51 protein-coding genes, 1 tRNA gene and 1 pseudogene (1 of these 53 cut by a window edge) are annotated in these 55614 nt (G+C 72.9%); 24 read left to right on the top strand and 29 right to left on the bottom strand.

Annotation, left to right across the window (positions count from 1 at the left end; all coding sequences use genetic code 11):
• The first annotated feature begins 237 nt into the window (after positions 1-237).
• From ACSP97_RS29480 to ACSP97_RS29455, 6 genes are all read left to right on the top strand, one after another.
• Complete coding sequence (locus tag ACSP97_RS29480; RefSeq protein WP_355152619.1) at positions 238-2055, top strand: peptide ABC transporter substrate-binding protein; 1818 nt, start codon at positions 238-240, stop codon at positions 2053-2055.
• A 50-nt stretch (positions 2056-2105) separates the two neighbouring features.
• Complete coding sequence (locus tag ACSP97_RS29475) at positions 2106-3065, top strand: ABC transporter permease (RefSeq protein ID WP_355152617.1); 960 nt, start codon at positions 2106-2108, stop codon at positions 3063-3065.
• The gene (locus tag ACSP97_RS29470; protein ID WP_355322752.1) at positions 3062-3961 is read left to right on the top strand and encodes an ABC transporter permease; all 900 of its coding nucleotides are present in this window, start codon (positions 3062-3064) and stop codon (positions 3959-3961) included. Before ACSP97_RS29475 ends, ACSP97_RS29470 begins: the two co-directional genes overlap by 4 nt.
• Entirely contained in the window at positions 3958-5685 is a 1728-nt protein-coding gene (locus tag ACSP97_RS29465) for an ABC transporter ATP-binding protein (protein WP_355152613.1), read from the top strand. The genes ACSP97_RS29470 and ACSP97_RS29465 overlap by 4 nt, the downstream gene beginning before the upstream one ends.
• A gap of 17 nt (positions 5686-5702) precedes the next feature.
• Complete coding sequence (locus tag ACSP97_RS29460) at positions 5703-6650, top strand: ROK family protein (protein ID WP_440558494.1); 948 nt, start codon at positions 5703-5705, stop codon at positions 6648-6650.
• 230 nt (positions 6651-6880) lie between these two features.
• On the top strand, positions 6881-7603 hold the full coding sequence (locus ACSP97_RS29455; protein ID WP_440555060.1) for a maleylpyruvate isomerase family mycothiol-dependent enzyme: 723 nt from the start codon (positions 6881-6883) through the stop codon (positions 7601-7603).
• 34 nt (positions 7604-7637) lie between these two features.
• Here ACSP97_RS29455 and ACSP97_RS29450 read toward each other — a convergent pair whose 3' ends face one another.
• A complete protein-coding gene (locus ACSP97_RS29450; protein WP_440555058.1) occupies positions 7638-8783 on the bottom strand; it encodes an MFS transporter in 1146 nt (381 codons plus the stop codon).
• Positions 8784-8883: 100 nt separating this feature from the next.
• On the opposite strand from ACSP97_RS29450, the gene ACSP97_RS29445 reads away from it, so the two are divergent.
• Both ACSP97_RS29445 and ACSP97_RS29440 read left to right on the top strand, forming a co-directional pair.
• Positions 8884-9816 (top strand): LysR family transcriptional regulator, encoded by a 933-nt coding sequence (locus ACSP97_RS29445; protein WP_382012737.1) that lies wholly within the window; start codon positions 8884-8886, stop codon positions 9814-9816.
• Between the two features lie 143 nt (positions 9817-9959).
• Entirely contained in the window at positions 9960-11186 is a 1227-nt protein-coding gene (locus tag ACSP97_RS29440) for a cytochrome P450 (protein WP_364729789.1), read from the top strand.
• Between the two features lie 182 nt (positions 11187-11368).
• Here the strand turns inward: ACSP97_RS29440 and ACSP97_RS29435 are convergent, their stop codons facing one another.
• The 8 genes from ACSP97_RS29435 to ACSP97_RS29400 all read right to left on the bottom strand — a co-directional run bounded on the left by ACSP97_RS29435 (position 11369) and on the right by ACSP97_RS29400 (position 18597).
• Entirely contained in the window at positions 11369-12625 is a 1257-nt protein-coding gene (locus ACSP97_RS29435; protein ID WP_355152603.1) for a cytochrome P450, read from the bottom strand.
• The gene (locus ACSP97_RS29430) at positions 12622-13239 is read right to left on the bottom strand and encodes a GTP-binding protein (RefSeq protein ID WP_355152602.1); all 618 of its coding nucleotides are present in this window, start codon (positions 13237-13239) and stop codon (positions 12622-12624) included. The genes ACSP97_RS29435 and ACSP97_RS29430 overlap by 4 nt, the downstream gene beginning before the upstream one ends.
• The gene (locus ACSP97_RS29425) at positions 13220-13576 is read right to left on the bottom strand and encodes a DUF742 domain-containing protein (protein WP_070022374.1); all 357 of its coding nucleotides are present in this window, start codon (positions 13574-13576) and stop codon (positions 13220-13222) included. Before ACSP97_RS29425 ends, ACSP97_RS29430 begins: the two co-directional genes overlap by 20 nt.
• Positions 13573-13992 (bottom strand): roadblock/LC7 domain-containing protein, encoded by a 420-nt coding sequence (locus tag ACSP97_RS29420; RefSeq protein ID WP_355152600.1) that lies wholly within the window; start codon positions 13990-13992, stop codon positions 13573-13575. The genes ACSP97_RS29425 and ACSP97_RS29420 overlap by 4 nt, the downstream gene beginning before the upstream one ends.
• Before the next feature lie 120 nt (positions 13993-14112).
• Positions 14113-15939: an ATP-binding protein gene (locus ACSP97_RS29415; protein ID WP_440555053.1), complete on the bottom strand. Its 1827-nt coding sequence runs from the start codon at positions 15937-15939 to the stop codon at positions 14113-14115.
• A gap of 652 nt (positions 15940-16591) precedes the next feature.
• Positions 16592-16679 (bottom strand) — tRNA-Leu (locus ACSP97_RS29410).
• Positions 16680-16826: 147 nt separating this feature from the next.
• Positions 16827-17501, bottom strand: a complete 675-nt coding sequence (locus ACSP97_RS29405; RefSeq protein ID WP_440555051.1) for a GntR family transcriptional regulator — start codon at positions 17499-17501, stop codon at positions 16827-16829.
• A gap of 148 nt (positions 17502-17649) precedes the next feature.
• Positions 17650-18597: a beta-ketoacyl-ACP synthase III gene (locus ACSP97_RS29400; protein ID WP_355152595.1), complete on the bottom strand. Its 948-nt coding sequence runs from the start codon at positions 18595-18597 to the stop codon at positions 17650-17652.
• Between the two features lie 305 nt (positions 18598-18902).
• Between ACSP97_RS29400 and fdhD the strand changes: the two genes are divergently transcribed.
• On the top strand, positions 18903-19751 hold the full coding sequence (gene fdhD / locus ACSP97_RS29395; protein WP_355322730.1) for a formate dehydrogenase accessory sulfurtransferase FdhD: 849 nt from the start codon (positions 18903-18905) through the stop codon (positions 19749-19751).
• A 199-nt stretch (positions 19752-19950) separates the two neighbouring features.
• Here fdhD and ACSP97_RS29390 read toward each other — a convergent pair whose 3' ends face one another.
• Positions 19951-20388, bottom strand: coding sequence for a MarR family winged helix-turn-helix transcriptional regulator (locus ACSP97_RS29390; protein WP_355152591.1), 438 nt, complete (start codon positions 20386-20388; stop codon positions 19951-19953).
• A gap of 135 nt (positions 20389-20523) precedes the next feature.
• Here ACSP97_RS29390 and ACSP97_RS29385 point away from each other — a divergent pair, with 135 nt between their 5' ends.
• Positions 20524-21441 carry a quinone oxidoreductase family protein gene (locus ACSP97_RS29385; RefSeq protein ID WP_440555048.1) on the top strand — a complete coding sequence of 306 codons (918 nt, stop codon included), beginning with the start codon at positions 20524-20526 and terminating at the stop codon, positions 21439-21441.
• A gap of 46 nt (positions 21442-21487) precedes the next feature.
• Here ACSP97_RS29385 and ACSP97_RS29380 read toward each other — a convergent pair whose 3' ends face one another.
• Complete coding sequence (locus ACSP97_RS29380; protein ID WP_358294786.1) at positions 21488-22531, bottom strand: bile acid:sodium symporter family protein; 1044 nt, start codon at positions 22529-22531, stop codon at positions 21488-21490.
• Between the two features lie 143 nt (positions 22532-22674).
• Here ACSP97_RS29380 and ACSP97_RS29375 point away from each other — a divergent pair, with 143 nt between their 5' ends.
• The 3 genes from ACSP97_RS29375 to ACSP97_RS29365 all read left to right on the top strand — a co-directional run bounded on the left by ACSP97_RS29375 (position 22675) and on the right by ACSP97_RS29365 (position 26682).
• A complete protein-coding gene (locus tag ACSP97_RS29375) occupies positions 22675-23544 on the top strand; it encodes a LysR substrate-binding domain-containing protein (RefSeq protein ID WP_355533005.1) in 870 nt (289 codons plus the stop codon).
• A gap of 386 nt (positions 23545-23930) precedes the next feature.
• On the top strand, positions 23931-25757 hold the full coding sequence (locus ACSP97_RS29370) for an AMP-dependent synthetase/ligase (protein WP_435642732.1): 1827 nt from the start codon (positions 23931-23933) through the stop codon (positions 25755-25757).
• A gap of 88 nt (positions 25758-25845) precedes the next feature.
• Positions 25846-26682: an aldo/keto reductase gene (locus ACSP97_RS29365; protein ID WP_355533003.1), complete on the top strand. Its 837-nt coding sequence runs from the start codon at positions 25846-25848 to the stop codon at positions 26680-26682.
• A gap of 74 nt (positions 26683-26756) precedes the next feature.
• Here ACSP97_RS29365 and ACSP97_RS29360 read toward each other — a convergent pair whose 3' ends face one another.
• A complete protein-coding gene (locus ACSP97_RS29360; RefSeq protein WP_358675024.1) occupies positions 26757-27368 on the bottom strand; it encodes a hypothetical protein in 612 nt (203 codons plus the stop codon).
• A gap of 210 nt (positions 27369-27578) precedes the next feature.
• Between ACSP97_RS29360 and ACSP97_RS29355 the strand changes: the two genes are divergently transcribed.
• Positions 27579-28274, top strand: coding sequence for a glycoside hydrolase family 75 protein (locus ACSP97_RS29355; protein ID WP_355152578.1), 696 nt, complete (start codon positions 27579-27581; stop codon positions 28272-28274).
• Positions 28275-28287: 13 nt separating this feature from the next.
• On the opposite strand, the pseudogene ACSP97_RS29350 reads toward ACSP97_RS29355, so the two are convergent.
• Together ACSP97_RS29350 and ACSP97_RS29345 are read right to left on the bottom strand one after the other, a co-directional pair.
• Positions 28288-28482, bottom strand: a pseudogene (locus ACSP97_RS29350) (short-chain dehydrogenase); the annotation flags it as partial.
• A 53-nt stretch (positions 28483-28535) separates the two neighbouring features.
• A complete protein-coding gene (locus ACSP97_RS29345; RefSeq protein ID WP_355322718.1) occupies positions 28536-29456 on the bottom strand; it encodes a class I SAM-dependent methyltransferase in 921 nt (306 codons plus the stop codon).
• Positions 29457-29606: 150 nt separating this feature from the next.
• On the opposite strand from ACSP97_RS29345, the gene ACSP97_RS29340 reads away from it, so the two are divergent.
• Positions 29607-30371: a phytanoyl-CoA dioxygenase family protein gene (locus ACSP97_RS29340; protein ID WP_440555044.1), complete on the top strand. Its 765-nt coding sequence runs from the start codon at positions 29607-29609 to the stop codon at positions 30369-30371.
• A gap of 25 nt (positions 30372-30396) precedes the next feature.
• Here ACSP97_RS29340 and ACSP97_RS29335 read toward each other — a convergent pair whose 3' ends face one another.
• The 6 genes from ACSP97_RS29335 to ACSP97_RS29310 form a co-directional block, all read right to left on the bottom strand.
• Positions 30397-31029, bottom strand: a complete 633-nt coding sequence (locus tag ACSP97_RS29335) for a potassium-transporting ATPase subunit C (RefSeq protein WP_440555042.1) — start codon at positions 31027-31029, stop codon at positions 30397-30399.
• Positions 31030-31034: 5 nt separating this feature from the next.
• Positions 31035-33128 (bottom strand): potassium-transporting ATPase subunit KdpB, encoded by a 2094-nt coding sequence (kdpB, locus tag ACSP97_RS29330; RefSeq protein ID WP_382014171.1) that lies wholly within the window; start codon positions 33126-33128, stop codon positions 31035-31037.
• Between the two features lie 32 nt (positions 33129-33160).
• Positions 33161-34822: a potassium-transporting ATPase subunit KdpA gene (kdpA, locus tag ACSP97_RS29325; RefSeq protein ID WP_355532998.1), complete on the bottom strand. Its 1662-nt coding sequence runs from the start codon at positions 34820-34822 to the stop codon at positions 33161-33163.
• Between the two features lie 8 nt (positions 34823-34830).
• Entirely contained in the window at positions 34831-34920 is a 90-nt protein-coding gene (gene kdpF, locus ACSP97_RS29320) for a K(+)-transporting ATPase subunit F (protein WP_018533641.1), read from the bottom strand.
• A gap of 200 nt (positions 34921-35120) precedes the next feature.
• Positions 35121-35912 carry a class I SAM-dependent methyltransferase gene (locus tag ACSP97_RS29315; protein WP_440555038.1) on the bottom strand — a complete coding sequence of 264 codons (792 nt, stop codon included), beginning with the start codon at positions 35910-35912 and terminating at the stop codon, positions 35121-35123.
• Positions 35913-35917: 5 nt separating this feature from the next.
• A complete protein-coding gene (locus tag ACSP97_RS29310) occupies positions 35918-36223 on the bottom strand; it encodes a 4a-hydroxytetrahydrobiopterin dehydratase (protein WP_440555036.1) in 306 nt (101 codons plus the stop codon).
• A 129-nt stretch (positions 36224-36352) separates the two neighbouring features.
• Here ACSP97_RS29310 and ACSP97_RS29305 point away from each other — a divergent pair, with 129 nt between their 5' ends.
• Positions 36353-37180 carry a helix-turn-helix domain-containing protein gene (locus tag ACSP97_RS29305; protein WP_355152563.1) on the top strand — a complete coding sequence of 276 codons (828 nt, stop codon included), beginning with the start codon at positions 36353-36355 and terminating at the stop codon, positions 37178-37180.
• 99 nt (positions 37181-37279) lie between these two features.
• Positions 37280-38143, top strand: a complete 864-nt coding sequence (locus ACSP97_RS29300) for a helix-turn-helix domain-containing protein (RefSeq protein ID WP_355152561.1) — start codon at positions 37280-37282, stop codon at positions 38141-38143.
• A 78-nt stretch (positions 38144-38221) separates the two neighbouring features.
• Here ACSP97_RS29300 and ACSP97_RS29295 read toward each other — a convergent pair whose 3' ends face one another.
• From ACSP97_RS29295 to ACSP97_RS29285, 3 genes are all read right to left on the bottom strand, one after another.
• Positions 38222-38647, bottom strand: a complete 426-nt coding sequence (locus tag ACSP97_RS29295; protein ID WP_070023483.1) for an OsmC family protein — start codon at positions 38645-38647, stop codon at positions 38222-38224.
• Positions 38648-38758: 111 nt separating this feature from the next.
• Positions 38759-41095, bottom strand: a complete 2337-nt coding sequence (locus tag ACSP97_RS29290) for an alkaline phosphatase family protein (RefSeq protein WP_440555032.1) — start codon at positions 41093-41095, stop codon at positions 38759-38761.
• Between the two features lie 132 nt (positions 41096-41227).
• Positions 41228-41659, bottom strand: a complete 432-nt coding sequence (locus ACSP97_RS29285; protein WP_070023485.1) for a hypothetical protein — start codon at positions 41657-41659, stop codon at positions 41228-41230.
• 84 nt (positions 41660-41743) lie between these two features.
• Between ACSP97_RS29285 and ACSP97_RS29280 the strand changes: the two genes are divergently transcribed.
• Both ACSP97_RS29280 and ACSP97_RS29275 read left to right on the top strand, forming a co-directional pair.
• Positions 41744-42517: an MBL fold metallo-hydrolase gene (locus ACSP97_RS29280; RefSeq protein ID WP_440555030.1), complete on the top strand. Its 774-nt coding sequence runs from the start codon at positions 41744-41746 to the stop codon at positions 42515-42517.
• The gene (locus tag ACSP97_RS29275) at positions 42514-43146 is read left to right on the top strand and encodes a DedA family protein (RefSeq protein ID WP_355152557.1); all 633 of its coding nucleotides are present in this window, start codon (positions 42514-42516) and stop codon (positions 43144-43146) included. Before ACSP97_RS29280 ends, ACSP97_RS29275 begins: the two co-directional genes overlap by 4 nt.
• Positions 43147-43201: 55 nt before the next feature.
• Here the strand turns inward: ACSP97_RS29275 and ACSP97_RS29270 are convergent, their stop codons facing one another.
• The 3 genes from ACSP97_RS29270 to ACSP97_RS29260 form a co-directional block, all read right to left on the bottom strand.
• Complete coding sequence (locus tag ACSP97_RS29270) at positions 43202-44299, bottom strand: MBL fold metallo-hydrolase (protein ID WP_355152555.1); 1098 nt, start codon at positions 44297-44299, stop codon at positions 43202-43204.
• The gene (locus tag ACSP97_RS29265) at positions 44296-45552 is read right to left on the bottom strand and encodes an aminotransferase class I/II-fold pyridoxal phosphate-dependent enzyme (RefSeq protein ID WP_355152553.1); all 1257 of its coding nucleotides are present in this window, start codon (positions 45550-45552) and stop codon (positions 44296-44298) included. The genes ACSP97_RS29270 and ACSP97_RS29265 overlap by 4 nt, the downstream gene beginning before the upstream one ends.
• 197 nt (positions 45553-45749) lie before the next feature.
• Positions 45750-46550, bottom strand: coding sequence for a hypothetical protein (locus ACSP97_RS29260; protein ID WP_440555027.1), 801 nt, complete (start codon positions 46548-46550; stop codon positions 45750-45752).
• Between the two features lie 308 nt (positions 46551-46858).
• Here ACSP97_RS29260 and ACSP97_RS29255 point away from each other — a divergent pair, with 308 nt between their 5' ends.
• From ACSP97_RS29255 to ACSP97_RS29245, 3 genes are all read left to right on the top strand, one after another.
• Complete coding sequence (locus tag ACSP97_RS29255; RefSeq protein ID WP_355533075.1) at positions 46859-48655, top strand: thiamine pyrophosphate-requiring protein; 1797 nt, start codon at positions 46859-46861, stop codon at positions 48653-48655.
• 89 nt (positions 48656-48744) lie between these two features.
• Positions 48745-49122: a DUF2795 domain-containing protein gene (locus ACSP97_RS29250; RefSeq protein WP_355152548.1), complete on the top strand. Its 378-nt coding sequence runs from the start codon at positions 48745-48747 to the stop codon at positions 49120-49122.
• A gap of 320 nt (positions 49123-49442) precedes the next feature.
• On the top strand, positions 49443-49985 hold the full coding sequence (locus ACSP97_RS29245) for a type 1 glutamine amidotransferase domain-containing protein (RefSeq protein ID WP_355152546.1): 543 nt from the start codon (positions 49443-49445) through the stop codon (positions 49983-49985).
• A gap of 98 nt (positions 49986-50083) precedes the next feature.
• Here ACSP97_RS29245 and ACSP97_RS29240 read toward each other — a convergent pair whose 3' ends face one another.
• Positions 50084-50371 (bottom strand): DUF6158 family protein, encoded by a 288-nt coding sequence (locus ACSP97_RS29240; RefSeq protein ID WP_070023494.1) that lies wholly within the window; start codon positions 50369-50371, stop codon positions 50084-50086.
• A 57-nt stretch (positions 50372-50428) separates the two neighbouring features.
• Here ACSP97_RS29240 and ACSP97_RS29235 point away from each other — a divergent pair, with 57 nt between their 5' ends.
• Positions 50429-51544, top strand: a complete 1116-nt coding sequence (locus ACSP97_RS29235) for a baeRF2 domain-containing protein (RefSeq protein ID WP_355152543.1) — start codon at positions 50429-50431, stop codon at positions 51542-51544.
• A gap of 123 nt (positions 51545-51667) precedes the next feature.
• On the opposite strand, the gene ACSP97_RS29230 is transcribed toward ACSP97_RS29235, so the two are convergent.
• Both ACSP97_RS29230 and ACSP97_RS29225 read right to left on the bottom strand, forming a co-directional pair.
• Positions 51668-53287 carry an ABC-F family ATP-binding cassette domain-containing protein gene (locus ACSP97_RS29230; RefSeq protein ID WP_364729742.1) on the bottom strand — a complete coding sequence of 540 codons (1620 nt, stop codon included), beginning with the start codon at positions 53285-53287 and terminating at the stop codon, positions 51668-51670.
• Between the two features lie 60 nt (positions 53288-53347).
• On the bottom strand, positions 53348-54004 hold the full coding sequence (locus ACSP97_RS29225) for a histidine phosphatase family protein (protein WP_364729739.1): 657 nt from the start codon (positions 54002-54004) through the stop codon (positions 53348-53350).
• 146 nt (positions 54005-54150) lie between these two features.
• Between ACSP97_RS29225 and ACSP97_RS29220 the strand changes: the two genes are divergently transcribed.
• On the top strand, positions 54151-55614 hold the 5' portion of the coding sequence (locus tag ACSP97_RS29220) for a bifunctional phosphatase PAP2/diacylglycerol kinase family protein (protein ID WP_382077003.1). Its footprint extends 15 nt past the window's final position; the window shows 1464 of its 1479 coding nt (coding positions 1-1464); the start codon lies at positions 54151-54153; its stop codon lies beyond the right edge, outside the window.

Below are 55614 nucleotides of genomic sequence, written 5' to 3'. Positions count from 1 at the left end.
TGGAGGTCATTGCCGCGAACAATCGCCCGGCAAATCCGGTCAAAAGCTGTGCTTTCCGATCTCGGAGGACCCCTCGGAGACTTATGTCGAGCCCACAGAAACTTAGTTGTTACTAAATCGTGTTTGTTTGTTCGGCGCGTGAGTCGTTGACTGTCCACCACGCGGCGCCGATCCCCCCGGCGCCCGCCCCGGCCTGCACCGGGACACATCACGGGTTTTTTCAATCCGAGGAGAGTCATGTTTCTTGCTCGTACGGCGACCGGCCGCCGCTGGGCCCTCGTCGCGGGTGCCGCCGTCATGTCCGGCGCCCTGCTCACCGGCTGTTCCGGGGGCGGAACCTCGTCGTCCGGCGGAAACTCGAGCGACACCATCAACTACGCGCTCCCGGCGAACTTCACGCCGAACTGGATCCTCCCGGTCGGTACCGCCGCGCACCTGAACACCAACAACTCCTCCATATCCCAGGTCCTCTGGGAGCCGCTGATCGCCTACGACGGCTCCACCGGCCAGGTCGGCTGGAACAAGGACAACTCCCTCGCCACCGCCGCGGACTTCGGCAAGGACGGCAAGAGCGTCACGATCACCCTCGGCAACCGGCACTGGAGCGACGGAAAGCCGATCACCTCGCGCGACGTCGAGTTCTGGTACAACCTGGTCAAGGCCAACAAGGCCGACTGGGCAAGCTACAGTCCGGGCAAGGCGCCGGACAACTGGACCTCGCTGAAGATCGTCGACGACACGCACCTCACGATCACGTTCGACAAGGCGTACAACCAACAGTGGATGCTCGCCAACGAGTTGAGCATGATCCGCGTGATGCCGCAGCATGTCTGGGACAAGACCAGCGCCTCCGGCGCCGTCTCCGACCAGGACCGCACCCCCGCCGGCGCCAAGCAGGTCTGGACGTACCTCAACAACGCCGCCAAGAACATCTCCGGTTATGCCACCGACCCGCTCTGGAAGACGGTCAGCGGTCCCTACACCCTCAAGTCCTTCTCCACCGCGGGCAAGGTCGAACTCACCGCCAACGCCAAGTACGACGGCGGCGGCAAGGCCAACATCAAGAACGTCAACCTGCTGCCGTTCACCACGACCGACGCCGAGGAGAACGCGCTGCGGGCCGGCACGGTCGACTACGGCTACATCAACGCCACCGACCTCGGCCAGGAGGCCGCCTTCAAGTCGCGGGGCTACACGGTCAAGCCGTGGGCGGGCTGGGCGATCACCTACATGCCCTACAACTTCAACAACCCGGCCATGGGCGCCGTCTTCAAGCAGCTGTACGCCCGCCAGGCGATCCAGATGTCGGTCGACCAGACCAGCCTGTCCAAGGTGGTCTTCAACGGCACCGCGGTCCCCACCTACGGCCCGATCCCGCAGGGACAGCCCTCCGACTTCGTCTCCCCGAGGCAGAAGAACAACCCGTACCCGTTCGACACCGCCAAGGCCAGGCAGCTGCTGACCTCGCACGGCTGGACCGAGCGGAACGGCACCATGGTGTGCGACCACCCGGGCAGCGGCGGCGACCAGTGCGGCCCGGGCGTCGCCAAGGGCACCGCGTTCGAGATGCAGGTGCTGTCCCAGTCCGGTTCGACCGTGACCGACAACATGATGAGCGCGCTGCAGTCCTCCTTCGCGAAGACCGGCATCAAGTTCACCATCAAGACCGCCCCGGTCAACTCCGTCCTCTCGCAGGCCGGTCAGTGCACCTCCGGCCAGTCGGGCTGCAAGTGGCAGCTGTCCTTCTTCGGCACCGCGGGCAGCTGGTACTTCCCGGCGTACCCGAGCGGTGACGCGCTCTTCCAGACCGGCGGCGGCTCCAACTTCGGCAGCTACTCCAACCCGGCGGTGGACAAGCTGATCACCGAGACCACCACCTCCGACTCCACCGCCGCCGTCCAGAAGTACAGCGCCGCGCTGGCCGAGGACCTGCCGGTGGTCTGGCTGCCGGAGCCCGACTACCAGGTCTCCGTGGTCAGGGACGGTCTGGGCGGGTTCGCCCAGGACTCGCTCGCCAACTTCCACCCCGCCATGTGGAAGTGGACGAACAAGTGAGCCCGTCCGGCGACCCCGCGCACACCTGAGCCGAAGCGACCGGAAAACACATGAGTACTCCCTCGTACCTGATCAGACGCGTCCTCCAGGCCGTCGCGGTGATCCTCATCGTGACGATCGTGGTCTTCGGTCTGCTGCACGCCCTGCCCGGGGGGCCCGCCCGCGGCATCCTCGGCCCGCAGGCCACGGCGCAGCAGATCGCCCGGTTCAACCATGAACAGGGCCTCGACAAGCCCCTGCCCGTGCAGTACCTCTACTACCTGAACCAGCTGCTGCACGGCGACCTCGGCACCAGCTACACCCTGAACGCGCCGGTCGCCCGGCTCATCGGGGAGCGGCTGCCCAAGACCCTGGTCCTCACCGTCCTGTCGGCCGTCATCGGCCTGCTCCTGGCGATCCCGCTGGGCATGTGGCAGGCCGTGCGGCGCAACAAGCCGGTGGACTACGTCATCACCACGCTGAGTTTCATCGCCTACTCCACGCCCGTGTACTTCCTCGGGCTGATCCTGGTGCTGCTGTTCAGCCAGGTGCTGCCGTGGTTCCCGTCCCAGGCGCCGCAGGGGGACACGCTCGCCCAGGTGTTCTCCGACCCGCAGGCCCTGGTGCTGCCGGTGGTCGCCGGCGCCGCCTCCATGGTCGCCGTGTTCAGCCGCTACATGCGCGCCGCCACCCTGGAGAACCTCTCCGAGGACTACGTCAGGACGGCGCGGGCCGGCGGTTCCCGCTCCCGCGCCATCCTGCGGCGGCACGTCTTCCGCAACTCCCTGACCCCGGTGGTCGCCATGCTCGGCTACTACGTGCCGGTGCTCTTCGGCGGTGCGCTGGTGGTGGAGCAGCTCTTCAACTACCCCGGCATGGGGCTGCTGTTCTGGACCGCAGCGCAGGCCTCGGACTACCCGGTGCTGCTGGGCTGCGTGCTGGTCATCGCCATCGCCACCGTGGTCGGCACGCTGCTCGCCGACATCGTCCAGCGGATCATCGACCCCCGAGTGAAGGCAGGCCGGTCATGAGCGCCGTCGTCCACCCGGCCGAGACGTCCGGCACGGCCGGCACTCCCCGCGAGACCTCAAGCGTCCGGCTCGCCGTCCGGCGTTTCCTGCGCAACCGGCTCGCCGTCGCCGGACTCTGCGTCGTGGCCTTCTTCGTCCTGTTCTGCTTCGTGGGCCCGCTGGTGTACTCCACGGACCAGACCCACACGGCGCTCCAGCAGGTCAACCTCTCCCCGAGCGGCGCGCACTGGCTCGGCACCGACGCCGTCGGCCACGACGAGCTGGGCCGGCTCATGTACGGCGGCAAGGTGTCGCTGATCGTCGGTCTCGCCGCGGGCGTCCTGGCCACCGTCATCGGCACCCTGTGGGGCGCCGCCGCGGGCTACGCCGGCGGCTGGATCGACGCGGTGATGATGCGGATCGTGGACGCGGGCATCGCCATCCCCGCCCTGTTCATCCTGCTGGTGGTCTCCGCCATCACCACGCCCGGCCTCGGCGGCCTGATCCTCATCCTCGGCCTGGTGTCGTGGCTGGTGCCGTCCCGGCTGATCCGCGCCGAGACCCTGACCCTGAAGAACCGCGACTACGTGCTGACCCTGCGGGCCATCGGCGGGACGCACGCCCGCGCGATCCTGCGGCACATCCTGCCCAACTCCGTGTCGACCATCATCGTCGCCACGACCTTCCAGATCGCCGACGCCATCCTCCTCGTCGCCTACGTCTCCTACCTGGGCCTCGGCGTGCAGCCGCCGGCCACCGACTGGGGCGGCATGCTCTCGGCGGGGCTCACCGCCGCCTACTCCGGCTACTGGTGGCTCATCGTGCCGCCCGGCCTGGCCATCATCCTGGTGGTGTGGGCGTTCAACGCGATCGGAGACGGGCTCCGTGACGCATTCGACGTGAGGGGACGCGGATGACCGCCACCCAGGCCCCGGCCGCCGCGACGGCCGAGCCGATTCTCGAACTCGACGACCTCGGCGTCGTCTTCACCACCGAGTCCGCCCAGGTGCCCGCCGTACGGGGCGTCTCCCTGCACGTCCGGCCGGGCGAGACCCTCGCTCTGGTCGGCGAGTCGGGCTCCGGCAAGTCCACCGTCGCGCTGGCCGCGATGGGGCTGCTGGCCGGCAACGCGCGGGTCACCGGCCGGGCCGTGATCGACGGCACCGACATCGTCGCCGCCGACGAGGCCCGTCTCGCCGCGCTGCGCGGCCGGACCGTCTCCATGGTGTTCCAGGAGCCGGCCACCGCGCTCGACCCGCTCACCCGGATCGGCAAGCAGATCGCCGAGGTGATCCGCAACCACCGCGACGTGTCCGCCCAGGACGCCGCCGCCGAGGCCGTCGGCCTGCTGCGCAGGGTCGGCATCCCCGAGCCGGAGAAGCGCGCGTCCGCCTATCCCTTCCAGCTTTCCGGGGGCCAGCGGCAGCGGGTGGTCATCGCCATGGCGATCGCCAACGACCCCGCGCTGCTGATCGCGGACGAGCCGACCACCGCGCTCGACGTCACCGTGCAGGCCGAGATCCTCGACCTGCTGCGCAGGCTCGCCGCCGAGACCGGCACCGGCGTCCTGCTCGTCACCCACAACATGGGCGTCGTCGCCGACTTCGCGGACCGGGTCGCCGTGATGTACCACGGCGAGATCGTGGAGACCGGCCCGGTCGAGGACGTCCTGCTGCGCCCGTCGCACGACTACACCCGGCGGCTGCTGGCCGCCGTGCCCCGGCTGTCGGTCGCCGAGGCCGGCCGGCCCGCACCGGCCCGCGAACCCGCCCCGGACGGCGGCCCCGACCGCGCGACCGGTGCGCCCGTCGTCGAACTGCGCGGCATCTCCGTCGTGTTCGGCCGCGGCAAGCGCGCGGTGCGCGCCCTCGACGACGTCTCGCTCACCGTCCGCCCCGGCGAGACCCTGGGCCTGGTGGGCGAGTCGGGCTCCGGCAAGTCCACCGCGGCACGCGTCGCGCTCGGCCTGATCCCGCCGACGTCCGGCACCGTCTCCCTGTTCGGCGCCGACCTCGCCCGTACCCGGTCCCGTGCCCGCCGGGCGCTGCGCGCCGGCATAGGCGTGGTCCTCCAGGACCCGGTCGCCTCGCTCGACGCCAGGATGACGGTCGGCGAGTGCGTCGCCGAGCCGCTGCGGGTGCACCGCCGCGAACTGTCCGCGCAGGACCGGCGCGGCCGTGTGGAGGCCGTGCTCGACCGGGTCCGGCTGCCCCGCGACATCATCCGCCGCGCCCCCGGCGAACTCTCCGGCGGCCAGCGCCAGCGGGTCAGCCTGGCCCGCGCCCTGGTGCTCGAACCCCGGCTGCTGGTCGCCGACGAGCCCACCAGCGCGCTCGACGTGAGCGTCCAGGAGTCCGTGCTGGAGGTCATCACCGAACTCCAGGACGAACTCGGCTTCGCCTGCCTGTTCGTCTCCCACGACCTCGCCGTCGTCCAGCACTTCGCCCGCCGGGTCGCCGTGATGCGGGCCGGGCGGATCGAGGAGCAGGGGCCCACCGGCGAGACACTGCTGCACCCGGAGACCGACTACACGCGTCGGCTGCTGGCCGCCGTCCCGGTGCCCGACCCGGTGGTGCAGCGCGGCCGCAGAGCCGAACGCCTGGCCACCCTGGCGGCCGGACGCACGGAGGGCGAGGCGTGAGCGAGCACGACCGGACGCTGTTCGCCGGCGTGGACATCGGCGGCACCACCACCCAGGTGGTGCTCTGCGACGACGACCTCACCGTGCTGGACCGGGCCGAGACGACCACTCCGGCGGCCCGCGGCGGACAGGCCATGATCGACGCCGCGCTCGGCGCGCTGGCGCCACTGCTGCGCCGCGTCCCCGGCCGGCTGGCCGGCGCCGGCGCCGGCGCGGCCGGGGTGGTGGACTCCGCCGCGGGCCGCATCCTGGTGGCCAGCGACTCCTTCCGCGGCTGGTCGGGCTTCCCGGTCACCGCGGCCGTCGCGGACGCCCTGGGCGTACCGGCGTACCTCGACAACGACGTCAACGCCTTCCTGCGCGGGGAGGTGTCGTCGGGCGCGGTGCGGGGCGAACGGGACGTGCTCGGCATCGCGCTGGGCACGGGCGTGGGCGGCGCGGTGTGGACGGACGGCCGGCTGTTCGCCGGGCCGCACGGCGCGGCCGGGGAGATCGGGCACATCCCCGGCTTCGGCGACCTGGGCTGCACCTGCGGAGGCCGCGGCCACCTGGAGACCCTGGCCTCCGGCCGCTCCATCGGCGCGCGGTACGCCGACCGCACCGGCCGCCGTCTCACCGCGCGGGAGGTCGCCGACGCGGCCGCACACGGCGACAAGGACGCCCTCGCGGTGTACGGCGCGGCGGGCGCCGGGATCGCCCGCGCGGTCGTCATGACGGCCGGTCTCGTCGACATCACCACGGTGGTGATCGGCGGCGGCGTCAGCCGCGCCTGGCACCTGCTGGAACCGGCCATCCTCGCCCGGCTCGCCGAGGAACCCCCGGTCAGCGGCCACCCCGTCCGCCTGGTCCGGGCTGCCCTCGGCACGGACGCCGTACCGGTGGGCGCCGCCGCCCTCGCCCGCCTGCGCACGACCTCCGACGAGGGCGCGCGGCCCGCCCTGTCGGCATCGGTGCGCGAGCGCTGACGCCGCGGGCACGGCGGGGTCCTGCTCCCCGGGCGCGCACTGTGTGGCGGCCACACGTCCGGGGCGCCGGGGCGCCTGCCGACCGCGTCAGCCGGCCGCCGTCCGCAGCGCGCCCGCCCCGGACGGCATGCGGGACGGCGGTGCCCGCTGGACTCGTCCGTCCGACGAGCGACATGCCGGGCGCAACGCCGGGAACAAGGAGGTGACGCGTCGTCACCGAGGGGAGAGCCGTGCCTGCCGACAGTCCCGCCTCGCTGCTGCCCCTGCTGCGCACATCCGTCGACCGGCTGTCGGCGACCGCGGCCGGGCTGTCGGACGAGGAGGTGCGGGCGCCGTCGCTGCTGCCCGGCTGGACGCGCGCCCACGTCCTCACCCATCTGGCCCGCAGCGCCGACTCCCGCGACCGGCTGCTCGCCTCCGCCCGCCGGGGCGTCGACCTGCCGCAGTACGCCGACGAAGCCCAGCGGGCGCGGGAGATCGAGGACGGCGCCGGTCGGCCCGCCGCCGTCCTCCTCGACGACATGGACACCGCGCTGCGCCGCTTCCTCGCCGCGGCCGGCGACCACCCGGAGGACGCCTGGGAGGTGCCGGTGCGCTGGCTCGGCGGTGGCCTCCGGCCGGTGCGCGGGGTCGTCGGGAGCATGCTGCGCGAGGTCGAGGTCCACCACACCGACCTGGCAACCGGTCACGGCCCGGACCACTGGCCCGCCCACATGGTCGCCCACGAGCTGGAGACGACCGTACAAGGTCTGCGCGACGACCCGGACGCCCCGCCCATGACGCTGGTCGCCGTCGAGGAGCGGGTCCCGCGGGTCGTCGGAGCCGGGCCGGGACCGCGGGTGGCGGGTCCGGCGGCACAGCTGCTGGGCTGGCTCACCGGGCGGACCGACGGCAGGGCGCTGACCGTCGAACCGCCCGGCCCCCTGCCGACTCCACCGGTCTGGCGCAGCTGACCCGGTCCGCCCCGGCGCCCCGTCCCGCCGGTGCTCAGCTCCGTGTTCGCAGCTGGTGCGCGGCGAGGGCGGCGTGGGCGAGGGCCAGCAGTGCGACGGCCGCGAGCAGCGCCGGGGTCGTCGTGAGGTGGCCGAGGAGGGTGAGGACGTACGGGGTGAACATGCCGAGGTAGGCCACCGTCCAGAACCGGGCCGTCCAGCGGGCGAGTCGGTGCGGCGGGGCGAGGGCCGCGGTCCGGGTGAGGCCGTAGGCGAGGGCCAGTCCGTAGCCCGCGCCGAGCACGACCGCCGCGAGGAGGGCGAGGGGCTCGCTCCCGGTCGCGGCGGCGACGGCGGCGGTCGCCGTGCCGGCCGCCACGACCAGGAGGCCCGCGGTGGGCGTGGACCGGGCGTGCCGTGCGGTGAGCAGACCGGTACCGGGGACGACGGCCGTCGCGAGGCCGGTGAGGACCAGGCCGGTGTGGAGGGTGCTCGGCAGGGTGACGAAGCCGATGGTGGGCGCCGTGAAGACCCAGGGCGCCGACGGCAGCACGGTGCGCCGGAAGCGGCGGCCGGTGTGCTCGTGGGCGGCTCCGGGGGCGGGGGCCGGCCGGTGCGTCTCCGGTGCGGCCAGCGCGAGCCACCCCGCCGCCGCCCCGAGGACGACGTGCGGAACGTACGCCGTCACCATCGGCCAGGGCGCCCACCGGGCTATGAGCGCCGCCGCGAAGCCGCCCGTGGCGAAGCCCGCGGAGACGAACAGGCCGGGGCGGCGCGGCGAGCCGGAGAGTTCCTTGACCCAGGCGCTGCCCGCGGCCAGCAGCGCGCCCGCGCCGACCCCGGTCAGGAAGCGTCCGGGCAGCAGCGGCCAGGTGTGGCCCCACGCGCCGCCGGCCATGAGGAGCAGCGTGGACAGGACGCTGAGGGCGAGGGCCGCGAGGGCCACCGGGCGCCGTCCCCTGCGGTCCGCGAGCGGGCCCGCGATCAGCAGCGCCGGGATCAGGCCGACGACGTACACCGCGAACAGGCCGGTCACCGTCGACTCGGTGAGGCCGAAGCGGCCCCGGTAGGCGCCGAGCAGGGCGGAGAACTGGTTGGCGCTCCAGCCGGAGGCCAGCATGATCCAGGCGGCGCGGGCGCCCCGGGCGCCGGCGGTCGCCGGAACGGCGGCGACGGGGGCGGTGGCAGGGGATGCGGTCATGCTCCCATTCGTACGTGCCCGACGGTTCGGCGCGCGCCGCACCTTCACGATTCGTGAACGGCCCGCGCCGTGCGCCCGGCGCCCCGTCTACCCTGCTCGTATGGCGCTTGACCTGCGGCTGTTGTCGTCGTTCCTGGCGGTCGTCGAGGAAGGGCACTTCGGACGGGCCGCGGCGCGGCTCTTCCTGTCGCCGCCCGCCGTCACCCAGCACGTGCGCCGCCTGGAGAGCCAGGTCGGCGCGCGGCTCCTCGACCGGTCCGGCTCCCCCGTCGTCCCGACGGCCGCCGGTGTGCGGCTCGCCGGACACGCGCGCACGCTCCTCGACGCCGCGAACGCCGCCCTCGACGACCTGGCGGACGTCACGCGGGAGCCGGACGAAGGACGGCCGCTGCGGGTGGGCATCATGGCGCACGGTTCGGCGGAGCTGACCCCCGCGGCCATCAACGCCTACCGGCGGGCGCGGCCCGAGGTGCGGGTGGAGATCCGGCAGCTGGACTTCACGGAGCATGTGACCGCGCTGGTGGAGGACCGGGTGGACGTCGCCTTCGTACGGCCGAGCCCGCAGGACGAGCGGCTCGTGGCGGACGTCCTCACCACCGAGCAGCGGATCGTCGTCGTGCACGAGCGGTCGCCCCTGGCCGACGCCCGGACCTGCGGTGTCCGCGTCGCGGACCTCGCCGAACTGCCGCTGTTCCGGGTTCCGGGACACACGCCGCAGACGTTCACCGAGTACCTGTACTTCGACGACCGCGCCCAGCGCCGCAGCCCCGAGTACGCCGTCACTCCGCAGGAGGTGCTGACCGGGGTGGTCACCGGGCGGGCCGCGGGCTCCGGCCTGCGCTCCTTCGCGCGGTACTACGCGTGGCCGGGCGCCGTCTTCATACCCGTCCTCGACGCTCCCTGGGAGAGCAGCTACCTCGCGGTGCGCGCCGGTGACGACAACCCGGAGGTGCGGATCTTCCGGGCACTCGCGGTGGCCCTCGCGAAGGACCTGGGCCCCACCATCAACTCGCCGATGCCCGGCTCCGGTTGACGAACGCAGTCCCGGCGCGGCCCACCGAGGGCGGAGGCCGGTTCCGGAATCCCGCCAACTACGCTGGCGTGGAAGGCTCCTTCGGTTGATCATTGTTCAACCACCGTGTGCTGCAAGCCAGTCACCGACCACGAGGGAGCCCCATGCCCACCGCGCAGGTGCCCGACATCCTCTCGCCCGAATTCGCCGCGGACCCCTACTCGGCGTACCGCCTGATGCGCGATGCCGCGCCCCTCATCTGGCACGAGCCGACGCGGAGTTACATCGTCTCGCGCTACGAGGACGTCGAGCACGTCTTCAAGGACAGGAACGGCGAGTTCACCACCGACAACTACGACTGGCAGATCGAGCCCGTGCACGGCAAGACGATCCTCCAGCTCAGCGGTCGTGAGCACGCCGTGCGCCGGGCCCTCGTCGCCCCCGCCTTCCGCGGCGCCGACCTCCAGGAGAAGTTCCTCCCGGTCATCGAACGCAACTCGCGTGAACTGATCGACGCCTTCCGGGACTCCGGCTCCGCCGACCTGGTCAACGACTACGCCACCCGCTTCCCGGTCAACGTGATCGCCGACATGCTGGGCCTCGACAAGGCGGACCACGCGCGCTTCCACCGCTGGTACACGTCCGTCATCGCCTTCCTCGGCAACCTCTCGGGCGACCCGGAGGTGGCCGCGGCGGGCGAGCGGACCCGGGTCGAGTTCGCCGAGTACATGCTGCCGATCATCCGAGAGCGCCGCGACAGCCTGGGCGACGACCTGCTGTCCACGCTGTGCAGCGCCGAGGTCGACGGTGTGCGGATGAGCGACGAGGACATCAAGGCGTTCTGCAGCCTGCTGCTCGCCGCCGGCGGCGAGACCACCGACAAGGCGATCGCCAGCATCTTCGCGAACCTGCTCCGCCACCCCGACCAGCTCGCCGCCGTCCGCGCGGACCGCGACCTGATCCCGCGGGCCTTCGCCGAGACCCTGCGGTACACCCCGCCCGTCCACATGATCATGCGGCAGTCCGCGTCCGAGGTGAAGCTCAGCGGCGGCACCATACCCGCCGGTGTCACCGTCACCTGCCTGATAGGCGCCGCCAACCGGGACGAGAGCCGCTACCGCGATCCCGACCGCTTCGACATCTTCCGCGACGACCTGACCGCCACGACCGCCTTCTCCGCCGCCGCCGACCACCTGGCCTTCGCGCTCGGCCGGCACTTCTGCGTCGGCGCGCTGCTCGCCAAGGCGGAGGTCGAGATCGGCGTCGGCCAACTGCTGGACGCCATGCCCGACATGCGCCTCGCGGACGGCTTCGACCCGGTCGAGGAAGGCGTCTTCACCCGCGGACCGCAGCGCCTGCCCGTGCGGTTCACGCCCGTGCCGGCCGCCTGACCGGCACCACCGCCGAGGCGACGGGCCCCGCCCAGGGGCCCGTGCGCCCTCGCCACCCCACGGCCGCGCCACCGGGAGGCTGAGCCCCGCCCCACCGGCATCGGGCATCCGCCCTACGGGATCGTCCGGCGTCGCTCTCCCGGGTCGTCCGGCAGCGCCCTCCCGGGTCGGCGGTCACCCGCCTACTGCACCACCGGCGTGAACCGCACCGGCAGCGCCGTCAGTCCCCGCATCCAGATCGACGGACGCCAGGTCAGCGTCTCCGGCTCGACCGACAGCACCAGGTCCGGCAGCCGCTCCAGCAGCGTCTCCACGGCCGTCCGCGCCATCACGTCCGCCAGCAGCGGCGCCGGATAGGGGCAGCGGTGCTCGCCGTTGCTGAACGACAGGTGCGCGGCGTTCTCCGCGCCCACGTGCGCGTCGGGCCAGATCTGCGGATCGGTGTTGGCCGCGGCCAGCCCCAGCACCAGGCAGTCGCCCGCCCGGATCTGCCGCCCGCCCAGCTGGGTGTCCCGAACAGCCCAGCGGCCGATGAAGTTCTGCGTCGGCGTGTCCAGCCACAGCGCCTCGTTGAGCGCCTCGCCCACGCTGAGCCTGCCGCCCGACACATTCACCGCGAACCGCTCGTCCGTCAGCAGCAACCGCAGCGTGTTGCAGATCCAGTTGGCGGTCGGCTGCTGCGCCGCGGCGATCACCGAGATCAGGTCCTGGACGATCTCCTCGTCCGTCAGTCCCGCCGGATGCAGCAGCATGCGCGAGGTGACGTCCGGCCCCGGGTTCTCCCGCTTGTCCTTCACCAGTTGCCGCAGCCGCTCGCCCACGCGCCCGTACGCCGCCACCGGGTCGTCGCCCTCCGCCGCGTCGAGCGAGATCCGCAGGTCCTCGACGAGCCGCCGGGTGTCCTCGCCCGAGGCCGGCATCCCGCACATCTGCACCACGGCCCGCATCGGCAGGGCGTGCGCGTATCCGGCCATCAGCTCGGCCTGACCGCTGCCCGCGAAGGCGGCGATGAGCCGGTCGGCGATCAGCTGGCAGTTGCGCGCCAGTTCGAACTGGTCGACGCCCTCCAGCGCCTGGGTGATCACTCCGGCCCGCCGCCGGTGCTCGTCGCCCTCGGTGAACAGCACCGACGGCTGGTAGCCGACGTACGGCAGCAGCGGCCAGTCCGCCGGGATGTTCTCCCACTGGTTCCAGCGCCGGGAGTCCCGCGCGAACAGCTCGTCGTGGCTGGTCACGTACGTGACCTCGGAGTAGCCGAGCACCAGCCAGGCCGGGATGTCCCCGTCGAGCAGCACGGGCGCGACCGCGCCGTGCTCGCGGCGCAGCGCGCGGTACATCTGCGCCGGCGTCTGCTGGTACTCGAGCCCGGCCAGGCGCACCGCGTCGGTGTGGACGGGGCAGCCCGACGGAGCCTGGTGCGCGGGAGAGGACTCGGTCACGGCGTCGCCTCCTGGGCCATCGCCAGTTCGTACAGGTGGTCCACGAGGGTGATCAGCACGTCCTTGCCGGACTGCCGGACCCGCGCGTCGCAGTCGACCATCGGCACCCGCTCGGACAGCGCGAGCGCCTGGCGGATCTCCTCCAGGGAGTACCGGTGGGTGTCGTCGTCGAACCGGTTGACGGCGACCACGAACGGCGTCTTGTGGTGCTCCAGCCGGTCTATCGCATACCAGGAGTCGTTCATCCGGCGCGTGTCCACGAGCACCACGGCGCCCAGCGTCCCGGAGAACAGCCGGTCCCACAGGAACCAGAAGCGCTCCTGGCCCGGCGCGCCGAACAAGTACAGCACCATGCGCTCGTTGAGGCTGATCCGGCCGAAGTCGAACGCCACGGTCGTGGTGGTCTTCGTCGCGACCGCGCTGGTCTCGTCGAGGCCGACGCCGGCCTGCGTCATCACCTCCTCGGTGTTCAGCGGCCGGATCTCGCTCACCGAGCGGACCAGGGTCGTCTTGCCGACACCGAATCCGCCCACGATGACGATCTTCAGTCCGGTCTCCGCCGCGTCGGCCAGTGGCGTGCGGCGGGCGGGCAGCTCAGAGGTTGCGGAGCCCATGGAGCACCTCCTTGAGAAGGGCGGAGTCGGGAAGCGAGGCGACGGACTGCGCCGCGCGCGGCCGGCGGGCGGTGATGCGGCCGGTGTCGAGCAGGTCCCCGAGCAGGATGCGCACCACCGTGATGGGCAGTTTCAGCTCCGCCGCGATCTCGACGACGGCCGTGGGATGCTCGCACAGTTCCAGGATCCGGGCGTGCTCCGACTGCATGCCCGCCGTGGGCCGGCACTCGCTGACGATCAGGGTGACCAGGTCGAAGGAGTCGTCGGCGCGGCTCCGGCCGGCCGTGACCGTGTAGAGCCGGTCGGGGTCACCGGTGTCCACGGGCTTGCGCATCACGAGGCGGCACTCCCGGGAAAGGGCTCCCGGGGCTCGGCGCGCAGGTGTTCGCCGATCTGGTCCACCAGCTCGGTCATCTGGTGGCCCACAACGCCCGGGTCGGCGTCCTCCTCGGCGACGACCGCCAGGTGCGCTCCCTCGCCGGCCTCCACGATGAACAGCAGGCCGCCGTGGAACTCGGTCATCGACTGCCGGACGCCGCCGGTGCCGTCGCCGAACTCCACGGACGCGCCCTGGGACAGTGCCTGGATGCCGGAGCAGATCGCCGCGAGCTGGTCAGCCTGGTCGAGTGTCAGGTGTTCGGTCCAGCAGAGCTTCAGACCGTCCCGGGACAGGGCCAGGGCGTGCCGGGTGCCGGGGGTGCGCTCCAGGAGGTTCTGGAGGAGCCAGGTGAGGCTGTTGTCGGTGGTCTGCATGGTGGGTGGTGGGTCGGTGGCACCGGCTGACCGGTCACCGGCCCGTTCCTCCAATCTCATGAACTCGGGCGGGAAGCGGGCGTCGGCGCCCTGGGCGCCGTACGGGAAAGGGGGCGGCGGCTACGAGGCGGGCGGCGGCTCGGACGCGGACCGGGCGTCCGGCCCGGCGGTGCCGCCCGCGGACCGGCGTCCGCGGTGGAAGGCGCCGAACCGCGCGCCGGCGTCGCGTGCCGGGCGCCGCTCCGGGCGGTCCGCGTCCGCCGTCCCGGGCTCGGTTCCGGGCGCGGTCCCGGACACCGCGTTGGACGCCGACCGGCGCTGCTCGCGCTCCCGCTCCGCCTCGGCCATGGTGCGGCCGGGCGCGCGTACGGGCAGGCCGTTCGGCGTCGAGCCGGCGGCGTGCCCGGGCCGTCCCCGCTCGGGCGGCTCCGGCCGGACGGCGGGCCGCTCCGGGACGCCTGGGCGCGCTTCGGACTCGGGCGCCGGTGCGTGTGCCGGGGCGGGCTCGGACGCCGGGGCGGGCGGGGCGGCGGGGACGGGGCCCGGCGTGGGCACGGTCCCGGTGGTGGTGCGGCCGACGGTCCCGCGCGACACGGCCTCGCGCTGCTGGGCGATCAGCTGCGGGGGCAGCAGGACGACGACGCCGGTGCCGCCGCGCGACGAGGGGCGGTAGTTGACGCTGATGCCGTACTTCACCGCGAGCCGTCCGACCACGGCGAGGCCGAGCCGGGTGCCCTGCAGCGAGGCGAGGTCGGTCATGCGCCCGGACACCGCCTCCTCGGCGCGGCGCATCGCCGCGTCGGCCATCTTCAGGCCGCTGTCCTCGATGGTGACGACGAGTCCGGCGCTGCGGTCCTCGACATAGACGTGCACCTCGTCGATGGGCGGGGAGAAGTTCGCCGCGTTGTCCATCAGCTCGGCGAGGAGGTGCATGACACCCTCGGCGGCGAAGCCGGAGATCGCGGCGGTGGTGGAGCAGTGCAGGCGCACCCGCTGGTAGGCGGCGATCCGGCCGACGGCGCCGCGCAGGATGCTCTCCATCACGATCGGCTTGTTCCAGGCGCGGCTGGACCGGCCGCCCATGAGCAGCGCGAGCCGGTCGGTCATCAGGCCGAGCTGGGAGGTGCTGTGGTCCAGCTTCAGCAGGTCGCCGAAGACCTCCTCGCCGTGTCGTTCCTGCATCTCCCGCAGGTCCGCGAGCATGCTGACGGTCTTGGCCTGGACGCGGCTGAGCGCCTTGGCGGAGGCGGCCTGCGCCGCGGCGGCGCGCCGCTCGCTGCGGGCGAGTTCGCGGACGAACGACTCGGTCGGGGTACGGACCATCGGCAGCCGCGGCAGGTCCAGTTCGGCGAGCACCGTGTCGGCGGACGCGCCCTCGCGCAGCCCGGCGACGGCGGCGGGCAGGGTCTTCTGCGTCACCTGCTCCAGCGCGGCGAACGCCTCGTTCAGTTCGTCCCTCGCCTGCCGGCGCTCGCCGTCCAGGACGGCCGCGTGCCGCACGCGCTCCTCCACCGTTTCGGCGAACACATAGGCGATCCGGCCCAGTTGCGGGTCGGACGGCTGGGCGACACCGCCCAGCGCGTCGACCGCGCTCATGCCGTCGCGCAGCCGGTCGGCCACGGCGGGCAGCGTCACGTTGGCCAGGTGCGCGGTCTCCGCCGACAGCTGTGCCGCCTGCGCCTTGAGACGGCCGACCTCGGAGCCGTGCGTGGCGGCCGTGTGCCGGGCCCGCCGGACGAGCCGGTGGCCGACGAGGACGGCCACGGCCAGGCATACCCAGGCGACCGCCACCACGGTCAGCGCCCAGGGACCGGCCCCGGACGGCGCCAGGGCGACGGCCACGCCACCGGCCGCGGCGCCGAGCACCAGCACGACCAGGGGCACGGTCGCCGAGGTGCGCGGCGCCTTCGTCGGCCGTTGCTGACTGAGTGGTGCAGGCAGTGACATTCCGCGGTCCCTCGGTCCATGGGATCAGGAGAAACGGGCAGCCGACGCACGGCAGCCGCGGGCCGGAAAGGGGGGCGCCAAGAGGACGACGATCTTCCGACCGGGTACCTGCATATGCTAGCCACACTGGCGCACGAGAAGATCTGACGGGCGGCGTAGTTCGCCGTCTACCGGAGTTCGTCGTGAACCGATCGACCGAATGTCCGTGTGTGGTAGGGGACTTGGTTGCCCTGGCGACCTGTCGACGTACCGGTGGCAGAGCTTGAAATGTGCTGACGTATCGTCAAAACATCACCAAGCGGACCTCGTTCGAAGATCAAACCCCGACGGTCGAAGTCACTTTCCAGCCAACCGCGTGCTTCCGACGGCGAAGCCGGGCGCTCCACGGCTCCGCCACCTGATCATGGCCGCTCCACGCCCGCAGTGACTCCGCTGGCGGCTCGGGGCGCGGAGGGCGTGGGCGGCTTCTTCGCCGAGGACAACCTCGCGCAGGCGGACCTGGGGGCGGCGGTGGAGTGGCTGGCGGACCCGTGATCGTCATGAACGACGCGGAGCTGCTGCGCGGCTGCGACGCCGGCGAGCACGTTGGCCACCGGTCGGCCGGGTCGCATCCCTGAAAAGCAGAAGACCCCTGATCAACAGGGGTCTCAGCTGGTGTCCGAGGGGGGACTTGAACCCCCACGCCCGATAAAGGGCACTAGCACCTCAAGCTAGCGCGTCTGCCATTCCGCCACCCGGACCAGGTGTCTGCCGCCTTGCGAGGGGCTTCCCTCGCGGCGACATGGACAACAATACCAAGGTTTCGGAGTGGGTTTCACCTGCGTATTCGGCCCACTGGGGGCGGGACGGCGGGTGGGCACGCAGCGCGAGAGGGTGCGCACCGGGAGTCAGGACGCCTGGCGGTACACGTACTGCGGCCTCTCGGTGTGTTCGCGCATCAGACGGCCGGCCTTCTGCTCGTCGTGGCTCGTGATCGCGAGGGCCAGTCGGCCGTGCACATGCCAGGAGGCGTTGCCGCACGGGCCGGCGACGGGCACGCAATACCAGTGCACGCGGCGGACGACCTGGGCGGTGAGGTCGGCGAGGACCGGGTTGCCGGCCATCTCCATGACCTTGGCGTGGAAGGCGGCGTCGAGGGCGATCGTCCTGGCGATGTCCCCGGGGATCGCCGCGCGCCGGCCCTCCGCCACGAGGTCGCGGAGGGCTTCGATGTCGTCCGGGTCGGTGTTGCGGGCGGCCAGCCGGGCGGCTTCGGTTTCCAGGAGGGCGCGGACGGCGAGGAACTGGTCGACCTCGTCCTCGGTCGGTTCATGGACGAACGCGCCCTGTGCGGGGCGCAGCTCGATCCAGCCCTCCACGCTGAGCCGCTGGAGCGCCTCGCGCACCGGCTGCCGGGAGACACCCAGCCACTCGGCGAGCTCACTCTCGACCAGGTGCCGGCCGGGCGCGAGGCGGTGGGTGAGGATGAGATCCAGCAGCGCCTCGTGGACGCGGTCGCGCAGCGGGCCCGGCCGCTCCAGCCTGGGCACCACCGCTCCGAGTGACAGTTCCGCGGACGACATGACGGTTCCCCCCTCCTCGCCGGGTCCCGCCCGGCCGCGCCCTGCGATCGCGGGCGCCCGTATTGGTGTCATTTGTCGGCAGACTACTGTTCACCGTGTGCCGGGCGGGAGGGGGTGGCCGTCCGATCACCCGTTCGTGCGGCGTGTCTCACGGGCAGTGGACGACCTGACCGGCGTACGACAGGTTGCCGCCGAAGCCGAAGAGCAGTACCGGGTCCCCGCTCACCAGAGTGCCCTGCTCGACGAGCTTGGAGAAGGCGAGGGGGATGCTGGCGGCGGAGGTGTTGCCGGACGCGGTGACGTCGCGGGCGATCACCGCGTTGACGGCGCCCAGCTTCTCGGCGAGCGGTTCGATGATGCGCAGGTTGGCCTGGTGGAGGACGACCCCGGCGAGGTCCTCGGGGGCGATTCCGGCCCGCTCGCAGGTCCGGCGGGCGATGGCGGGCAGCTGGGTGGTGGCCCAGCGGTAGACGCTCTGCCCCTCCTGCGCGAACCGCGGGGGCGTGCCCTCGATCCGCACCATGTGGCCCATCTCGGGCACCGATCCCCACAGCACGGGGGCGATCCCCGGCTCCTCCCCCGGCGCGCACGCCTCCACCACCGCGGCTCCGGCCCCGTCGCCGACGAGGACGCAGGTGCTGCGGTCGGTCCAGTCGGTGACGTCGGACATCTTCTCGGCGCCGATCACCAGGGCGCGGGTGGCGGCGCCGGCGCGGACGGTGTGGTCGGCGGTGGCCAGGGCGTGGGTGAACCCGGCGCACACCACGTTGACGTCCATGGCGGCGGGGCTCGGGATGCCGAGCCGGGCGGCGACCCGGGCGGCGGTGTTCGGGGACCGTTCGATCGCGGTGGAGGTGGCGACCAGCACCAGGTCGATGTCGGCCGGGGCGAGTCCGGCGGCGGCGAGGGCCTTGGCGGCGGCGTGCGCGGCTAGCTCGTCCACCGGCTCGTCGGGACCGGCGATGTGACGGGTGTGGATGCCCACGCGGGTGCGGATCCACGCGTCGTCGGTGTCGACCAGGCCGGCCAGGTCGTCGTTGGTGAGCACCCTGGCGGGCTGGTAGTGGCCGATGGCGGCGATGCGCGAGCCGTGCATGACGGGGTCCCCCTCGTTGCCGTGGGTAGCGGGAGCCACAGTCTGTCCAGTGACTCGCGGGTACAACGTCACGTGAAGCCACAGGAATCGGGCAGGTGATTTGTCGGCTCCGCGCAGCCGCACCGGGTCCGGGCTCGGGTCACGGTGCACGGGGATCGCACAGCGGGACCGGGCATGGTCCCCCATGTGCAGGACAATGAGATCGTGAAGGCCGCCTCGCCCCGTCGGCGGGGTGGCCACGGCTGTCACCGTAGGAAGGGCCGTTTCGGCCGCCCAGCACGTAGAGAACCGGGACTGATCAGGACATGGGACGAGTCACGGAACGACGCAAGGTACTCCGCATCCGGGACGGAGCGGTCTCCACGCGGCCGGACACGCTCGTCGCCGAGGAACCCCTGGAGATCCGGCTGAACGGCAAGCCGCTCGCGATCACCATGCGCACTCCCGGCGACGACTTCGCGCTCGCGGCGGGCTTCCTGGTGAGCGAGGGCGTCCTGGCCGCCGCGTCCGATCTGCAGAATATTGTCTACTGTGCGGGCGCGACCGCGGACGGCTCGAATACGTACAACGTGGTCGACGTGAAGACCGCGCCGGGCGTCACCCTCCCCGACTTCGGTCTGGAGCGGAACGTCTACACCTCCTCCTCGTGCGGTCTGTGCGGCAAGGCCAGCCTGGACGCGGTCCGTACCACCGCCCGGTGGCCGATCGCCGACAGCCCCCGTCTCCGTGTCACCACCGAACTGCTGGCTGAGCTGCCCGAACGGCTGCGGACGGCTCAGCGGGTGTTCGACCGGACCGGGGGCCTGCACGCCGCCGCCCTGTTCACCGAGGACGGGGAGCTCCTGGACGTCAAGGAGGACGTGGGCCGGCACAACGCGGTCGACAAGCTGGTGGGGCGGGCGCTGCAGAACGGCGAGCTGCCCCTGTCCCGGACGGTGCTGCTGGTCTCCGGGCGGGCCTCGTTCGAGCTGGCGCAGAAGGCGGTGATGGCCGGGATACCGGTGCTGGCCGCCGTGTCCGCGCCGTCCTCGCTGGCGGTGGACCTGGCCGCGGAGACCGGTCTGACGCTCGTCGGTTTCCTGCGCGGCAGCTCGATGAACGTGTACGCGGGCGAGGACCGGATCGCCCTGCCGCAGGGGGCCGTGCACGGCTGATCGCACGGCCCGCACCGATCAGCCCCCCCCTCAGCCGCGCCCGTGCGCCCCGGCCGCGTGCTCGGCGAACGCGGCGATCGGCGGACCGGCGAGCGATGGTCCTGTGCCCACGCCGGCGGCACCGGCTCGCCGGCGCTCATGGACCGGGACGGAACGCTGGTCCGCGGGCCTGCCGGTGTCGTCCACCGGCCCCGCACGGTCACTGGTCCGTGCCGGAGATCCTGGTCAACAGGTCGATGAAGCGGTCGCGTTCGGCCGCGGTCAGCGGGGCGAGCAGTTCGTCGTTGGCGGCGCGGGCGGCGTGTTCGCAGCGCACGAGGAGCCGGTCGCCCCGGTCGGTGAGGGAGACGGCGTTCTTGCGGCGGTCGCGGAGGTCGGGGGCGCGGACGACGAGGCCGGCGTCCTGCAGGTCGTTGAGGATGCCGACGAGGTCCTTGGGGTCGAGGGCGACGCCCCGGGCGAGGTCGGCCTGGGCGACGGGCGCGAGGTCGCGGACGGCGGAGAGCACCACGTGATGCCACATCTTCAGGCCCTCCGCGGCGAGGGCCTCGGCGACCAGGGCACGACCCCGGGCGGCGGCGCGGCCGAGGAGCCAGCTGGGCAGGGAGCGGATCGCGGTCAGGGGTGCTTCGGCCATGGTCGGCAGCCTATCCGAGAAATCGTTGGACCTCCCCATGAATCGCTGTCTATTGTCGGTCCTCCCGACGACTTCGTGGGTGTCCCCCACGACCCGATCCCGCCGGGCCGTCCGGCTGTGGAGATGGAGGTGGCGATGCGTCGCGTCCGGTACGAGTCCCGCGGTGGCCCGCTGTTCCTGGAGGAGACCGGCATCCCCGAGCCCGGACCCGGGCAGCTGCTGGTGCGCTGCGCGGCGATCGGGGTCACCCTGCCGGTCGTCCGCAAGGTCCGCGAGGCCGCCGAGCCGATCGCACTGGGCGGCGAGCTGGCGGGCGAGGTGGTGGCGACCGGCCCGGGGGTGACCCGCTTCCGGAGCGGCGACATGGTGACCGGGCTGTGCTTCGGCCATGGGTACGCCGACTACGCGGTGCTCCAGGAGGCCATGGCCTCGCCGGTGCCGGCGGGTGCCGACGCGGTGGACGCGGTGGCGCTGGTGCGCAGCGGTCTGGTGGCGCTCGGCGCCCTTGCGTCGGCGCGACTGGCGCCGGGCGAGTCGGTGCTGGTGACGGCGGCGGCGAGCGGGGTGGGGCATCTGGCGGTGCAGTTGGCGCGGGCGCGGGGCGCGGGGCGGGTGGTGGGGGCCGTGTCGGCTCCGGGGAAGGCGGAGTTCGTGCGCTCCCTGGGTGCGGACGACTGCATACAGTATTCCGACGACAGTTGGGGGGATCCCGTCGACTGTGTGGTGGATGCGGTCGGCGGTGACCTGCTGACCCCCGCCCTCGCCGCCCTCGCCCCGCACGGCCGGCTGGTCGCCTACAGCTCGGGCGGCGGCACACTCCGGGCCTACGACCTGCTGGTGGGCGCCAAGTCGGTGATCGGCTTCCAGATGGCGCTGATCGCCCGCGGCCAGCCCGAGCTGTACGAGGAGTGGCGCCGTGAGCTGTGGCGGCTGTGCCACGAGGGCGCCGTCCGGCCCGTCGTCCACGCCCGGTTCCCGCTGGAGGAGGCGGCACGGGCGCACGCGCTGATCGAGTCGAGGGCCAACCTCGGCAAGGTCGTCCTGTGCCCGTGAACACGCCGGCGAGCCGCGTCTCAGCCGAACGCCGTCACCACCGCCGTCACCGAAGGACCCGGTCCTGTGACCGCCCCTCGGCCGCGGGTGCGGCCGACCCGTCGGCGCCGGCGTCCTCCTCCGGCAGGTCCCGGGCGCGCCGCTTGGCGATGACCGCGCACACCATCAGCTGCATCTGGTGGAAGAGCATCAGCGGGAGCACGGCCAGGGAGGCGTGGGCGCCGAAGAGAACGCTCGCCATGGGCAGGCCGGAGGCGAGGGACTTCTTGGAGCCGGCGAACTGGATGGCGATCCGGTCCCCCCGGCCGAAGCCCAGCGCCCTGGCTCCGTACCAGGTCAGCACCAGCATCACCGCGAGCAGGGCGGCCTCCACCAGGAGGAGCGCGCCGAGCCGCGCGGGGCTGACCTGGTGCCAGATGCCCTGGACCATGCCCTCGCTGAACGCGGCGTAGACGACCAGCAGGATGGAGCCGCGGTCGACCAGTCCGAGGACCTTCTTGTGCCGGGCGACGAAGGGACCGATCCAGCGCCGCAGCACCTGCCCGGCAATGAACGGCACCAGCAGTTGCAGCACGATGTCGACCAGGGAGTGCGCGGAGAACCCGCCGCCGCTGTTGCCCAGCAGCCCGGCCGCCAGCAAGGGGGTGAGGACGATGCCGACCAGGGAGGAGAAGGACCCGGCGCAGATCGCGGCGGGCACGTTGCCGCGCGCGATGGAGGTGAAGGCGATGGACGACTGGATGGTGGACGGCACCAGGGTCAGGAACAGCAGCCCCTGGTAGAGCGGCTGGGTGAGCAGCACCGGCACGGCCGCGCGCGCGGCGAGGCCGAGCAGCGGGAAGACGACGAAGGTGCAGGCCAGCACGGTGACATGGAGCCGCCAGTGGCGCAGTCCGTCGAGTGCCTCCCGGGTGGACAGACGGGCGCCGTAGAGGAAGAACAGGAAGGCGATCGCGGCGGTCGACGCTCCGGAGGCCACGGTGGCGCCGGTGCCCCGTGCCGGGAACAGCGCGGCGAGACCCACCGTGCCGAGCAACAGCACGATGTACGGGTCGATCGGCATCCAATTCGGCCAGCGCAGGCGTGTCACGGTGCTCCGATGGGTTGTGCGACGGCGTTCCGGTCCGGGCCCCGGGGCCCCTCCTCATGATCCCCTCCCCCACCCCGATCGGGAATCCCGTATACCACTCTCACTGTCATCACAAACCCCGATAACCGTCGTACGCTGGTGGTGTGTACGACCCGACGCAGCTGCGTACCTTCCTCGCCGTCGCCCAGACGCTGAGCTTCACCCAGGCCGCCCGGCGGCTTGGGCTGCGCCAGTCCACGGTGAGCCAGCAGGTGCGCCGGCTGGAGGACGCGGCCGGGCGCCCGTTGTTCTCCCGGGACACCCACTCGGTGGAGCTGACCGAGGACGGCGAGGCCATGCTGGGCTTCGCGCGCCGGATCCTGGAGGTGCACGAGCAGGCGGCTGCGTTCTTCACCGGGACCCGGGTGCGCGGGCGGCTGCGGTTCGGCGCGTCGGAGGACTTCGTGCTGACCCGGCTGCCGGAGATCCTGGAGGGCTTCCGCTACGACCACCCGGAGGTCGACCTGGAGCTGACCGTGGAGCTGTCCGGGACCCTGCACGAGCAGCTGGCCGCCGGGAAGCTGGACCTGGTGCTGGCCAAGCGGCGCCCGGAGGACCCGCGCGGAGCACTGGTGTGGCGCGACGACCTGGTGTGGATCGGCGCCGAGCGGCTGCGTCTGGACGCCGACCGGCCGGTCCCGCTGATCGTGTATCCGCCGCCCGGCATCACCCGGGCCCGTGCCCTGGAGGCGCTGGAGCGGCAGGGGCGCGGCTGGCGGATCGTCTGCACCAGCGGCAGTCTCAACGGGCTGATCGCCGCGGCCCGCGCGGGGCTCGGGGTGATGGCGCACTCGCGGCGGCTGATCCCGCCGGGCCTGTTCCGGCTGCCGGAGCGTTCGGGGCTGCCGGAGCTGGGCAAGGTCGACTTCGTCCTGGTCCACGGTCACCGCAGGCCCGGCGCCCAGGAGGCGGCGGACGCCCTGGCGGCGGCCGTCCTCGCGGGCGGGGAGCGGCTGCGGCGCCCCGGGGGCTGACCCGCCCGCCCGCGCCGGTGCGGCGCTGCCGCAGGGGGCTCTCGTCCGTCCCCGGGCCCGCTGTCCTCCTGGGGCGAGGCCGGCGATGGGCTCCGGGGCCGTCCGCGTTCTCCGTACGGCGGGTTCATGGCCGTAATCGCTCTGTACGGAGCCGTAATCGGCGCGTACAGATTCGGTGGAGATTACGCCCCCGAAACTTACTGACCCGTCGGTAGCGTGTCCGTCCCTTACCCATGTGCGCGCATTTCCGGGGCACCGGCAGGGCGAATGGCGCGCTTTGCTCGGTTTCCGCCCCCCTCCCCTCCGGTCGGGGTGTGAGGTAGCTTTCACGGCGCTGTGCCGAGCATCACCGGCGCAATCAGGCAGCGAGGATCGGGGAGCGAGGATTGCGCGAGTTCACGAACCCGCCTCTCACGTCGGCACCGCCGGTGGGTGGCCTGGCCGATGCCGTCTTCGAGCACGCCCTGACGGACCCGGAGCGGGTCGCCCTCGGCCGCAAGGACGCCGACGGGCAGTGGCGCGATGTGACCGCCGCCGAGTTCCGTGACGAGGTCCTCGCCCTGGCCAAGGGGCTGCTGGCGAGCGGGATCCGGTTCGGCGACCGGGTCGCGATCATGTCCCGCACCCGCTACGAGTGGACCCTCTTCGACTTCGCCCTGTGGACGATCGGCGCCCAGGTGGTGCCCGTCTACCCCACGTCGTCGGCCGAGCAGTGCTTCTGGATGCTCTACGACGCCGAGGTGACGGCGGCGGTCGTGGAGCACGAGGACCACGCGATGACCATCGCCACGGTGATCGGCCGGCTGCCCCGGCTGCGGCAGCTGTGGCAGCTGGACGCGGGCTGTGTGCAGGAGCTGTACGACGCCGGGGCGCATCTCGACGACGACGTGGTGCACCGGCATCGGCAGGCGGTCAGCCCGGAGTCGGTGGCCACCGTGATCTACACGTCGGGCACCACGGGCCGCCCCAAAGGGTGCGTGCTCTCGCACGGGAACTTCATGTTCGAGGCGGACAACGTGGTGGGGCGCTGGGAGTCGGTGTTCCACTCCAAGCGCGGGGACGAGGCCTCCACGCTGCTGTTCCTGCCGCTCGCGCATGTCTTCGGGCGCATGGTGGAGGTCGCCACGATCCGCGGCCGGGTCCGCCTCGGCCACCAGCCGCAGCTGAACGCCGCCGCGCTGCTGCCCGACCTCCAGGCCTTCAGGCCGACGTTCATCCTGGCGGTGCCCTACATCTTCGAGAAGGTGTTCAACGCCTCCCGTCGCAAGGCGGAGAAGGAGGGCAAGGCGGGGCCGTTCGAGAAGGCCGTCGATGTCGCGGTGCGTTACGCGGAGGCCGTCGAGGCGAAGGCGTGGGGCGTGGGGCCGGGCCCGACGGCGGGGCTGCGGATGCAGCACCAGCTGTTCGACAAGCTGGTGTATGCGAAAGTCCGGGCCGCGATGGGCGGTCGCATACGGAATGCGATGTCCGGTGGCTCCGGGATGGACCGCCGCCTGGGACTGTTCTTCGCCGGCGCGGGCGTGCAGATCTACGAGGGGTACGGGCTGACGGAGTCGACCGCCGCGGCGACCGCGAACCCGCCCGAGCGCACCCGGTACGGCACCGTCGGCCAGGCGATCCCCGGCGTGACCGTGCACATCGCGGACGACGGGGAGGTGTGGCTGCACGGCGGCAACGTCTTCCAGGGCTACCTCAACAACCCGAAGGCCACCGACGAGTCGCTGCACGACGGCTGGCTGGCCACCGGCGACCTGGGCTCCCTGGACGAGGACGGCTATCTGACGATCACCGGCCGCAAGAAGGAGATCCTGGTGACCTCCGGCGGCAAGAGCGTCTCGCCCGGGGTGCTGGAGGAGCGGGTCCGCGACCATCCGCTGATCAGCCAGTGCATCGTGGTCGGCAACGACCGCCCCTACATCGCCGCCCTGGTCACCCTCGACCAGGAGGCCGTCGAACACTGGCTCCAGATGCGCAACAAGCCGCCGATGGCGCCCGCGCAGCTGGTGCGCGACCCGGATCTGGAGACCGAGGTGCGGCGTGCGGTGGTCGCCGCCAACACCCTGGTCTCGCAGGCCGAGTCGATCCGCACCTTCCGGATACTGGCGCAGCCGTTCACCGAGGAGCACGGCCTGCTGACGCCGTCGCTGAAACTGAAGCGCAAGGCGATCGAGAAGGCGTACGAACGCGAGGTCGAAGCGCTGTACAAAACGTGACAATGTGCGCGGGTCAGGAATGCTCTTCGGTGTGTGATCGTTGAGGATAGGAGTACCACTTGTCGACAAGCGAAGGATCAACGAGCTCGTGAGCAGCAAGGTCCCCCCGATCATCCTCAACAACGGCGTCGAGATGCCCCAGCTGGGGTTCGGCGTGTGGCAGGTGCAGGACGACGAGGCCGAGCGGGCCGTCGCCACCGCACTGGAGGCCGGGTACCGCAGCATCGACACCGCCGCGGCCTACGGCAACGAAGAAGGCACCGGCCGGGCCATCGCGGCCTCCGGTCTGCCCCGCGAAGACGTCTTCGTCACCACCAAGCTCTGGAACAGCGACCACGGGTACGACGCCACGCTGCGCGCCTTCGACACGTCGCTCACCAAGCTGGGACTCGACTACGTCGACCTCTACCTGATCCACTGGCCGCTGCCCGCCAGGGACACCTATGTCGACACCTACAAGGCGCTCGAGAAGCTGTACGCCGACGGCCGGGCCCGTGCCATCGGCGTGTCCAACTTCCTTCCGGAGCACCTGCGTCGGCTGACCGCCGAGACCTCCGTCATCCCGGCGGTCAACCAGATCGAGCTGCACCCCCACCTGCAGCAGCACGCGGCACGGGAGTACCACGCGGAGCTGGGCATCGCGACCGAGGCGTGGTCGCCGCTCGGCCAGGGCAAGGGGCTGCTCGAGGTGCCGGCGATCGTGGCCATCGGGCAGAAGCACAACCGCACTCCCGCCCAGGTGGTACTGCGCTGGCACATCCAGCAGGGCACCATCGTGATCCCGAAGTCCGTGACGCCGTCGCGGATCAAGGAGAACATCGAAGTGTTCGACTTCCACCTGGACGACGAGGATCTGGCGGCGATCGGCGCGCTCAACGAGGACCGGCGGATCGGTCCCGACCCGGCGACGTTCGACATGGCCTGACGCCCGCCACGAGCCGGCCGCACACCGGGGCACCCGGTGCCGCGGCCGGCTCGCGCCGTGTCCGGACGGCGCGTTCAGACGGTGTGGGCGTCGGCGTGGACGACGTCGAACTCCTCCAGGGCGACCACCGAGACATGGGCCTTGGCGGCGCCCTCGTGACGGACGGCGGCCTGGGCCGCGCGGGAGGCCGCCAGGGCGTGCCGGTCGGTGAAGAGGGTGCCCGCGAGGCCGCGGCCGCGTTCGCGGTCCAGGAGGAGGGCCGTGCGGGCCAGACCGGGCACGTTCTCCAGCCGGGGCAGCGCCGCCGTGTGGAAGGTGTCGGCGAGCAGGTCCGCGTCCCTGGGATCGAATTCCAGCCGCGCGACGCGCAGTGCGCCGTCGACGACGGGCCGCGGCAGGGCGTGGTAGACGGCGGCCCAGTAGTGCTCGACCGCCACGGAGGCCGCGAACGGCTCCAGCAGCGCCGGCCGCCGCTCGCGCATCACCTCGTCGCTGTTGGCCTGCGCCTCCTCGGACTCCCACCAGCTCAGCGTGAGCAGTTTGCCCAGCTCCCGGTCGACGAAGACGCCCGCGCCCCGGTAGCCGGGCCGTTCCTCCAGCAGATCGCGGCCCTGGCTGTCCAGGGCGCGCAGGGCCGAGTCCAGCCGGGCCGGGTCACCGGTCGCGTACACGGTGCGAACGAACATGACGCCTCGCCTCCCGGGTGCGGACACCGCCGACGCGCTGTCGGACAGTTGCCGATCCGTCCGGTGACTCCAGTCTTGCCATCGGAGCAAACCGCCGCAATCCGCATGAGTTTCGGGAGTTGGCAACCCGAGGGTTGACGCGAGCATGGCAGCTACGCCACGGTGGTGCGGCCCGGTAAGGAAACTTTCCTAACAGAAGGGTCCCCCACAGTGCGTCTTCGAACACTGACCCTCGCCATGGCCTCCGGGGCCGCCCTGCTCGCCGCCGGCCTGATGCCCGCGAACGCGCTCGCCACGCCCGCCCCCAAGACCGCCCAGGAGGGCTCGGTCAGCGCGGCCGACCTGCTCGCCAAGGTCAAGTCCTGCTCGCAGATATCCAGCGGCAAGTACAAGACCGACGAGGAGACCTCGGCCACGGTCCCCGTGTGCGGCAAGAACGGCGCGGTGTTCTGGAAGGCCGACATGGACATCGACTGCGACGGCCAGCGCACCACCAACTGCAACGAGGACCGCGACCCCTGGTTCCAGGACGACACCGCCTTCCACCAGTCGGACGGCAAGCCGCTGAAGTCCGAGTCGCTGCCCTACGTGGTGGTGCCCAGCACCAGCGGCATCTGGAACTACTCCGACGCCGGGATCAAGGGCGGCGGCGTGGTCGCCGTGATCTACGACAACAAGGTGGAGTACGCCGTCGTCGGCGACACCGGCCCCCAGGACATCATCGGCGAGGCGTCGTACGCCACCGCCAAGGCGCTGGGCATCGACCCCGACCCGGCGACCGGCGGGGCGGACTCGGGCGTGACCTACATCCTGTTCAAGAACTCCAAGGTCTCCCCCATCGAGAGCCACAGCGCCGCCGTCTCCCTCGGTGACCAGCTGGCCAAGCAGTTCCTGGCCAACAACTGAGGCCGGCCGCCCGTCAGTTGGGCTGACCCAGCGGGCGTACGACCACGGTGTCGACGTCGACCCCGGCCGGCTGCCGGATCGCCCAGACGACGGAGTCGGCGATCTGCTCGGCGGTCGGAAGGCGCCCTGGGGGCAGGCTGCCGTAGCCGTCCCAGAAGGGGGTCTCCGCCCGGCCGGGGGCGACCGGTGTCACCCCGATGCCGAACTCCGGGGAGTCCATCACGTGGAGCACTCTCGAAGTCAAGCGCCTGCCACGCGGCTTCAGACGGGTCGTACCGCCGTGTGCACCGTGTGCGCGGACAGCACGAAGACGTCCGGCCGCCGATGGACGCTCGCGGGGTCGGCGGGATCCAGCAGACGGTCCAGGGTGTCCCGGTCCTCGGCGGTCAGCGCGTCGCCGAAGCCGTCGCGCAGCCGGCCGAGGGAGGCCGCGACGTAGGAGCGGGTCCGGTCGGTGGCCGGGGCGGGCAGGTCCAGCAGGAAGCTGCGGGTCCCGGTGTGCCGCAGGCCCGCTGCGGTCAGCAGCGCGGGCCAGTCCTCGATCTCGGCGACGGAACCCGGCAGTTCGGCGCGCATCCGGGCGAACCACTCCTCCTCCAGCGCGTCGAGCCGTGCTCCGAGGCCCGGGCGGCCGATCCCGATGTCCCGGGGCAGGAAACGGGACGGCAGGCCGCCTTCGAGGATGGCCAGGGTGCCACCGGGGGCGAGGCGGCGGGCGAACGCGGTGAGCGCGGCCCGCTGGTCGCCGAGGTGGTGCAGGCTGCGGCTCGCCCACAGCAGACCGGCCGGCTGCTCCAGCTTCTCCAGTACCTCGGGGAGTTCTCCGGTGAGGGTGTCGAAGCGGTCGCCGAAGCCCTGGTCGGCGGCGCGGGCACGGGCGCGGTCCAGCAGCGGGGCGGTGCCGTCCACGGCGACGACCCGGGCGCCGGGGAAGGTCCGGGCGAACAGGCACGACAGCACTCCGGGTCCGCTGCCCGCGTCCACGATCAGCCCCGGCTCGGGGACCTCGTCGGCGAGCCAGCCGAGGGCCTGCTCGTACAGCGGGCCGAACAGCTCCGCCTGGGCCTCCAGCAGCGGGGCCATCTCGTTCCAGTCGATGTCCGTGCCGTTGCCGTGTCCGTGACCGTGACCGTGGCCCTGCCCATGGCCGTGCTCGGTGCCGTGCTGGTGATCGTGCGCCATGGCGGTCAGCCTCTCTTCCGGGTGCCGCAAGAGTGCGACGGCACACCGCGCGATGGCAACTTCCGTTGCCGATACGGCAAAACCGCCGCGCCCTGCCCGCCGCGGAAAAACCGGATGCCCCGGCCACCCGCGGTCGCCCAGGATGACCGCATGGACAACGACATGGTGGAGCGGTTCCTCGCCGACGGTTTCGTGAAGATCGAGGGCGCGGTGCCACCACGGGTCGCCGAGGACTGCGCCCGACTGCTGTGGCGGGAGACCGGGTACGACCCGCAGGATCCCGCCGGCTGGAAGGAACCGGTGGTGCGGATCGCCGGCATGGCGCAGGGGCCGTTCGCGGCCGCCGCCAACTCCCCCGTCCTGCACGAGGCGTTCGACTTGCTGGTGGGAGAGCGGCGCTGGGTGCCCCGGTATTCGCTGGGCACGTTCCCGCTGCGCTTCCCGCACCCCGAGGACCCGGGTGACGCCGGCTGGCACATCGAGGGGAGCTATCTGCCCGAGGGCGCGACCTGGTACCACACCAATCTGCGTTCCAGGGACCGGGCCTTGCTGATGCTGTTCCTGTTCAGCGAGGTGACCCCGGAGGACGCCCCGACCCGCATCCGGGTCGGCTCGCATCTGGACGTACCGCCGCTGCTGGAGCCGTACGGCGAGGCCGGGGTGTCGGGGCTGGACATCGCGCCGGCGCTGGTCGAGGCGAGCGCGCACCGGCCGCTCGCCCTGGCCACCGGGCAGCCCGGCGACGTCTACCTGTGCCATCCGTTCCTGGTGCACGCGGCGCAGCCGCACCGCGGCACCCGGCCGCGTTTCATGGCGCAGCCGCCGCTGGACCCGGCGGTGCCGTACGAGCTGGACCGGCCGGACGGGGCGTACTCGCCGGTGGAGAAGGCGATCCGCCGGGGGCTGGGCCGCTGACCCGTCCCCCGGCGGTGCCGTCGCCTCAGTCCTTGGCCACGAGGTCCCGGAGGGCGGTGTTGAGCTCCAGGACGTTCACCCGGGGTTCGCCGATGAAGCCGAGGGTGCGGCCGGTGGTGTGCTCCTCGACCAGCTTGTCGACCTCGGCCACCGGCAGCCCGTTGCGTGCGGCGACCCGGTGGACCTGGAGGTCGGCGTAGGCCGGGGAGATGTCGGGGTCGAGACCGGAGCCGGAGGAGGTGACGGCGTCGGCGGGGACCTGGGAGGGACGCACGGTGTACCCGGGCACGGAGTTGTCCTTGACGATCTTCGCCTTGGCGGCCTCGACCGCCTGGACGAGTTTCGGGTTGTCGGCGGCCAGGTTGGTCGCTCCCGAGACCTCCAGCTTGTACCGCGTGTTGAGGGAGTTGCTGCCGAGGCCGCCGGCCGGGCGGGGCTGGAAGTACTGCGGGCCGTAGCCCTGCTGGCCGATGAGGGAGGACCCGACGACCTTGCCGTGCGAGCGGATCTCGGAGCCGTTGGCCTGGTGGGGGAAGAGCCCCTGGGCGACCCCGGTGAGGGCCAGCGGGTAGATCACGCCGGTGAGCACCGTGAGGACGATCAGGGCGCGCAGGCCCGCGGTGAGCAGACGGGCGGTGTTCGCAAAGGAGTTGGTCATGTCCTTCACCCGATCCCGGGGATCAGCGAGATGAGCAGGTCGATGATTTTGATGCCGAGGAACGGGGCGATCAGGCCGCCGATGCCGTAGACGGCGAGGTTGCGGCGCAGCATCCGGTCCGCGCTCATCGGCCGGTACCGCACGCCCCGCAGGGACAGCGGCACCAGCGCGACGATGATCAGCGCGTTGAAGACGACGGCCGACAGGATCGCGGAGCTCGGCGAGGACAGCTGCATGATGTTGAGCTTGTCCAGGCCCGGGTAGACGGCGGCGAACAGCGCCGGGATGATCGCGAAGTACTTGGCGACGTCGTTGGCGATGGAGAACGTCGTCAACGCGCCCCGAGTGATGAGGAGTTGCTTGCCGATCTCGACGATCTCGATCAGTTTGGTCGGGTTGGAGTCGAGGTCGACCATGTTGCCGGCCTCCTTGGCGGCCGACGTGCCCGTGTTCATCGCCACGCCGACGTCCGCCTGCGCGAGGGCCGGGGCGTCGTTGGTGCCGTCGCCGGTCATCGCGACCAGTTTGCCGCCCGCCTGCTCGCGCTTGATGAGGGCCATCTTGTCCTCGGGGGTGGCCTCGGCGAGGAAGTCGTCCACGCCCGCCTCCCGCGCGATCGCCTTCGCGGTCAGCGGGTTGTCGCCGGTGATCATCACCGTTTTGATGCCCATGCGGCGCAGTTCCTCGAACCGTTCCCGCATGCCCTCCTTGACGACGTCCTTGAGGTGGATGACGCCGAGGACGCGGGCGCCGCGTGCGTCGTGCACGGCGACGAGCAGGGGGGTGCCGCCGGCCTCGGAGATCCGGTCGGCGATCCGGTCGGCGTCGGCGCCGGCGTCGCCGCCCTGCTCCTTCACCCAGGCGACGACCGAAGCGGCGGCGCCCTTGCGGACCCTGCGCCCGGCGACGTCCACCCCGGACATCCGGGTCTGGGCGGTGAAGGCGATCCACTCGGCGTTCGCGAGTTCGCCCTGGTGGCGTTCGCGCAGCCCGTACCGCTCCTTGGCCAGGACGACGACCGAGCGGCCCTCGGGCGTCTCGTCGGCGAGGGAGGACAGCTGGGCGGCGTCGGCGACCTCGGCCTCGGTGGTGCCCGCGACCGGAACGAACTCGGCGGCCTGGCGGTTGCCGAGGGTGATGGTGCCGGTCTTGTCCAGGAGCAGGGTGGAGACGTCGCCCGCCGCCTCCACCGCGCGGCCCGACATGGCGAGCACATTGCGCTGGACCAGGCGGTCCATGCCGGCGATGCCGATCGCGGAGAGCAGCGCGCCGATCGTGGTCGGGATCAGGCAGACCAGCAGGGCCACCAGGACCACCAGGGTCAGATGGGTGCCCGCGTGGTCGGCGAACGGCGGCAGGGTGGCGCAGGCCAGCAGGAAGACGATGGTCAGCGAGGCCAGCAGGATGTTGAGGGCGATCTCGTTGGGGGTCTTCTGCCGGGCCGCGCCCTCGACCAGGCGGATCATGCGGTCGATGAAGGTGTCGCCGGGCTCGGTGGTGATCCGTACGACGATCCGGTCGGACAGCACCTTGGTGCCGCCGGTGACGGCGCTGCGGTCGCCGCCGGACTCGCGGATGACCGGTGCGGACTCGCCGGTGATCGCCGACTCGTCCACCGAGGCGACACCCTCGACGACATCGCCGTCGCCGGGGATGATGTCGCCGGCCTCGCAGACCACCAGGTCGCCGATGACCAGCCCGGTGCCCGGTATTCGTTCCTCGGCCTGGCCGGTGAGCCGGCGGGCGACGGTGTCGGTCTTCGCCTTGCGCAGCGTGTCGGCCTGGGCCTTGCCGCGGCCCTCGGCGACCGCCTCCGCGAGGTTGGCGAAGACGACCGTCAGCCACAGCCAGGCGCTGATGGTCCAGCCGAACCAGTCGCCCGGATCGGTGCAGGAGAAGACGGTGGTCAGGACCGATCCGATCCACACCACGAACATCACGGGGGACTTCACCATCACCCGGGGGTCGAGCTTGCGCAGCGCCTGGGGCAGGGACGTGACCAGCTGCCCGGGATCGAAGAGACCGGCCCCGACGCGGCTCTCCGCGGGCCGCTGCCCGGCGGGCGCGTCCTGGTGGGGCGCAAGGGTGGAAGTGGACATCGCGTCCTCGTGGCTTTCCGTTCGGGTCGTCATCACGCAAGCCCTTCGGCGAGCGGTCCCAGCGCGAGCGCCGGGAAGTACGTGAGACCGGTGATGATCAGGATCGCGCCGACCAACAGGCCGGTGAACAACGGCTTTTCGGTGCGCAGGGTGCCCGCCGTGACCGGCACCGGCCGCTGCCCGGCGAGCGAGCCGGCCAGCGCCAGCACGAACACCATCGGCACGAAGCGGCCCAGCAGCATCGCCAGTCCGGTCATGGTGTTGAACCAGTCGGTGTTGGCGTTCAGACCGGCGAAGGCCGAACCGTTGTTGTTCGCCGCGGAGGTGAAGGCGTACAGCACCTCGGAGAAGCCGTGCGCGCCGGGGTTGAGCGCGGAGTTCGGCGGGGTCGGCAACGCCATCGACGCGGCGGTGAAGACCAGCACGAGTGCCGGCGTGACGAGGATGTAGCAGGCGGCGAGTTTCATCTCGCGCGCGCCGATCTTCTTGCCCAGGTACTCGGGGGTGCGGCCGACCATGAGACCGGCGATGAAGACCGCGATCACCGCCATGACGAGGATGCCGTAGAGGCCGGAGCCGACGCCGCCGGGCGCTATCTCGCCCAGCATCATGCCGAGCATGGTGATGCCCCCGCCGAGGCCGGTGAAGGAGGAGTGGAAGGAGTCCACCGCACCGGTCGAGGTCAGCGTCGTGGCCACCGCGAAGATCGAGGAGCCGCCGACGCCGAAGCGGACCTCCTTGCCCTCCAGGGCACCGCCCGCGGCCTGGAGCGCCGGGCCGTGGTGGGCGAACTCGGTCGCCATCATCAGCGCGGTGAACCCGAGCCAGATGGTGCCCATGGTGGCGAGGATGGCGTAGCCCTGGCGTGCCGAGCCGGTCAGCACACCGAAGGTGCGGGTCAGGGAGAACGGGATGACGAGGATCAGGAAGATCTCGAGGAGGTTGGTGAACGGCGTGGGGTTCTCGAAGGGGTGGGCCGAGTTGGCGTTGAAGTAGCCGCCGCCGTTGGTACCCAGTTCCTTGATGGCTTCCTGGGAGGCGACCGCGCCGCCGTTCCACTGCTGCGAGCCGCCCATGAACTGGCCGACCTCGTGGATGCCGGAGAAGTTCTGGATCGCCCCGCACGCGACCAGGACCACCGTGGCGACGGCGGCGACCGGCAGGAGGACGCGCAGGGTGCCGCGCACCAGGTCGGACCAGAAGTTGCCGAGTTCACCGGTACGGGAGCGGGAGAAGCCGCGTACGAGCGCCACCGCGACGGCCATTCCGACGGCGGCGGAGACGAAGTTCTGCACGGCCAGACCGGCGGTCTGCACGACGTGCCCCATCGTCTGCTCACCGGAGTACGACTGCCAGTTGGTGTTGGTCACGAACGAGACGGCCGTGTTGAACGACTGCGACGGGCTCACCGAGGCGAAGCCCAGCGAGCCGGGCAGGAAGCCCTGCAGGCGCTGGAGGAGGTAGAGGAACAGGACGCTCACGGCCGAGAAGGCGAGCAGGGCCCGCAGATACGCGGGCCAGGTCATCTCGGCGTCCGGGTCGGCTCCGATGCCCCGGTAGAACCAGCGTTCCACCCGCAGGTGCCGGCGGGAGGAGTAGACCCGGGCCATGTAGGTGCCCAGGGGAACGTAGACGAGTGCGAGAGCGCCGGTGAGGGCGAGTAGCTGGAGCACGCCTGCCAGTACGGGACCCATATGCCGTCTCAGAACCTCTCCGGGTAAATCAGGGCGAGGACGAGATAACCCAGGAGGGCGACGGCCACGACCAGGCCGACGATGTTCTCGGCGGTCACAGCTTCGTCACCCCCCTGGCGACGAGGACCACGAGCGCGAAGGCCGCGACCATGGTGACGACGAAGGCCAGATCGGCCATCGTGAACTCCTGGGATGAGTCTCGGAACAACGGACGCTCCGAGGAAACCTCTCCCCTGGCCGGATCCGGACCCCCGTTGACGGCCCTCTTACGGCGGCGCGGCTCGCTTTGACGTGTCTCTTACGACGGCCGGGCCGTGCGCCGTCCGGAGATGACCGGAGATCGGTCCATGATCGGTTTGCGGAAGGCGCACAGGGTGAAGAGCGGGTCCGGGCGGCGCCGGTCCTGGTCCGGGAGCCCGGCGAGACGGGCGGCGTAGCGCTCGGTGCGGGGGTCGTCGGGAGGCAGCCGGGTGAACCAGCCGCGGCGCAGGTCGGCGATGGTGCCGCGGCGGCTGCGGCCCTGGCCGACGCCCCGGAAGACGGCCCGGCCGGCGGGGGTGAGCCCGTGCCGGGCGGCGTACGCGGTGACCTTGTCCGCGGCGTCCTCGGCGGGCCGTACCGGGCGGTCGGCGAGGACGGCGTCGATGTCGCTGCCCACGTCGTGTGCGGCGGCCTTGTCGACGGTGGTGACGTACACCCCGCCGGGCCGCAGGACGCGGGCGCACTCGGCGACGACGGCGCGCACCTCCTCGGGGCCGTCCGGCAGGTGCAGCAGCCAGATGCTGGTGACGGCGTCGAAGGTGGCGGCGGGAAAGGGCAGCCGGCGGCTGTCGGCGCGGACGACCGCGCCGGGCAGGCGGGCGGCGGCCATCCGGGTCATGGCGGGGGCGAGGTCCGCGCCGGTCACCCGGAGCGCGGGGCGGCCGACGGCGATCTCGCGGGTGACGATGCCGGTGCCGCAGGCGAGGTCGAGGAGGCGGCGGGGACCGTCGGGTATGAGCCCGAGGACGGCGGCCGCGGCGGCTTGGGCGCGGGCCTCGCCGCCGCGGGAGGCGTCGTAGGCGTCGGCTTCCTTGTCGTAATCGAGCACGGCCCTCAGTGTGCGTTGTGGCTCGGGGCGATGTCCTCCACCTTCCGGGCGAGCGTGAAGTCCTTCTCGGTGAGGGCTCCGCCGGCGCTGTGGGTGGTGACGGCGAGGGCGACGCTGTGGTAGCCGAGGGTGCAGTCGGAGTGGTGGTCCAGCTCGTCCTGGATACGGGCGATGTGGACGACCAGGGCGGCCGCGGCGAAGTGCGAGGCGAGCCGGTAGGTGCGGGTGAGCCGGCCGCCGTCCGCGGACCATGCGGGGAGTTCGGCGAGCCGCTCCTCGATCTCCTTCTGCGACAGCGGTTCGACGGCCATGGCACGGTCTCCCTTCGGGAAGGCACGGGACGGGATCTCAGCCTGCCACGCGCGGGCCCGGGCCACGCGGGCGACGCGGCGGGGCACGGCCGGTCGTGGTGGTGCGCGCTTCTCGTTTAGGGTCGGGGCATGACCATGGTCGCCGCCGAAGCCTCCGTGTCCACCGCCACCGACGGCAAGGGGGTGGGACCGCTGCTGCGCGCCTGGCGGGAGCGGCGCCGCATCTCCCAGCTGGAGCTGGCCCTGCGGGCGGACTCCTCCGCCCGGCACATCTCCTTCGTGGAGACCGGCCGGTCCCGGCCGAGCGAGGAGATGGTGCTGCGGCTCGCCGAGCACCTGGACGTGCCGGTGCGGGAGCGCAACGCGCTGCTGCTGGCCGCCGGTTACGCCCCGCGCTATCCGGAGACCCCGCTGGACGATCCCGCGCTGGCCGCGCTGCGCGACGGCATGGAGCGGCTCATCCAGGGCTACGAGCCGTATCCGGCGCTGGTGGTGGACGCGGGGTACACCGTCGTCGCCGCCAACCGGGGCATCGCGATGCTGCTGGACGGGGTGCCCGAGGAACTGCTGCGGCCGGCGCCGAACGCGATGCGGCTGACGCTGCACCCCGAGGGACTCGCGCCGCGGATCCGGAACCTGCGGGAGTGGCGCGGGCATCTGCTGGTCCAGATGGAACGCCAGCTCGCCCTGCACCGCTCGGACCAACTCCGCGCGCTGTACGAGGAGGTGACGGCGTATCCGGTGCCCGAGGACGCGCCGGGCGAGGAGCCGGACGAGCCGGTGCCGTACTTCGCGCTGCCGATGCGGATCGAGCACGAGGGCCGCGTCCTGTCCTTCGTGTCCTCCATCTCCACCTTCAACACGCCGATGGACATCACCGTCGCCGAACTGGCCATCGAGACGTTCCTGCCCGCGGACGCGGCGACCACCAAGTACCTGCACACGCTTGTGGGTTGACCATGCTGTGATCCTTTCGTCCGGTCGATCTGCTGTGCGATCCGGTCCCGCGTGACAGACTGCTGCGCGCGTAGGGCGGCGCACAGGGGAGGGCGTGGCGTGAGTGAGCGGCGGGCTGCGCCCACCGTGGGCCAGGTGGTGCTCGGCAAGCGGTTGCAGGAACTGCGGGAGGCCGCGGGGCTCGGCCGCGAGGAGGCCGCCCGGGTGCTGCGGGTGGCGGCGGCGACGGTACGACGCATGGAGACGGCCGAAGTCGCCCTGAAAATACCGTACTTGCAGATGCTGCTGGACACCTACGGGGTGCCGCGGGAGGAGGCGGCCGCGTTCGTGCGGCTGGCCGAGGAGGCCAACCAGCCGGGCTGGTGGCAGCGGTTCCACGATGTGCTGCCGGACTGGTTCAGCCTGTACGTCAGCCTGGAGGGCGCCGCCCGCATCATCCGCTCCTACGAGCCGCACTTCGTGCCCGGTCTGCTCCAGACGGAGGCGTACGCCCGGGCGGTGCTGGAGGCGGGGACGATCGGGCAGACCGAGCCGCACGCCATCGAGCGGCACGTGTCGCTGCGGATGGAGCGGCAGCGGCTACTGGAGCGCGAGAATCCCCCGCACCTGTGGGTGATCATGGACGAGACGGTGTTCAGGCGTCCGGTGAGCGTCTCCCCCGATGTGCTGCGCGACCAGCTGGACCGGCTGCTGGAGTACGCCGGACGGGACGGGATCACGCTCCAGATCGCCGAGTTCGCGGCGGGCCCGCACCCGGGGACGTACGCGCCGTTCACACTGTTCCGGTTCGCCGAGCCGGAGTTGCCGGACATGGTGTTCACCGAGTACCTGACCGGCGCCCTGTACCTGGACGCGCGCCAGGAGGTCGCCGCGCACCTGGAGGTGCTGGACCACATGACGGCCCGGGCCGCCTCGGCGCGGCGTACGCGGGAGATCCTGCGGGAGTACCGCGCCCGGCTGTGAGGGCCGGTCGCGCGCGGCCCGGGGGGGGGCATCGGTGCCGCGCTCCGGAGCGGGGCGCGGCACCGAGGTCCCGGCGGATCAGGCGAGTTCCGCGGTGAGGGTGATGGTCGTGCCGGCGAGGGCCTGGCTGACCGGGCAGTTCTTCTTGGCGTCCTCGGCGGCCGACTGGAAGCCCTGCGCGTCCAGGCCGGGCACCTCGCCGCGCACGGTGAGGTGGATGCCGGTGATGCCCTCGCCGGGCTGGAAGGTGACGTCGGCCTTGGTCTCCAGCCGGGTGGGCGGGGTGCCGGCGCCGGCCAGGCCGTGGGAGAGGGCCATGGAGAAGCAGCTGGAGTGGGCGGCGGCGATCAGTTCTTCGGGGCTGGTCTTGCCGTTGGCCTGCTCGGCGCGCGACGGCCAGGACACCGGCTGCTCGCCGATGCCCGAGGAGTCGAAGGTGACGAGGCCCTTGCCCTCAAGAAGGTTGCCTTCCCAGACGGTGTGCGCGGTGCGCGTGGTAGCCACGATGGTTCCTTTCACGAGGGATCGCTCCCGTTGCCGGGTGTCCGTGGCCCCTATCCGATCACATCCGGGCGGCGGACGCGGAGGGGAGGGCGGTGGTACGGCGACGCGTCGTCAGGCCGCCCGCTCGTCCTGCGTGTCCTCGTCGGGTACGGCGGTGAGCGGGACCTCGGGGCCGGACAGCTCGCCGAGCCAGCGGCGCAGCACCTGGTGCACCTGCTCGGCGCCGGTCAGCCGCTCCCCGTCCGGGACCGGCGCGGACAGGTCCACCGGGGAAAGCAGGAACGGGCGGGACTGCGCGCCGCCGAGCCCGCCGTGGGAGCCGATCTGCTCCTCGAAGGCGAGGACCTCGCCGTCGGCGGGATCGTATGCGGAATTCACCATGATGTCGGCGGTGTGCGGGAACGCGTGGGTCCGGCGTACCGCCTCGACGGCGCCGGGTCCGAACCGCGCCAGCGGCCCCGGGTCCCGGTCGAGGCGGGCCAGCGGGATCTCGGTGCCGTACGGGCCCAGCACCACGCCGCCGTGCTCGGCGCTGGCCACCAGCAGGAAGCCGATGCCCGGGTGGTTGGCGAGGGTGGTGAGCAGGGCGGGATGACGGGCGTCGATCTCCTCCTTGGTCATGCGGTGGCGCACGTCGGGGAAGGAGATCAGCCCCAGGTTGCCGGAGGCCAGCACGACGGGCTCGCTGTGCCGGGCCGGCCGGTGGCGCTCGCCCCCCTCCTCGACGGGCCGGTGCAGGGCGGCCCGTACGGCGGCCCGGGCCTCGGCGCCGCTGTGGGTGCGCTCGGCCCGGCGCGGCACGTGCAGCCCGCAGCCGGCCCGTACGAGGTCGGCGAGGGTGAGTCCGTAGCGGGACCGGAAGGTCTCGCCAGGGCTCTGCCCGTGGTCGGACAGGACGACGATGCGGTACGGGCGCGGGGCGTGGTCGGCGACCCGTTCGAGCAGGGCGAGGCAGCGGTCGAGGCGCCTGAGGACCTTCTCGGCGTCCCGGCTGTGCGGGCCGGAGTGATGGGCCACCTCGTCGTAGGCGACGAGGTCGGCGTAGACGGCGGTGCGCCCCGCGAGCATGTCGCCCATCACCGCGGCGACCACGACGTCCCGCTCGACCACGGTCGCGAAGGCGCGGACCAGGGGGTAGAGGCCGCCGCGGGAGACCCGGGGGCGCTGCTTGCGCAGCCGGGCGCGGGTGGACTCGCCGATCTCGCGGACCACCTCGGCGATGAAGGACAGGGCGGTGCGGACGGCGTTGGCCGGGTCGGAGAAGTAGGCGAAATAGCCGGCGCGGGAGCGGTTCTCCCGGCCGCGGCGGCGGGCCGCGATGGAGAGGACGAGGGCCTGTTCCCCGGCGCCGCCGCTGAAGAGGTTGCCGCGGCTGGCGCCGTCCTCGGTGAGCAGTCCGCCGTCGCCCGTATGCGCTATGGCACGCCGCTGGAGCTCGGCGGCGCTGGTCGGTCGATTGCACACCATCACCTCCCCGCGGTCCTTCTCGTACCAGCGGAAGGCGGGCACGTCGAAGGTGCTGCCGTGGAGGATGCCGAGTTGGCTGGCGCCGGTCTGGCTGGACCAGTCGGTGTACCAGGGGGTGAGGCGGTGGGTCGGTCGTGGTCCGTCGGCGGTCGGAAGGGGGGCGGTCGGGTCGGGGGGTGGGGTGATGAGGGCGGTCGGCTGTATACAGTCGCCCGCCGACCGCGGACCGTCGCCGTCGGTCGGCTGCCGCGCATCGTCGAGCGCCGATCGCATACGGTCGGCTGCCGACAGCGTGCCGTCGACGGTCGATTGCATACCGTCGACCGTCGTTCGTCCGCTGTCGGCCGTCGATTGCATACCGCCGCCCCCCAACGACACCCCCTCACCCCCCGCCAACCACCGCCCCACCGTAGGCATCAGTCCCCTGCCCACCGCCTCCCTGAGCACCTCATGTCCCACCCCGTCGAGCTGGAGGAACACAAGGCCGGGTGTCACGGGACAGGGCGGATCGGTTCTGCGCCGGTGGCGGCGTGTGGCGAGGCGGTGCAGGCGGCGCCGGTAGGCCTCGTCGTCGCGCACGGCGAGGGCACCGCCGGTGGCCGAGGCGACGGCGGACATCACGGCGGCCACGATCACCGCGGTCTCCGGCGCGGCCGCGCCCCGCGCGGAGGGGTTGAGGCGCAGGGCGACCAGCAGCAGGGAGCCGTTGAGGAAGAAGACCAGCAGGCCGAGGACGAGGGCCGGGACGAGCAGCAGCAGCCGGACCAGCAGCGGCCACACCACGGCGGACAGGATGCCGAACGCGCCGGCGCCGCACGCGGCGGTGAGGGCGATCCGGGTGGCGCTGTCGCCGTCGGCGGACTGGAGCCGGAAGTCGGGCAGGACCAGCGCCAGGAGGAGCATGGTGAGGGTGGAGACGGCCCATACGGCGACGCTGCGCCCGATCTGACTGGCGATCCGCCGCCACCGTACGCCCCGCACTCCCGCGCTTCCTCCGTTCCGGCCCTCCCCCGCCCTGCGGCGCGGGATCCTGCGCCCGGTTCGCTGGGGCGACCGGGCCGGCATCCACCTTGTCATACCGGTCGGGAACCGCCGGAACGGGTCACCGCGCGGTCACCGTCCGTCGTAGCCGGCGGTCGGCATGGACAGCCGGCGGTGCACGCGGGCCTTCATCTGCGCGTCGTACGACGGCTCGGCCCGGCCCACGGTCACCACGCGCACCCCGCGCCGCGCGCACTCGGCGGTGAATTCCTCGACGGACGACAGGGCCCGGCGCAGCACCCGCAGGCTGGGGGCGACGAACACGTCCACGCCGGGGCGCACGCCGTCCCACAGGGCGCGGTGGTCGAAGCGGAGCCCGCCGACGAGGAGTTCCCGGGCGACGACGTAACCGTGTTCGGCGGCCCAGCGGGCGCACATGGCGTGCTGGGTGCGGGAGTCGACCAGGAAGGGGTCGTCGTCGAGCTCCTCCAGGGGGGTCAGGCTGGCGATGGCGATGACCCGTGACGGTGTGCGCGCGCCGAAGGCGCCCCGCGGCTGTCCCATGGCGTCCCCCTCACCTCCGGTTTTCGCCGCCGACCCTACTCCTGCACGTAGGCTTCGGGGAGTCGCGCGGAGGAGGCGAAGAAGGTGCCGGTGGAGATCACCTGGTGGGGTCATGCCACCTGCACGGTGGAGGATTCGAACATACGGGTGCTCACCGATCCTCTGTTCGCCCGGCGTCTGGCGCATCTGCGGCGCCGGCGCGGCGCGCTGCCGTCCGAGGAGGCCCGGCGCTCGGATCTGGTGCTCGTCTCCCACCTGCACGCCGACCATCTGCATCTGCCGTCGCTGGCCGCGCTCGCCCCGGGCACGCGCCTGCTCGTGCCCCGGGGCGCGCGTCGCGCGGTACCGGGCGTGCGCCGGTTGCGGCATCTGCGCATCACCGAGGTCGCCCCGGGCGACGAGATACGGGTCGGGGAGCTGCTGGTGCGGGTGGTTCCGGCACTGCACGACGGGCGGCGGCTGCCGGTGGGGCCGCACCGTTCGCCCGCGCTGGGCTTCGTGCTGGAGGGCGAGGCGCGGACCTATTTCGCCGGGGACACCGGGCTGTTCGACGCGATGGCCGAGCGGGTGGGGCCGGTGGACGTGGCGCTGCTGCCGGTGGGCGGCTGGGGGCCGTACCTCGGCGAGGGGCACCTGGACGCGGGGCGGGCGGCGCAGGCGCTGGCCCGGCTGGCGCCGCGGGCCGCGGTCCCGGTGCACTACGGGACGTACTGGCCGATCGGTCTGGACGCGGTGCGGCCGCACGAGTTCCACGCGCCGGGCGACGAGTTCGTCCGGCTGGCCGGCGAGGCCGCGCCGGACGTGGCGGTGCACAAGCTGGGGCACGGGGAGAGCGCCCGGCTGGAGGTCGCGCGGTGACGTGGCTTCCCTCGGCCGCGGCGCTGGCCGCGGCCGCGCCCTCGGTCGTGCCGCCGGAGTCCACGCAGCAGGCCATCGGATATCCGTCGCTGTTCCTGCTGGTGCTGATCGGGGCGCTGGTGCCGGTCGTGCCGACGGGGGCGCTGGTGAGTTCGGCGGCGGTGGTGGCGTTCCATCAGACGGCGCCGTTCGCGCTGGCGCTGGTCTTCGGTACGGCGTCGCTGGCGGCGTTCCTCGGGGACGCGGCGCTGTACTGGCTGGGGCGGCGCGGGATGCGGTCGCGGGGCGGCTCGCGGTGGCTGGAGGCGATACGGTCGCGGGCGCCGGAGGAGCGGCTCGCGCAGGCGCGGGGGAAGCTGGCGGAGCACGGGGTGGCGGTGCTGGTGCTGTCCCGGCTGGTGCCCGCCGGGCGTATTCCGGTGATGCTGGCGTGTCTGATGGCGGACTGGCCGGTGCGCAGGTTCGTGCGGGGCAATGTGGCCGCGTGTCTGGCGTGGGCGGCGACGTACCAGGTGATCGGCATCCTCGGGGGTTCGCTGTTCCCGGAGCCGTGGGAGGGCGTGGTGGTGGCGGTGGCGCTGACCGTCGTGATCAGCGCGGTGCCCGGGGTCGTGCGCCGGCTGCGGTGACGTCTTCGCGGTGCGGGTCCGTGGGGGCCGGCCGTGTTCTCGCCGGACAGGCGCCTCAGTCCAGCGTTCTGGAAGCGCCCACCGGCAGGTCCCACAGGTCGGCCCGGTCGAGTCCCGCCTTCTCCCAGGCCGTGCGCACCCGGGTGAGCGGCTCCAGCACGGGTTCGGCCGCGAGTACGAAGGTGGCCCAGTGCATGGGGGCCATGCGGCGGGCGCCGAGGTCGAGGGTGGCCTGGACGGCCTCCTCGGGGTCGCAGTGGACGTCGCTGAGCCACCAGCGGGGGTCGTAGGCGCCGATGGGCATGAGGGCGAGGTCGATGCCCGGGTAGCGGCGGCCGATGCGGGAGAACCAGTGGCCGTAGCCGGTGTCACCGGCGAAGTAGACGCGCCGGCCGCCCGGCACGGTGAGGACCCAGCCGCCCCAGAGGCTGTGGCAGGTGTCGGTCAGGGTGCGCTTGGACCAGTGGTGGGCGGGCACGAAGTCGAAGCGGACCCCGGCGAGTTCGGCGCCCTCCCACCAGTCCAGCTCGGTGACGCAGGTGAACTCGCGGCGGCGGAACCAGCGGCCGAGCCCGGCGGGTACGAACACCGGTGTGTCGCGCGGGAGTCGGCGCAGGGTGGGGGCGTCCAGGTGGTCGTAGTGGTTGTGGCTGATGACGACGGCGTCGACCCGGGGCAGGTCGTCCCAGGGCACCCCGACGGGGGTGATGCGGGCCGGGGTGCCGAGGATGCGGCGGGACCAGACGGGGTCGGTGAGCACGGTCAGACCGCCCGCCTGGACGATCCAACTGGCGTGCCCCGCCCAGGTGACGGCGAGCGTGCCGGCGTCCACCCGGGGCAGCGGCGCGGGCTCGTAGGGGAGCCGGGGGATGTCGGCGAGCCCCTCCGGGCCGGGGCGTACGGCCCCTTCGCGGGCGAAGCGGGCGAGGGCCTTGAGCCCGGGCAGGGGCGCGGTGAGCCGGTCGTGGAACGTGCGCGGCCACACCCGGGGTTCGGCCAGCGGGCGGGGCTCGGCCAGCGGCGGGAAGGGGGGCGCGTCGAGGGTGACCGGGGCGGGCGCCGGGGCCGGGTCGACCGCGGCCGGCGCCGTGGGAGCCGTCGCGGGATCGGTGGCGGTCGGGGGCGTGCCGGGCTCGTGCGTCTGCTGCGTCATCGAGGAGGCTCCCATCGCTGAGCGTCGTCGCGGAGATCGTCGAAGACCGATGCCAGGGTGATCAACGAGCTGTGCGTCTGCGGCAGTTCTTCGGGTGCGGGAGCGGTGAGGCACTCCGTGCGCTCCTCCGCGGAACCGCCCAGCAGGGGCGCGGTGGCCAGCCGTACGCGCAGGGCCGCGAGGTCGTCGCCGAAGCGGTGGCCGCCGGGTGCGGGCATGCCGAGCCGGGCGGTGAGCAGTTCCTCCAACTCCTGCGCGTCGCCGACGCCTTGGGCGGCGAGGGGTTCGCGCAGCGGGCCGAGGTCGGCGTAGAGGTGGCGGCCGGCCGCCGGGGGGCGGGCGAGCGCGCCGGCCGCGGTGACCGTGGCGTGCGCGGCGGCGGCCAGCCGGGCGTGCAGCCGTACGGTCGCCGCGCGGCGTTCGGTGACCGGCGGGGGTTCGTCCAGGGCGTAGCGGGCGGCCGCGGCGACGGGGGCGGCGAGGCGGGCGCCGAGCGCGGTGAGGATGTCGAGGACGCGCGCGTGCAGGCGGCGCCCTTCGTCGGTGGCGGGGAAGCGGGCGACGGCGGCGGGCCAGCCGGGCGGCAGCAGGGCGCCGGCCAGGTCGGTGACGACGACGACCTGGTCCGGCCACATCTCGGCGGGGCTGAGCAGGACGGTGCCGTGCGGATCGTGCACGGTGTCGCGCCAGGTCTCGTCGCTGACCAGGTACAGGCCCTCGGTGGTGGCGGCCTCGACGGTCTCGTGCAGCAGTTCGGGCGGGGCGACGGTGCCGGTGGGGTCGTCGGCGACGGACAGCACCAGCAGTCTGGGGTCGCCGCCCTCGGCGCGTACCCGGCGGACGGTCTCCAGCAGCGCGTAGGGGTCGGGGACGCCGCCGCTCTCGGCGGGCGTGGGCACGTGGAAGACGGGCCGGCCGAGGACCCGGGCGTAGGGGGCCCACCAGGCGGCGCAGGGGCGCGGGACGAGGATGTCGGCGCCGTCTCCGGCCAGCGCGGCGGTGAGGGCGAGGAGCAGGGCGGGGGCGCCGGGTCCGGCGGCGATCCGGTCCGGCCCGCAGGGCAGGGCGCGGCGGGTCCAGTACCCGCAGGCCGACTCCAGCAGGGCGGGGGCGCCGCCGACGGGCTGGGCGTCGGCGCGGTCCGCCGCCGCGGCGACCACGGCGGCCAGTTCGGGGAGCACGGGCAGTCCGTCGCCGGGCAGCGGCGGCCCGTAGCGGACCGGGCCGTGGCCCTCGGGGTCCGTCCGCCGCATGTCCGCCTCCGCGCAGTCCTGGTGCCGTCCGGCCGGGCCGTGCCGCCCCGGGGTGCCGCCCGGGGCGTGTCCCGGCCGTGCCGGACGATGCCCGAGGGGTGTCGATCGGTGGGTGGGTCCGTTGGGTCGGGTGGTGTCCTCGGGTTGGTGTGTACCCGCTGAACGGACGTCCATGGGCGGGAAGGGAGTTGTGCGGATCACACGTCGGCGGGCCGGGCTCCCCGGCCGGTGCGGACGCGTCCGTGGATCCGGTAGCAGGCGCCCGCGCAGGCGGCGGCGATGAGGACGCCGCCGGCGACCAGGGCGGGGACGGATTCGCCGAAGCTGCCGCCCGTGCCGGCGGCCACGCCGTGCTGCGTTCCGGCCGGGACGCAGTCGTCGCCGTCGTCGCCGTCGTCGCCTCCGCCGGAGCGGGGTTCGCGGCAGGAGTCCTCGTCGTCCGGGCAGGCACCATCGCGGGCGCACTGGCGGTCGTCGTCACCGCAGGTGCCGTCGCCGGTCCCGGCCCCGCTCCCTTCCCCGCCGCCGGCGCACTGCCGTTCGTCGTCGGCGCACTGCTGTCCCGCCCGGCAGCCGTCCTGCCCGTCGCAGGCCTCCCCCGCCCGGCACCGGCTGCCGGTACCGGTGCACGACTTGCCCTGTGCGCATCCCTGTTGCGCGTCGCCGCAGGACGTGCCGTCGGCGCAGGCGCGCGTGTCGCCGCAGGGCTTGGCCGGGCTGCCGCTCGGTCGGGAGGTGGGCCCGGGGACGCGGTCCGCGCCGTCGCCGGCGGCCGGGGCGGGACCCGCCTGGGGCGGCCGGGTGGTGCCCGGCATCCGGGGGACCTGGGCGGTTATCGGGGCGCAGTCGGAAGTCCCGGTGCCGGCGGTGGGCGCCACGGGGGCGGCTGACCCGGTGCCGGGGCCGGGGCTGGGGGCCGCGGCACCGGCGGGCCCGGCCAGGGCGAGCGCGGCGCCGGCGACGAGGGCGACGGACAGGGCGCGGGCGGTGCGGCGCATGACAGGGCTCCTCGGCGGACGGGCGGGCTGACGGTCGTACGGGCGGGGCACCGGTACGGCGGTCGGCTGGGGCCGTACCCGGCGGCGCCCGCGGCTGCGGGGCCGTGCCCCTCGCAGTCATCACAGCCCGCCCCGGCGCCGGGCGCGCGCGGCCGGGCCCCATTCGCGGGACACGGGCGCCCAGCCGGGTGACGGGGCGGGACCGGCGCGGCCCCCCGGGGCCGAAGGAGGTTTTCCGGCCTCTTCACCGGTCACTCGAAAAGAACTGACCGGATCGTCCGCTTCGTACCCCATCGGGGAGGTCCTTCATGAGCACGAAGGTGTCCGACCACGTCCTGGAACGTCTGCGCGCCTGGGGTGTGGACCAGGTCTTCGGCTATCCGGGCGACGGCATCAACGGGCTGCTCGCCGCCTGGGGCCGCGCCGAGGACAAGCCGCGGTTCATCCAGTCCCGGCACGAGGAGATGTCCGCGTTCGAGGCGGTCGGGTACGCGAAGTTCAGCGGGCGCCTCGGGGTGTGCGCGGCGACGTCCGGACCGGGTGCGATCCACCTGCTGAACGGCCTGTACGACGCGAAGCTCGACCATGTGCCGGTGCTGGCGATCGTCGGGCAGACCGACCGGACCGCGATGGGCGGCTCCTATCAGCAGGAGGTCGATCTGCACACGTTGTACAAGGACGTCGCCTCGGAGTTCGTGGAGACGGTGACGGTCCCCGAGCAGCTGCCGAACGTCCTGGACCGGGCGATCCGTACGGCGTACGCCCGGCGCTGCCCGACCGCGCTGATCATCCCCGGCGATGTGCAGGAGCTGGACTACTCGCCGCCGACGCACGCCTTCAAGATGGTGCCTTCCAGCCTCGGCGCGAGCGAGTGGACGGCGACCCCCTCGGACGACGCGGTGCGCCGGGCCGCGGACGTGCTGAACGCCGGCGACAAGGTGGCGATCCTGGTCGGCCAGGGCGCCGCGGGCGCGGTCGCCGAGGTGCGCGAGATCGCCGAGCTGCTCGGCGCGGGCGTCGCCAAGGCGCTGCTCGGCAAGGACGTGCTCAGCGACGAGCTGCCGTATGTCACCGGACCGATCGGGCTGCTGGGCAGCAGGCCCTCGTACGAGCTGATGCGGGACTGCGACACACTGCTGACCATCGGGTCGTCGTTCCCGTACACCCAGTTCATGCCGGACTTCGGCAAGGCGCGCGCGGTGCAGATCGACCTCGATCCGCACATGATCGGTATGCGGTATCCCTACGAGGTGAACCTGGTCGGCGACGCCAAGGCGACGCTGCAACGGCTGATCCCGCTGCTGAAGACCGACCGGGGCGGCCGGGAGTGGCAGGACACGATCCGCGCCAACGTGCGGCGCTGGCACGAGACGATGGAGCGGCGCGCCGGGCTCGCGGCGGACCCGATCAACCCCGAGTACGTGGCGCGGGCCCTCGATCCGCTGCTGCCGGACAACACGATCCTCACCTCCGACTCGGGCTCGGTGGCCAACTGGTACGCGCGGCACATCACCATGCGGCCGGGCATGCGCGGCTCGCTGTCCGGGACGCTCGCGACGATGGGGCCGGGGGTGCCGTACGCGATCGGGGCGAAGTTCGCGCATCCCGACCGTCCGGTGGTCGCGCTGGTCGGCGACGGCGCGATGCAGATGAACGGGCTGGCGGAGATGATCACCGCGGCGAAGTACCGGGACCGCTGGTCGGACCCCCGGCTGGTGGTCGCGGTGTGGAACAACCAGGACCTGAACCAGGTGACGTGGGAGATGCGGGCCATGGAGGGCTCGCCGTCGTTCCTGCCGTCGCAGCAGATCCCGGACGTGCAGTACGCGGCGTTCGCGCGCACGCTGGGCCTGGAGGGCATCCGGGTGGAGAAGCCGGACGCCGTCGAGGCGGGCTGGCGGGCGGCCCTGGAGGCGGACCGGCCGTGCGTGATCGAGTTCCTGACCGATCCCGCCGTGCCGCCGATCCCGCCGCACGCCAGCTGGGAGCAGATGCAGTCCACGGCCACGGCGATCCTCAAGGGCGACGCGGACCGGGGGTCGGTGGTCAAGCAGGGGCTGAAGGCGAAGGTGCAGGAGTTCCTGCCGGGCCGGAGCAAGCAGTAGACACCGGGCGCGGTCCACGTGGGACGGCCCGGTGTCGGCGGGGCCGCACCGGGTACGCGGGTGCGGACGTTCTACCCCTGGAGAGAGACATGCAGCGAGGCAGTGACCGGCTGAACGTCCACCGGGACGATGAGATGAAGCACGAGCTGAAGGGCTTGCTGAGGTCAGGACACCCGACGCGGGTCGAGGAGTGGCACGACCCGGAGCCGGCCGCCGACGACGACCCGGAGGTCACGGGCGGCCCGGTGGGCGGCCTGGGTTCCCCGGCCTCCCTGGAGCGGGTGCGGCTGGAGCTGGCCCGCAGCCTGGGCCGCTCGGCCTTCCCGGCCCGGGCGGGCGAGCTGGCCTCGGCACTGCGCCGGGACAACGCTCCGGACCCGCTGGTGGAAGCGGTGGCGGAGCTGCCGCGCGGTGAGCGGTTCCGCAATGTGCAGCAGCTGGCCGAGGCTCTGGCCGGCGGCGAATGAGGCGGGGCCGGGCGGCGGAGATCGCACGGGGCGCCACGGTGGACGTCGGTGACGTCACCCCCCGGTTCCCGCCGCCCGGCCGGTTCGCGCCGGGGCTCGCCGACAGGGCGATGCACCGGCGCACCCGTGTCGAGGCCACGGCGGGCACGAAGGAGCCCGTGGCCCTCCCCCACTGCCCCCGAAGGCGTGGGGGCCCTCTGTGTCGATCCGCTGCCGTAATGGCGAGGAGCCGCTGAGCTGCCGCCGTGCGCAATGAACGAGGAAGCGTCGCCCCGGGCCGTCGAGGACGCCCGGGGTGCCGGGAAAGGAATACGAGGATCATGCGTATCGCGTTTCTGGTGGCGCCCGAGGGCGTCGAGCAGGTCGAGCTGACCGAGCCGTGGAAGGCCGCGAAGGACGCCGGGCACGAGCCGGTGCTGGTGTCGACCGACGCCGGGAAGGTCCAGGGGTTCAACCATCTCGACAAGGCGGACACCTTCGACGTGGACGAGGTGGTCGGCGAGACCTCCGCGAACTCGTTCGGGGGGCTGGTGCTGCCGGGCGGGGTGGCCAACCCGGACTTCCTGCGGCTGGACGAGAAGGCCGTGGCGTTCGTGAAGGACTTCTTCGAGCAGGGGCGCCCGGTCGCGGCGATCTGCCACGCGCCGTGGACGCTGGTCGAGGCGGACGTCGTACGGGGCCGGGTGCTGACCTCGTGGCCGAGTCTGAAGACGGACATCCGCAACGCGGGCGGCACCTGGGTGGACGAGCAGGTCAAGATCTGCGACCACGGCCCCAACCAGCTGGTGACCAGCCGTAAGCCGGACGATCTGAAGGCGTTCTGCGACGCGTTCCTGCATGTGTTCGCCGGAGCGGCCGGCTGAGACCTGCCGAGACGCCGCCACAGGCGGGAAAGGGCCGGCCCGGAGGGCCGGCCCTTTGTCGTGCGCGGATCGGCGCGGGTTGCGGTGCGCGGACCGGCTCAGGTGCCGGGCGGGCCCGGGGTCACCGACTCGCCGCAGTGGCGGTCCCGGGCGCCCTCACGGGTGCGGCCCGCGCTCACCAGGCGGCGCGGGTTGCGGCGCAGGTACTCGCCCTCCAGCTGCGCCATGCGCTCGTTGTGGGCCCGCAGCGCGTCGTTGGAGCCGTACAGGAGGGCATCGTGACGCGTGCGGTGGATCGTCTCCAGCTCCTTCATGAGCTGCTGGTCGTCCAGTCGGCTGGGGTCGACTCCGGTCATCGTGGTGCCCCGCTCGTCGTGTCCGTTCATGAGGTCCGGGTACCCGCCAGGCGTGCACTGCCCCCAAGCGGTTTCCAGGAGGAATCCATGGAGCTGGCGTTCCTGAATCCACTGTACGAACATCCGGGGTCCTGGGCCTCCGCGTACATCGACCTGTCCCGGCAGGACGAGGACACGGCACACCGGCGGCATCTGACGGCGGAGGCGGTGGCGCGGCGGCTGCGCGAGCAGGGCGCCGACGAGGCCACCTGCCGTGCGGTGTACGAGGCCGTGGACGATCTGCGGCACTCCTCGGAGCCGTACGGGCGGGCACTGTTCGCCCGGGACGGCGAGGTGGTCCTGGAGGTGCCGCTGACCCAGGGGCCGCCGGACGGCCTGGTGCACTGGGGCACGCTGCCCCGGGTGACCCCGCTGCTGGACCTCGCCGGGGAGGACCCGCTGTCGCTGGTGGCGTACGTCGACCGCACCGGCGCCGACTTCGAGCTGCGCAGCGCGCTGCGGCACGAGGAGGCCGGGGAGGTGGCGGGCCGGCAGTGGCCGGTGCACCGGTCGAAGACGGCCGACTGGTCCGAGCGGCACTTCCAGCTGAAGGTGGAGAACACCTGGGAGCACAACGCGCGCGAGGTCGCCGGGGCGCTGGCCGACTGCCAGGCCGAGACCGGCGCCGATCTGCTGATCCTGTGCGGCGAGGAACGGGAGTGCCGCGCGGTGCGCGAGCAGTTGCCGCGGCAGCTGGCGGACCGGGTGGTGCACGCCGCGCACGGGCGGGGCAGCAGGCTGCTGGACCGCGAGGTGGCGGAGATCCGCGCCGCGCACGTACGGGACCGGGTGCTGGCGGAGGTGGACCGGTTCCGGGCGGCGCGCACGCCCGACGAGGAGCGGCGGGCGGCGGCCGTCGAGGGCGTGCCGCAGCTGATCGAGGCGGCGCGCGAGCACCGGATGGCGGAGCTGCTGATCCGGCCGGAGGCCCCCGACACGCACCGCGAGGTGTGGATCGGCGAGGACCCCGACCAACTCGCCGCCCGCCGCACCGAGTTGCGCAACCTGGGCGAACAGGACTCCTGGCCGGCCCGCGCGGACGACGCGCTGGTGCGCGCGGCCGTGGTGACGGACGCGCCGGTGCTGTCGCTGACCCCGGTGACGGAGGAGACCGGCGACGAGGTCGTGGCGGGCGGCCTGGGCGCGTTGCTGCGCTGGAAGTGAGCACGGCGGTCGGCCCGGCGGGCCGGCCGTGAGCGGCACCGGTGCGTGAGCGGCACCGGTCCCTGAGCGTGCCCGGCCGGTCCCGCCTCGCTCACGGCCCGGCGGTCCGCCCCCGGAGCCCGCCTACCGCGCCCGCTCCACCCTGCGTTCGTCCCACACCGGTTCCTGGGTCTCGCGCACGCGGCCGTCGCTGCCGAAGACGAGGAAGCGGTCGAAGGAGCGGGCGAACCAGCGGTCGTGGGTGACGGCGAGGACCGTGCCGTCGAAGGCCTCCAGCCCTTCCTGGAGGGCCTCGGCGGACTCCAGGTCCAGGTTGTCGGTGGGCTCGTCCAGCAACAGGGCGGTGACGCCCGCCAGTTCGAGCAGCAGGATCTGGAAGCGGGCCTGCTGGCCGCCGGAGAGACGGTCGAAGGTCTGCTCCGCCTGCTGGGTCAGTTCGTAGCGGCGCAGCCGGGACATGGCCCGCCCCTGGTCCTGGGCGTGCTCCTGCCACAGGATGTCCAGCAGCGTGCGGCCCTGGAGTTCGGGGTGGGCGTGGGTCTGCGCGAAGTGGCCGGGCACGACGCGGGCACCGAGCTTCCACTCCCCCGTGTGCGCGACGTCCTGGCCGGCCAGCAGCCGCAGGAAGTGGGACTTTCCGGAGCCGTTGGAGCCGAGGACGGCGACCCGTTCGCCGTAGAACACCTCCAGGTCGAAGGGTTTCATCAGCCCCGTCAGCTCGAGTCCGGTACAGGTGACGGCCCGTACTCCGGTACGGCCGCCCTTCAGGCGCATGCTGATGTCCTGCTCGCGTGGCGGCTCCGGGGGCGGCCCGGCCTCCTCGAACTTGCGCAGCCGGGTCTGCGCGGCGGCGTAGCGGGACGCCATCTCGTGGCTGACCGCGGCCGCCTGACGGAGGTTCAGCACGAGCTTCTTCAGCTGGGCGTGCTTCTCGTCCCAGCGGCGGCGCAACTCCTCGAACCGGGCGAAGCGTTCGCGGCGGGCCTCGTGGTAGGTGTCGAAACCGCCGCCGTGCACCCAGGCGTCGGCGCCGGCCGGTCCCGGCTCCACGGAGACGATCTTCTCGGCGGCGCGGGCGAGGAGTTCGCGGTCGTGGGAGACGAACAGCACCGTCTTGCGGGTCTCCTTGAGCTGCTGCTCCAGCCAGCGCTTGCCGGGCACGTCGAGGTAGTTGTCCGGCTCGTCCAGCAGCAGCACCTCGTCGGTGCCGCGCAGCAGCGCCTCCAGCACGAGACGTTTCTGCTCGCCGCCGGAGAGGGTGCGCACCTGCCGCCACCGGGCCCGCTCGTACGGCACCCCGAGCGCGGCGGTGGTGCACATGTCCCACAGGGTCTCGGCCTCGTAGCCGCGCACCTCGGCCCAGTCGGCCAGTGCCTGCGCGTAGGCGAGCTGGGCGGTCTCGTCGTCCACGGTCATGACGGCGTGCTCGGCCTCGTCCACCGCCTTCGCCGCCTCGCGGATGCGGGGCGGGGCGACGGAGACCAGCAGGTCCCGCACGGTCGTCTCGTCGCGCACGGAGCCGACGAACTGGCGCATCACGCCGAGCCCGCCGCTGACGGTGACGGTCCCGCCGTGCGGCTTCAGCTCGCCGGAGATCAGCCTCAGCAGCGTGGTCTTGCCGGCGCCGTTCGGGCCGACCAGCGCGACGGCCGCGCCCTCGCCGACCCGGAAGGAGACATCGCCGAGCAGCGTCCTCCCGTCGGGGAGGTGGTACTCGAGGTGCGCGGCTTCCAGATGTCCCATGAGGCGGCATTCTCCGGGCCGGGGGCCGGTGGCGGCAAACCGTTATCGGGCCGCCCCTCCTCATCCGGTGGGGTCGAGCGGTTCGCCGGCGGGTCCGGGGGCGCCCGGCGGCCGGAGGGTGGTGGCTTCCCAGGCCAGGGCGTGCCAGCCGGTGGCCGGGCCGCCCGCCAGGGTGATCACGCCGGTGTTGGCCAGCGGGCGGGCGGCGGCGAAGGCGATGTCGACGTTGACGGCGCGGGCGGCGGTCCACACGCGGATGGCGGCGCCGTGACTGATCATCGCCACGGTGCCGGCGCCGCTGCGGTACGCCTCCTCGATCACGGCGTCGAACCGGGCCAGCGCCTCCACGCCGCTCTCCCCGCCGGGGACCCGCAGCGCGGTGTGCCCGGCCGACCAGGCGAACGCGGTGCGCAGGTACGGCGCGGCCTCCGGGGCGTCGCCGGGCAGCATCTCCAGGTCGCCGGCGGACAGCTCGCGGATGCCGTCGCGGACGGTCACCGGCAGGCCCCGGGCGGCGGCCAGCGGGGCGGCGGTCAGCCGGGCCCGGACCAGCGGGGAGGCGTAGAGGGCGTCGATCTCCTCGGCGGCCAGTACCCGGGGCAGGGCGGCGGCCTGGGCGGTGCCGAGCGGGGTGAGCCCGGGCCCCGGTGCGGCGGTGTCCAGCAGGTGGCGGACATTGGAGAGGGTCTGGCCGTGGCGGATCAGGAGCAGGCGCATCCGGGCGTTCTCCTTGCGGCGTCCCGGCGGTGTCCTCGCGGTGCGGGGCGCACCGTCGGCGAACGGTGGTACGGAAAGCACTGCGGTACAGAAAACCGGCACTTCAGGGTAACCGCAGCCGTATGAGCCCGGACTTGGACCAGAAGATGACCCCAGATGTGGACCTGACGTCCGCGAAGAACGCCCTTCGCCCGCTGCTGACCGCCGACGCGCGGCTGTTCGAGCGGGCCGCCCGATGGCGCTGGCCGGGGGCAGAGCGGGTGCTGCCCCGGCTGAGCCGCAGCGCCAACCACGGGGTGCTGTGGGGCGCGGTGGCCGTCGCGCTGGCCGCGAGCCGCACGCCCCGGGCCCGGCGGGCCGCCGTACGGGGCCTGGCGTCGCTGGCCGTGGCCTCGGCGACCGTGAACACGCTCGGCAAGCGCTCGGTGCGCCGGGCCCGGCCGGTACTGGACCCGGTGCCGCTGGGGCGCAGACTGCGGCGGCAGCCGGTCACCACGTCCTTCCCGTCGGGGCACGCGGCCTCGGCGGCCGCCTTCGCCACCGGGGTGGCCCTGGAGTCCCCGGCATGGGGCGCGGCGGTGGCGCCGCTGGCGTTCTCGGTGGCCGCGTCCCGGGTGTACACGGGGGTGCACTTCCCGAGCGACGTGCTGGCCGGCGCGGCCCTCGGCGCGGGCGCCGCGTTCCTGGTACGACGCCTCGTGCCGGCCCGCGCGGCGACGGTGCCCACCGCCCGGCCGCGCGCCGAGGTGCCGGCGCTGCCGGAGGGCGAGGGGCTGGTGATGGTCGTCAACCAGGGCTCGGGTACCGCGGAGCGGGTGCGCGGGCTGCGGGGCGCGCTGCCGCGGGCGGAGATCGTCGAGTGCGCGCCCGCGGAGGCCGGGGACGCGCTGGCCAAGGCGGCGGTGCGGGCGCGGGTGCTCGGGGTGTGCGGCGGCGACGGCACGGTGAACACGGCCGCCGGGGTCGCGCTGCGCCACGGTCTGCCGCTGGCGGTGCTGCCGGGCGGCACCCTGAACCACTTCGCCCTCGATCTGGGCGTGGAGGACGAGCGCGCCCTGGCCCGCGCGGTGCGGCGGGGCGAGGCGGTCCGGGTGGACGCCGGCCGGTTCGTCACCGACGGCGCCGAGGGCCTGTTCCTGAACACGCTGAGCCTCGGCGCCTACCCCGAGCTGGTACGCGCCCGCGACGCCTGGTCGCACCGGATCGGCGGCTGGCCTGCCGGGCTGCTGGGCGCGCTGCGGGTGCTGCGCGCGGGCCGGCATCCGCTGGAGGTGGAGGTGGGTGGTGCGCGGCGGCCGCTGTGGCTGCTGTTCGTCGGCAACGGCGTCTACCACCGCATGGGGCTCGCGCCGGGCCGCCGTACCGATCTGGCGGACGGGCTGCTGGACGTGCGGGTGGTGCACGGCAGCGGGCGGGCCGCGCTGCGCCTGCTCGCGGCGGCCGCCGCCGGCCCGCTCACCCGGTCGCCCGCCCATGCCGCCGTCCAGGTCACCCGGCTGCGGCTGACCGGGCTCGCGCCGGGCACCCCGCTGGCGTACGACGGGGAGGTCACGGAGGCCTCCGGAGAGGTGACGGTGGAGAAGCTGCCGGAGGCGCTGACGGTCTACCGC

It is taken from the genome of Streptomyces sp. SCPE 10, assembly GCF_051980735.1.
GTDB classification, from domain to species: domain Bacteria; phylum Actinomycetota; class Actinomycetes; order Streptomycetales; family Streptomycetaceae; genus Streptomyces; species Streptomyces misionensis.
The sequence above is the reverse complement of the archived record's forward strand: the minus strand, read 5'-3'. Positions and strand labels throughout refer to the sequence as shown.

Excerpts from the sequence above, each read along its gene's own strand:
- ACSP97_RS29480 (WP_355152619.1), top strand. The coding sequence starts at position 238 with ATGTTTCTTGCTCGTACGGCGACCGGCCGCCGCTGGGCCCTCGTCGCG.
- ACSP97_RS29475 (WP_355152617.1), top strand. The coding sequence starts at position 2,106 with ATGAGTACTCCCTCGTACCTGATCAGACGCGTCCTCCAGGCCGTCGCG.
- ACSP97_RS29470 (WP_355322752.1), top strand. The coding sequence starts at position 3,062 with ATGAGCGCCGTCGTCCACCCGGCCGAGACGTCCGGCACGGCCGGCACT.
- ACSP97_RS29465 (WP_355152613.1), top strand. The coding sequence starts at position 3,958 with ATGACCGCCACCCAGGCCCCGGCCGCCGCGACGGCCGAGCCGATTCTC.
- ACSP97_RS29450 (WP_440555058.1), bottom strand. The coding sequence starts at position 8,783 with ATGACCGCATCCCCTGCCACCGCCCCCGTCGCCGCCGTTCCGGCGACC.
- ACSP97_RS29445 (WP_382012737.1), top strand. The coding sequence starts at position 8,884 with ATGGCGCTTGACCTGCGGCTGTTGTCGTCGTTCCTGGCGGTCGTCGAG.
- ACSP97_RS29440 (WP_364729789.1), top strand. The coding sequence starts at position 9,960 with ATGCCCACCGCGCAGGTGCCCGACATCCTCTCGCCCGAATTCGCCGCG.
- ACSP97_RS29430 (WP_355152602.1), bottom strand. The coding sequence starts at position 13,239 with ATGGGCTCCGCAACCTCTGAGCTGCCCGCCCGCCGCACGCCACTGGCC.
- ACSP97_RS29420 (WP_355152600.1), bottom strand. The coding sequence starts at position 13,992 with ATGCAGACCACCGACAACAGCCTCACCTGGCTCCTCCAGAACCTCCTG.
- ACSP97_RS29415 (WP_440555053.1), bottom strand. The coding sequence starts at position 15,939 with ATGTCACTGCCTGCACCACTCAGTCAGCAACGGCCGACGAAGGCGCCG.
- ACSP97_RS29405 (WP_440555051.1), bottom strand. The coding sequence starts at position 17,501 with ATGTCGTCCGCGGAACTGTCACTCGGAGCGGTGGTGCCCAGGCTGGAG.
- ACSP97_RS29400 (WP_355152595.1), bottom strand. The coding sequence starts at position 18,597 with ATGCACGGCTCGCGCATCGCCGCCATCGGCCACTACCAGCCCGCCAGG.
- fdhD (WP_355322730.1), top strand. The coding sequence starts at position 18,903 with ATGGGACGAGTCACGGAACGACGCAAGGTACTCCGCATCCGGGACGGA.
- ACSP97_RS29390 (WP_355152591.1), bottom strand. The coding sequence starts at position 20,388 with ATGGCCGAAGCACCCCTGACCGCGATCCGCTCCCTGCCCAGCTGGCTC.
- ACSP97_RS29385 (WP_440555048.1), top strand. The coding sequence starts at position 20,524 with ATGCGTCGCGTCCGGTACGAGTCCCGCGGTGGCCCGCTGTTCCTGGAG.
- ACSP97_RS29360 (WP_358675024.1), bottom strand. The coding sequence starts at position 27,368 with ATGTTCGTTCGCACCGTGTACGCGACCGGTGACCCGGCCCGGCTGGAC.
- ACSP97_RS29345 (WP_355322718.1), bottom strand. The coding sequence starts at position 29,456 with ATGGCGCACGATCACCAGCACGGCACCGAGCACGGCCATGGGCAGGGC.
- ACSP97_RS29340 (WP_440555044.1), top strand. The coding sequence starts at position 29,607 with ATGGACAACGACATGGTGGAGCGGTTCCTCGCCGACGGTTTCGTGAAG.
- ACSP97_RS29335 (WP_440555042.1), bottom strand. The coding sequence starts at position 31,029 with ATGACCAACTCCTTTGCGAACACCGCCCGTCTGCTCACCGCGGGCCTG.
- kdpB (WP_382014171.1), bottom strand. The coding sequence starts at position 33,128 with ATGTCCACTTCCACCCTTGCGCCCCACCAGGACGCGCCCGCCGGGCAG.
- kdpA (WP_355532998.1), bottom strand. The coding sequence starts at position 34,822 with ATGGGTCCCGTACTGGCAGGCGTGCTCCAGCTACTCGCCCTCACCGGC.
- ACSP97_RS29310 (WP_440555036.1), bottom strand. The coding sequence starts at position 36,223 with ATGGCCGTCGAACCGCTGTCGCAGAAGGAGATCGAGGAGCGGCTCGCC.
- ACSP97_RS29305 (WP_355152563.1), top strand. The coding sequence starts at position 36,353 with ATGACCATGGTCGCCGCCGAAGCCTCCGTGTCCACCGCCACCGACGGC.
- ACSP97_RS29285 (WP_070023485.1), bottom strand. The coding sequence starts at position 41,659 with ATGGGACAGCCGCGGGGCGCCTTCGGCGCGCGCACACCGTCACGGGTC.
- ACSP97_RS29270 (WP_355152555.1), bottom strand. The coding sequence starts at position 44,299 with ATGACGCAGCAGACGCACGAGCCCGGCACGCCCCCGACCGCCACCGAT.
- ACSP97_RS29265 (WP_355152553.1), bottom strand. The coding sequence starts at position 45,552 with ATGCGGCGGACGGACCCCGAGGGCCACGGCCCGGTCCGCTACGGGCCG.
- ACSP97_RS29260 (WP_440555027.1), bottom strand. The coding sequence starts at position 46,550 with ATGCGCCGCACCGCCCGCGCCCTGTCCGTCGCCCTCGTCGCCGGCGCC.
- ACSP97_RS29255 (WP_355533075.1), top strand. The coding sequence starts at position 46,859 with ATGAGCACGAAGGTGTCCGACCACGTCCTGGAACGTCTGCGCGCCTGG.
- ACSP97_RS29250 (WP_355152548.1), top strand. The coding sequence starts at position 48,745 with ATGCAGCGAGGCAGTGACCGGCTGAACGTCCACCGGGACGATGAGATG.
- ACSP97_RS29245 (WP_355152546.1), top strand. The coding sequence starts at position 49,443 with ATGCGTATCGCGTTTCTGGTGGCGCCCGAGGGCGTCGAGCAGGTCGAG.
- ACSP97_RS29240 (WP_070023494.1), bottom strand. The coding sequence starts at position 50,371 with ATGAACGGACACGACGAGCGGGGCACCACGATGACCGGAGTCGACCCC.
- ACSP97_RS29235 (WP_355152543.1), top strand. The coding sequence starts at position 50,429 with ATGGAGCTGGCGTTCCTGAATCCACTGTACGAACATCCGGGGTCCTGG.
- ACSP97_RS29230 (WP_364729742.1), bottom strand. The coding sequence starts at position 53,287 with ATGGGACATCTGGAAGCCGCGCACCTCGAGTACCACCTCCCCGACGGG.
- ACSP97_RS29225 (WP_364729739.1), bottom strand. The coding sequence starts at position 54,004 with ATGCGCCTGCTCCTGATCCGCCACGGCCAGACCCTCTCCAATGTCCGC.